The organism is Pseudoalteromonas sp. MIP2626 (assembly GCF_013414205.1).
In the GTDB taxonomy this organism is placed as follows: Bacteria; Pseudomonadota; Gammaproteobacteria; order Enterobacterales; family Alteromonadaceae; genus Pseudoalteromonas; species Pseudoalteromonas nigrifaciens.
Genome location: NZ_JAATTW010000006.1, coordinates 1 through 57,671 on the forward strand (window position 1 = coordinate 1; position 57,671 = coordinate 57,671).

A 57,671-nucleotide genomic window follows, 5' to 3' on the forward strand; every position below is an offset into this window, starting at 1 on the left:
GAGCCCGTATATAAGCTAGCATCTAATTTATTTCAATTTTATTTTTGACATTAATAGGGAGTCCATATAAGACCCTAGTGTTAGTAATTTAACTTCGTACAGCTCATTATCTTGCTGTATATAATAAAAACTGTAATTAACAAGTAATTCATCTTTTAAGTTACTGCTTAATATAACGTTCTTTACCTGAAATAATTTAACAAATTATAATCCGTAAAAGCCAGTACGTTTTGCTAGTGGTAAAAATAAATCTAAATAAAACTTGATGTCCGGCTGAGGTTACTGTTAAAGTACTTCGCATCGGGTTGATAGAAAGCCCTGTTTATTTGTAAGTACCACGTTGTTATTAGTAATAATCCTTCGCGCTATCCTCAGTTAAATATATGTTTTCTTACTCTTTACATTGCCTTATATAGGGCGCACTTTAATTTTTTAGGATACTACTATGTCTACAACAACTGGTTCAGTTAAATGGTTTAATGAAGCAAAAGGTTTTGGTTTTATTGAACAAGAGTCTGGCCCTGATGTTTTTGCTCATTTTAGCGCAATTACTAGCGATGGCTTCAAAACTTTAGCTGAAGGCCAACGTGTACAATTTACTGTTACACAAGGTCAAAAAGGCCCGCAAGCTGAAAATATTGTTTGCATCTAAATTGTTTAATTTAATGGGTTAGTAATAACCCGTTAATGAATATTAGTTTGAAAGAAGTTCTGTTTATTTGTACGTACCACGTTGATATTAGTAATAATCCTTTGTGTTATCCTCAAGTTAAATATTTTTTTTCCAGCTTAATCGCCTACTTTCAGGCACATTTTTTATTAATTTCTTAGGATACAATTATGTCTAATACAACTACTGGTACAGTAAAGTTTTTTAACGAAGCTAAAGGTTTTGGTTTTATCGAGCAAGAATCTGGCGCAGACGTTTTCGCACATTTCAGTGCAATCTCTGGCGACGGTTTCAAAACTCTAGCTGAAGGCCAACGTGTACAGTTTACTGTTACACAAGGTCAAAAAGGTCCACAAGCTGAAAACATCGTTTGTATCTAAGATGTTTAAGTTGATGGGTTATCTATAACCCATCTATTTATATAAGTTTGAAAGAAATACTGTTTATTTGTAAGTACCACGTTGATATTAGTAATAATCCTTCGCGTTATCCTCAAGTTAAATATAGGTTTTTTCCAGCTCAATCGCCTATTTTCAGGCACACTTTTATTAATTTTTTTAGGATATAATTATGTCTAATACAACTACTGGTTCAGTAAAATGGTTTAACGAAGCAAAAGGTTTTGGTTTTATCGAGCAAGAATCTGGCGCAGACGTTTTCGCACATTTTAGCGCAATTTCTGGCGACGGTTTCAAAACTCTAGCTGAAGGCCAACGTGTACAGTTTACTGTTACACAAGGTCAAAAAGGTCCACAAGCTGAAAACATCGTTTGTATCTAAGATGTTTAAGTTGATGGGTTATCTATAACCCATCTATTTATATAAGTTTGAAAGAAATACTGTTTATTTGTAAGTACCACGTTGATATTAGTAATAATCCTTCGCGTTATCCTCAAGTTAAATATAGGTTTTTTCCAGCTCAATCGCCTATTTTCAGGCACACTTTTATTAATTTTTTTAGGATATAATTATGTCTAATACAACTACTGGTTCAGTAAAATGGTTTAACGAAGCAAAAGGTTTTGGTTTTATCGAGCAAGAATCTGGCGCAGACGTTTTCGCACATTTTAGCGCAATTTCTGGCGACGGTTTCAAAACTCTAGCTGAAGGCCAACGTGTACAGTTTACTGTTACACAAGGTCAAAAAGGTCCACAAGCTGAAAACATCGTAGCTATCTAAGCTGTTTTAGCTGATGCGTTTTTAATTTAAAGCGCACTAAAAACCCACTCATAGCCTGACTATAGTGGGTTTTTTGTTTTACTTTTCTATATTTATAGCATTACTATTTAACTTGAACTTTGGTTAAGAAATTTAATAACACATGGAACTGTATAATATTTTAATTGCTTTTCTTCTAGTTAGAGATTTTAATAGGGGGAAAGAGAATTTACGCGCCTAAAGCTAGCCTTTGACAATACCTATGTAAGTACTAATTTTAAATATAGCCCAATATACCCATATCATCTTCAAAGACACATCCCAATAAATCTTTTTAGCCTGTGACGTCAACGCCTAGTATCAAATAAATCACTTTGCTGACAATCAGCTTATTACCTCTTTAGCTTTCAAACGAATACAGCCCATATAAACAGCTCTAACAGCCCTATTTACCAACCATCAACCTTCTAACCTGGGAAGTTCAGTTAGGAAGGTTTTTGGCGTAATAGGTCTTATCGAATGAATTACAATATTACGCGTCGTCATTCCTTTACCGTGTAAACATAATACTTTGTTGTTCATTGAGGTAAAGTGGAGTTGATTTCTTTACAGAGAGAGGCACAAGCCACCATTACGGTTGCAGGGTATATTCAACTCAAATTAACCGCCTTCACCCTTCACCTATTTTAATACTTTTGCGGCTTTCTTTACAAAAGTATTAAGCTTCAAGTTCTTTCTGATTCATGTTTTCTACCTTTCACCCATTGAAAAGTACTTAAGCATAATTTATTACAGGCTCGATAAGTTACGTATTAATTCAGCTAGCAGTGGTAAAGCTACTCAGGAAAATATGTGTCGCACGTCAAGGTATTGCTTTTCTTTCACATTTCATGATTAGAAATTACATACTTGTAGAGTTACTACCAAGTGTTATTATAGCAGTCAATAATCGCGAAATAATACAAGCTGGACTCGCAGCTTTTTAGACTTTATAAAGCCACGATTAAACTGATAAACACATGAAAAGTTAAGTTTGATTATACTTTGTTGTTAAAAAGCAAACCTGAGTATTTATTATCTGAAGATGATGAAAATAGTGAATCCATTAAAGTAGATACATTTTTTCGCACTGTTAACTGTATCGACGATAGCTCACTGTCGAGTTGCTTTTTAAGTTTACTTAGTTCTTCTGCTGTTTCTTCTGTTGGCGTATCAGAATTATTGGTCATTTCTTTTATTTTATTCTGCAAGTCCTTAATTGATCCGATAGCTTTATGCATTTGAACTGCTGAGTTGTCGCTCGAATCTTCTGTTTCGGTGCTGATGAGCGGCTTTATGTCTTCAATAGTCTCAGTTGAGCTCGTTGTTTTTTCAGCGCTTTTATTTAAAGAAGTATCTGGTTTAGCCTCTGCGCTTTTACTAGGATCATCCATTTTTACAGTGTTTTTATTTAAATTACTTAGGTTTGAATAGCTATTGTCATTGTATAACTGTGAAGAAAGAGCTCCAAAATTCATTTTTACCTCATGTGTCTAAATATTGACGATTTTATTTCTGTAATTACAAGCAAATATCATTCCAAAGATGTAAGTAATCAATAAAATACTGAAATTATAAATAGATGCCGGAATTACTTTTTAGTATAAGAGGTTATTGTGTTTACTTTGAAGCACTAAGGAGCGTTTAAGAGAGTTAACCATTTGAATTTAGTAATTTAAATTCAAATGGTTAACTAAAAATTGTGCGTATATAACTTGAAATGAAGTGATTAACAGCTGAAATTTTTAGAGAAAACTTCTCTTACTAATTTTAATTTTGGTGTTCATACTGCCCTCTATATACCTCAAATACCTTTAATACTGTGTGTTGTTCTTTTGATAAATTATCAAACCAGTGATCAAATAGATCATCGTTATCTTGTTCACTTAATGCCATATATTGGGCAAGTAACTCAATAATATCATTATGGGTGCAAGTTAAAGGGTTTACTTGTTGTGCTAAAACACTATGGTCGCGCTCTTTTAGAGTATCCATTACCCCTTGATCTATTTGTTGTTGTTTTTGTATTGCGTCGCTCATATGTTACCTCTGAGATCTACTGTTTATGCTGTTTTTAACGAATGTAATTATAGTTATAACAGGCTAAACGCCAATAGCCAGCACTTTTGGTTTAACTGCTCATTTTTTGATTTGTTTGCATAAATAGCCAGCAATTATGGTTTTTAAATGCTTATTAAATAATTTTTTGAGTGGCTATAGATCCTGATTAATAAAATGATATAACATCACATAACATAATGCTGTTATGAGAATTTCCCTATTTTATTTATTAATGAGGTATAAAATGAAAGTATTAAGTTCGATTAAAAGTGCTAAACAGCGTGCAGGGTGTCAAGTTGTAAAACGTAAAGGACGAGTATTTGTGATTTGTAAGGAGAACCCACGCTTTAAAGCTGTTCAGGGTATGAAAAAGAAATAGCATTTGACCACTATCACTTTATAAAGCAGTCACTGAATGTTGTGTAACACTCAGTGACTTTAATTAACTACTTATTTAACTATCTATTTAACTACCACTGAAAATTCAGGTACTGCCTGAATTACTTTTTTCACGGTGCAGGTATTTACCGCGGCAACCAGTGCTTTTTTATACTTATCAGGGAATCCATCTGGGAGTGTTATCTCAATAGAAAATAACTTTTTACCATCTTCATCCACATTTTCGTTATTTTGCTTAAGTGACATCCCTTGTGTCGAAATATCGCGTTGTTGGCAAAACTTTCTTGCATAAAAACCTGCACATAACACCATACTCACTAAAAAGTAATCAAACGGTTCTGGGTGCTCTGCGTTGCCACCTGCAGCCAAACTCTGATCGCTTATCACTTCATGATCGCCAAATTTAGCACTGAGCTTTTGGCCATCTAACATTGCAACTGAAATTTCCATCGAGGGTCCCTTATTTTCCAAATAGTAATTCAAAAAAGCCTGGAGGCTCATGTAACTCATGGTACTTTTTACGTAAATTATCTATATTTTTTAGTGGCTGTTTAGCCGCACTCAAACCTTGCAGGTTAGCAGCTTGTTTTGCAAGCTCAGCCTGAGCAATGACTTTATCAAGCCCTTGTAATGATTGCTCTGGTTCTTTATAAAACTTAGCTGTTTTACTTATTTCCACTAACGAGATGAATTCATTAATCGCAAGGTTAAACTCGTCAATATTAGTCGCTTGCACTGCTTGTTTATATGCAAGCCCCGTGTTTTTCATATTAATTTCAAGGTCAACTGGCGCGCTGGCAATTGAGACTGATGACGTGAGTAAAATAAAAACAAAATAAAAGTACTTCATGATAAACCTTTCAATTAAAAACTCCGTCGATTATACCAATAATACGCTAGTAAGTAACCGCAAATGAAAGTGTGTAATGTTTAGCCTTGTTCGCTGTGTAAAGCCCCTTTACACTTTAGATGCAAACTTAAAGAGTAAAGAGCGACTTTTTTGAGGAGCTTAGTAAACTCAACCTTGTTATAGCAAGCCACAGTTGCTGCTGACATAACATTTTAATTAATCAGCTTTAAACTCCAAGCAACTAATTTCACGTTGCTCGTTAAGTGTTACAAGGGCGTTTGCTGTTGATGCTAGTGTGTTTAAATTTTCTCGAGTGACACGCTCAAAATGAGCAATAAAGTATCTAAGTTGGGCGTCATTCATAGTGCCTGCACCTTGCCCTTTTAAGGCTATAAGCTTTTGCTCTTGCTCTTTTCGCCATGCAAATACGGCAGCAAAACTAGGGGCTTTAAGCATCACTAAATAATCAACTTTAGCAAAAATGTTTAAATATTCTGTTTTTAAACAATTGTTCACATAGTTACGCCAAACACCTTGGCTATCTGCATTTTGCTCTAACTCATTTAATGGCGCAGTTAATGCTGATGCCGATTGTGCCTTACTACCTACGCACCACCCTTCTAAAATAATAATATCGACAGCGGTATTATTACGCGGCCACTCGTTATGTGGCGCACTGTCATCTAAATGCTTATTAAAATGAGGTAGAGGCACACCACTGTGCCCTGCTAGTAACTGCTCAAGTGTGCTTTTCATTAAAGCTACATCGTGCGTGCCGGGTACGCCGCGAGTGGCAAGTAGCGGGTGTACATTTTTTGCAAGCTGCAGTCGGCGCTGCTTAGTAAGGTAAAAGTCATCAATAGAAAGCGCTATGCTATTAAACGAACTATTTTTTGCCAACCAAGTTACTAAAAAATCAGCCAAGGTGGTTTTACCCGAGCCTTGGCTGCCATTAATAGCAACAAATAACGGAGTATTGGTTTTTTTAGCGTGCAATATATTTTTTGCTACCGGAATAAAAAACTATTCACACTGCTGTTGATAGCTTATTGGTAATTGATGTTTTGCTAAAAAATCACTGATATCCATATTTCTATTGCGCCTTTATTTTAGCTAAAAAAATAGCGCATATATATGCGCTATTAGGTTAGTTTAACTTATCTATAAATTTAAGCTGCGTTTTTCTTCTCGGCTTTTGGTAACACTAAGTTTAGCACTATGCCTAAAATAGCGCAGAGGCTTACGCCTTCTAGGCTAAACTGACTACTGCCAATATGCATTCCACCAATACCACAAATCAAAATAAGCGCTACTATGCTTAAATTACGCGGTTCGCTTAAATCATCCCCAGATTTAACTAAAGTGTTTAATCCGATCACTGCAATTGAGCCAAACAATAAAATCATAATGCCGCCCATAACCGGCACTGGAATTGTTTGTAAACTTGCGCCCATTTTAGCTATAAAGGCTAAAGTAATGGCAATAATTGCAGTCCATATCATCACTTTTGGGTTAAAGTTTTTAGTCAGCATTACCGCACCGGTTACTTCTGAGTAAGTTGTGTTTGGCGGCCCACCAAACAATGATGCTGCTGAGGTAGCTAATCCGTCGCCAAATAGAGTGCGATGTAGCCCTGGATTTTTCAAAAAATCTTTATTGGTAACTTGGCTAATCGCCATCATGTCGCCAATATGCTCAACAGCGGGAGCAATCGCCACCGGCACCATAAACAAAATGGCTTGCCATTTAAACTCAGGTAAAACAAAGTTAGGCACAGCTAACCACTGTGCGTTAGTTACGGCGTCAAATTGCACCACGCCCATAGCAAGCGATAAACTATAACCTGCTACCACCCCTGCTAATATTGGAATAAGTTTAAATACACCCTTACCCCATACCGCTAATATAAGCGTAACCACTAAAGAAAATAATGAGATGTAAATAGCACTATCATAAGCAATAATTTGCGTGCTGCCGTCACCACTTTTGCCCATGGCCATGTTTACGGCAACCGGTGCTAAAGCTAGGCCAATAACCATAATAACCGGCCCGACTACTATTGGGGGTAATATTTTATGTAGCGTTTCAGTGCCTTTAAATTTAACTAAAAAGCTCAATAGCATGTAAGCAAAACCAGCCGCCATTAAACCACCCATAGTGGCAGGTATGCCCCACATTTGTATTGAGGCAATAATCGGTGCAATAAAAGCAAACGATGACGCTAAAAATATGGGTACTTGGCCTTTAGTAACAAACTGAAATAATAGCGTACCTAAGCCCGCAGTAAAAAGAGCAACACTTGGATCAAGCCCTGTTAACAGCGGTACTAGTACTAATGAGCCAAATGCTACAAACAACATTTGCGCACCAGTAAGTATCGTTTTTATTGAGAACATGGCATTGTTTTTCATCGTATCGTTTTGCACTGTTTTCACTTAAACCGTACCGAAAATTTTATCACCTGCATCACCTAAACCAGGCACAATATAGCCTTTATCGTTTAAGTGGCTGTCTACCGATGCAGTATATATTTCTACATCTGGATGGGCAGCTAATGTTTTTTCAACCCCTTCAGGGGCTGCAACTAATACAATTACCTTGATTTCTTTACAGCCTGCTTTTTTAAGCATATCAATAGTGGCAATCATAGTGCCGCCTGTTGCAAGCATAGGGTCTATCACTAAGCTTAAACGCTCATTAATATTACTTACTAGCTTTTCAAAGTATGGAATTGGCTCTAATGTTTCTTCGTTTCGCTCAAGGCCTACAACACTTACTTTGGCAGCCGGCAATAACTGCATCACACCGTCCATCATGCCTAAGCCCGCACGTAAAATAGGCACTACAGTAATTTTTTTACCTTTAATATGCTGCACATTTAACTTTGTGCCATCCCAGCTGGTAATTTCGTTGTCTTCTAACGGTAGGTTTTGAGTTGCTTCGTAGGTTAATAAAGTACCTACTTCAGAGCACAATTCACGAAAGCTTTTAGTGCTAATTCCATGGGAGCGCATTAAGCCTAATTTATGTTGAACAAGGGGATGAGTTATAACGTGAATAGCCATATTAAAAAAACCTAGTGATAAAATTTGCGATATTTTATAGTAAAAAAGTGCATTTGGCCTGCAGTTTTCGTTAAGTTTTCACAATTGCTGCCAAATAACATTATTTTGCCTGATATTAAGGCAATATACCTAATTCAAGCGTTAATTAAATGTGTTTTTTTAACTCACTCTTTACGTGAAGCAACATGTAACTGTTTATTTTTTTATGCTCTGGACTCCACCCTGCTAAAAAACGATAAAAATCGGCCCAAGCAACACTCCATAAATTGCGCCAATCGTTAATCACTTTACTTGCCTCTACCTTAGGATGATAAACGCCTAATGCTAACTTCAATTCGCTAAAATACCACTCTAAACAACTATCAGCATGCTGATGCAATTGTGTTTCGTTAAAGCAGCTTGTCATAAAATACATCACGTCTATAACCCCAACACCAGCACCTACATATTGAAAGTCGTACCCTAGCACGTGCTGCTGTTTGTTTATGGCAAAATTTGCCAGCTTGGCATCACCATGAATTACTGTTTTATATGCACTATTGCATAATGTCGTATTTAGCTTAGCTGCAACCTGCTTAATAGCTGATTGCTGGAGCTTTGTAAGCTCATCGGGACGCGTACTTAAATGCCAATAATTGCCCTGTGGCCATAACTTTTCAGCCGCGTGAGTAACAGCTTCAATTGTTAGATTAAACGCATGAAAATGCGCTAACCATTTAATAACCTCGCGATAGTCTTGAGGCAAAGCTTGTACATAGCCCTGCTGGGTAAAATCGTTAAACGCCAGCACATATCGCTGATCATTTTGGATTGCGGCTAAACAGCCAATAGCAGCAGCGTTATTAGGTAACTGCTGGCTGCAATCATTATAAAAGTAGTATTCAACATTATAAGATTTACGCTTACGATTAACAGCAAACGCCGTTTGTTTAATCTTTGGGTGATTTATCACCTCAGGAATATTCACCGCCTTTATAACACACGCCTGTCCGTCAAGCTCACAAGCCACTATGCTGCCACAACCACTCCACAAAGAAGTCAGCGTAGCCCCCACTTTTATCTGTTTAAACTGTTGCTGTAATAAAGAAAGGTAAAAAGCCATAGCCGCACTTAATATTAATAAATTTTAGTTAGTTTAACGCAAAGCGTTGTTATTATAAAAAGTGTTATTTAATAGTAAAAACTACTTAAGTGACAAAGAACAATTTTATTTATAAATTTATTTTCATTAACGTTAGCTATTACCTCTATTCATCTTTAAATCAAAAAACAGAAAACAATTAGCAGCATTGCTCAATACACGCTCACATACCGCTCACATACCGCTCACAATTAGTATGATAAGTATCCCAACCACACCACTATTGTAAATAACTCAATAAATACAATAACTTAACATTAGACACTTGCTTTTGTATGCGCTATTCTCTCGCCGATTTCATCTCTATAACATCATACATGCTGCTTACTTGGTGTAACGGGCTAAATTTTTTAGTCGTTAAAACCTGAATATGCTTTATGAGAATTATCTTTAAATCGTACTTTTAAAATATCAAAATAGGAAAAATAATGAAAAAAACATTCCAGGGAACTTTGCTGCTATCTTCTTTATTACTAGGCTCTTTTGTACAAGCGAATGAGCTAGAACCAGTACCTCAAAAACATTGGAGTATTGGAGCGGGTGCTTACGCGTTCACATTAGCCAATGACAATAGCTCAAGCGAAGATTTGGATTTTAGTGGTTTTAATATAGCTGCGGGTTACGCTGTTAATAATCATTTTCAAATTAGAGCTACCTACTTCTCATTAGAAAATGACGACTTTTCGGCGATAGAAAGTGATGGATTCGACCTAATGGCTTACGGGGGTGTGGGTTTGTCTAAAAAAGGCTTTAGAGGCTATGGCGGCGCAGGTTTCTTTTCAGACAAGTGGAGTGCTTTGAGTGAAAATGAAACTATGTCAGGCTTTCAACTTGGTGGCGGCTTAGGCTACAACTGGGGTCCTGCAGCGTTAGATTTTGTTTTAACTCTACGCCAGGCTGATGAATATGAAGATTTTATGTACCGCACAGGCACCTACGTTGCTGTATCGGGTAACTTAACTATTTCTTATTTATTTTAAATAGCTCCTCATTAAGTTACAAAAAGCCCCTCAATTAACTTTTGTGGGCTTTCTTTAAAAACGTAAAAAGCGCCCAAACTTCAGGCGCTTACATTGTTGAATTTATTTACACTGAGTGATTACTGGTTTACAACACTTTTAAGTGGGTTAACCGGTTGTGCGTTGTCGTCAAGTAAGTTCATATCAAAATCGAACTCATCTACACGAATCGCTTTTTCGCGCTTAGTGTTGTAATCAATAAGCTGAGTATGTTCAGCTGCTGTAATTACATTAGCCGCAAGTGCGTTATCAAGTGTGATTGAAAAACGAATACCCGCTTTAATTGTTTTAGCACGCAGTGCTTTTTTAACTTTAGCCAACTCACCAAGCGATGCCATTTTAGCTTTGTACGCTTGCTCGTTAATATAATGTCCATCACCTTTAACTGGCTTAACTAAATGCGTAATTTGCGCTTTAAAGGCCGTATCTAGCTGAGCTTGCTTAGCTAGTTCACGAATTAAGTCGTCGCTAATTTTTGGCATTTTAGTTGAGTAGTTCATGGTAATAAAACGCATGAACTTACGCGTACCACTTGCAGGGAAGTTATCTAAAAACTTGTGCAGCGCTTCTTCAGCACTTTGTAGTGCAAAGCGAGTAGCATAATGAAAATACGGTGCTGCTTGCTCACGTTCACTACTTGATACTTTTTGCTCGTAGTATTTAATTGACGCCATTGCCGCGTATAAAAAGCTCATTACATCACCTAAACGTGCCGACAACATTTCTGCTTGCTTAAGCTTACCGCCAAGTACAAGTAGCGAGAAATCTGCATATACAGCTAATTTAGCTGACAGTTTATGTGCTGCTTTTTCGTATTCACGTACTTCTGGTAACGTTGAACTTGCACCTGCTGTAAATGGTAATACACCCAAGCGGAACGCACGTAAGCTGTTTGCTACGCTGTAACTTACTGTTTTACGTAAAATACGGTTAAATTCTTTATCTGCATTTTTATCTTCGCTATGAATTGATTCAACCATAGATTGTAAGTATGGATGACAACGCATTACACCTTGACCAAAGATCATCAGGTTACGAGTAAGAATATTCGCGCCTTCTACCGTAATAGCAATTGGCTGTGCTACATAACCGCTTGCTAGCGTGTTTTGTGGACCATTTTGAATTGCTTTACCCGCTTGAATATCCATTGCAGAGTCGAGTACATCACGGCCCAACTCGGTCATGTGGTATTTAGCAATTGCAGTTACTACCGATGGTTTTAAGCCCATGCCTAAGCCTTCAGTTGTAAGCACTCGCATTGCTTCTTGTAGGTATGTTTTACCTGCAATATCGGCAAGCTTTTCTTGAATACCTTCAAACTGGCCTATTGCTAAACCAAATTGCTCGCGCACAGCAGCGTACTCAGACGCTGATTTAAATGCAACTTGCGCCGTACTTACACCCAGTGCTGGTAATGAAATACCACGCCCTGCGCCTAAACAACTAACTAGCATTTGCCAACCGCGACCAATGTTTTTCTGGCCACCAATGATAAAGTCCATAGGTACAAATACTTTGTTACCACGCGTAGTACCGTTATAAAAACGAATATTCATAGGATCATGGCGATTACCTAACTCTACACCCGGGTGCTCTTTAGGAATAAGCGCACAGGTAATACCTAGGTTTTCTTTACCGCCAAGCAAACCATCAGGGTCAACAACTTTAAATGCTAAGCCCAATACAGTCGCAATAGGCGCCAGTGTAATGTAACGCTTGTCCCACGTAATTTCTAAACCAAGTACTTCTTCACCGTTGTACATGCCTTTAGTAACTGTACCTAAATCTGGAATACCACCTGCGTCAGAACCCGCTTCTGGGCTAGTTAATGCAAAACATGGAATGTCTGTACCATTTGCTAAACGTGGTAGGTAGTGTGCTTGTTGCTCTTGCGTACCAAAATGCAGTAATAGCTCACCTGGGCCTAACGAGTTAGGTACCATTACTGTTACCGCTACTGCAGAGCTTTTAGTGGCAATAGTGGCTACAATTGTTGAGTTAGCGTATGGGCTGAACTCTAAACCGCCAAACGATTTAGGAATGATCAGCGAGAAGAAACGCTCTTTCTTTAAAAAGTCTAAAATGTAATCCGGTAAATGAATGCCATTTTGAATTTCGGTGTCATCAATCATACCCAACAAGTCTTGCAGTGGGCCATCAATAAAGGCTTTTTCGTCTGCGCTTAATACTGCAGCGGGCACGGCGCGTAGTGCACTAAAGTCAGGTTTACCTTGATAGATAGACCCTTCTAACCATACATCGCCGGCGTCTAGCGCTTCTTGTTCAGTAATTGAAATACTTGGTAATACTTTTTTTAATTTTGTACGTAAACTCATGATTGAACTCATCCGACCAGATAATAATGACTACATTACGTCATAAAAATTCGATTAGATCAATTACTCTATGCAAATAATTAACAGTTTTTTCAATTTATTTTCTTTACGTGAACGTAAACTGTTTAAACACAAGGGCTTACGGCTATGCGCTGAAAAACATTATTTTTCTTCATTTGGCTAATTAAACAACAAAACTTAGCTAAATCACGCCTTAAAAATAAAGCTACTTTAAACGGGCATAAAAAAAAGCAGCATAATTATATGCTGCGTTAATTAGTATCCGCTCAATTATAAAATTAACTAAGTGCTTATTTTAACCACTTGTTTGCCGGTAAAACCGCCGTCTAATTGTTTATGCAGTGCTGCTGATACTGCTTGTGCGTTAAAGTCGACAGCTGTAATTTCGGGTGTTTTAATGTCACCACTCAAAGCACCTTCTATTAATAAGTTACCCATAAAACTTAAACGTTGCTGGGCACATAAACTATTTGCCAACCAAGCACCTCCTAAGGATACAACACCAATATTGGGTGCTCGACGATACATTAGCTCTTGTTCAAAATGTGGCAATGGGTTTAAACAAGCAATTCGCCCACAAAAACGCATTAGTTCTATATTGCGTATTGTAGAGGCGCCACCAACGGTGTCTATTACCGCATCAAAGCCTTGTGGGCCAAGCTCTCGGCGAATTTTTTCGCATAAGTCTTTATCCTGGTAAGCAAATACCACATCGGCGCCTAATTGTTTCACCAATTTATGATTACGCTTAGCTGCTGTGGTAAATACGTCGGCACCGCGCTGCTTTGCAAACTGAATGGCAAACTGCCCTACAGCCCCTGCGCCACCGTCAATTAATACGGTATCGCCCTCGGTAATATTAATTTTATCTAGGCTTATAAGTGCAGCCATACCGGCACAAGGTAAAGTAGCCGCCATATCGCCTGAAAGCTCAGCAGGAACAACCGATACAGCATAGTTAGCTACTTTGGTATATTCACTCAACGCCCCTTGATCGCCAATACTGGCATGCCACATTACACGCGTGCCAACGCCCGGGAAAACACCTTTACCAGCCTTTACCACTACGCCAACGGCATCAAGCCCTAAAATATGTGGATATTGCCACTTACAAAAACCCGATTTAGCAAACAAGCCATCAACTGGGTTTAAGCCAACATATTCAACTTTAATAAGCAGCTCGTTGTCTGCACACTCAGGAACAGAGTACTCAACATCGGCTAAACAAATTTTTTCATTAGGCTCAGGCAATACAATTGCTCGCATAGTCTGCGGTAGCGTGTATTGCGGTGAAATATCAGTATCAGACATCAAAAAACTCTACTGGTTAGTATTATTTAACGCATAACTCCATCGCCCGTTAAATGATTGGTAAGCATTTACTTTAGCGAGCAGTGATGAAATCGTTGAATCAACAGCATTTTCTTGAGCTATTAGAACATCCCGACGCGCATCTAACAACTCTAAGTAAGGAATTTGCCCTTCTTCGTACATTGCTTGCGCTTGTAAAAATGCTTTATTCGCAAACTGATAACGCTGCTCAGCAAAGCTCTTTTGCTGAGCTTGGTTGACCAACAATTGCAAAGAAAGTTCACTTTCGCTCAGCGCTTGGAGTATCACTTGTTGATAATCGCTATAAGCCGCTTGGGTTAAAAACTGCTGTGCGTCGCGCTGCGCTAACAATGCCGGGTAGCTCAGTATTGACCACTGAATTTGCGGAGCCACCTGCCATTGCTGCTGTGTATCACTAAGGCTATTACTACCAATACTAAGCACACCTGCAAAGCCACTTAAGCTTATATCTGGTAATAACGCTTTACTTGCAGCAACACTTAAACTATTTGCTTGGCTAAATGCATAAAGTGCTTGGCTAATATCGGGCCTAAGTGCAATAGACTCATTAGCATCATTTAACGATACGGTAAATTTATGCTCTAAAATGGCTTGCTCATTAGTGAGTTTAACATTTTGTGCTAGTCGTCCGCTAAGCACAGCCAGTGTTGATAAATCGCGATATTTAGCGTATTCAATTGCCGGCATTAGTGCTTGTTGTTGCTTAAGTTGTGCCATAGTACGATTTAAATCAAGCTCGTTTGCTACGCCTTCATCAACCTGGGCTTGAAGTACCGCAATACTTTGCTCTAGTGCGTCTATTTGCAACGTAACAATGTGCTGCTTTTGTACATTACCTTGATAGCTCACAAAGCCTTTAACAACCGACGAAACCACTTCAATTTGCAATAAACGCACTTGCTCGGCTTGGCTCATGGCCGATGCATTCGCTGCATCAACCAATGCCGTAATACGACCAAATAAATCGAGCTGCCAATTAAGTGCTAAATTAGCACTCGATTGACGACTGTTAGTATCGCCTAAACCACTGCGCTGCGCGCCAATTTCTACCCCGCCTTGCGGTAAATACTGCGCTTGTTGCTCACCTAAGCGCGCCAAGGCGCTTTTAAGTACTAACTGACTGGTTTGTAAGTTGTGGTTATTGGTTAATGCGTCTGTAACCAACTGATTTAACTGAGCTGATTCTAGCTTTTGCCACCAGTTTGTCTCATCAATATTATTAAGCTCGCTGGCTATATTGGCACTAGCTATAAACTCACTAACCACGTTTTGCTCGCTGGCAGCGTCAATTTTAGCGGCGCAACCCGATAACATAGCAGCAATTAATATAGCGCTTGTGGTAAGCGACGTTTTAAGGCTTTTTTGCACTAATTTAATCATGTGATACCTGCTGTGCTTTTTGCTTTTTATTGGCTACTAACATATAAAATACCGGGGTAAATAATAAGCCGAATACGGTTACTCCTATCATGCCTGCAAATACAGCATTACCCATAGCGTGGCGCATCTCGGCTCCCGCACCCGTTGCTAATACTAATGGTACAACGCCCGCGGTAAAGGCTATTGAGGTCATTAATATGGGGCGTAAGCGCATTCGACATGCCGCTAACATGGCATCTAAATGTGATAAACCGGTTTCGTGTTGATCTTTGGCAAACTCCACCATAAGTATCGCGTTTTTAGAGGCCAAAGCCACCAGCACAATTAATGCAATTTGCGTAAATATGTTATTGTCTGAGCCCACAAACCACACCCCAATTAGCGCCGAAAATATGGTCATAGGTACAATCATTATAATTGCCAGTGGTAAACGTAGGCTTTCGTATTGTGCAGCCAGCACCATAAATACCAGCAGTACCACTAACGGAAATACATACACCATAGTATTACCCGCAAGTACTTGCTGATAGGTTACTTCGGTCCACTCATATTCAACACCTGAAGGTAGCGTATCGGCAAGTACTTTTTCAATCGCAACTTGCGCTTGGTCTGAGCTATAACCTGGCGCTGGGCTGCCATTAAGTTCTGCACTTGGGTAGCCGTTGTAATGCATTACTCTGTCTGGGCCTATGGTAGGAGTTACCGTTAACACTGATCCTAATGGCACCATATTACCCGCACGATTTCGTACTTTTAAGTGCAATATTTGTTCTGGATCAACGCGATAATCGGCGTCAGCTTGCGCATTGACTTGGTAAGTACGGCCAAATAAGTTGAAGTCGTTTACATACACTGAGCCTAAATATATCTGTAGCGCATTAAACACTTCATCCAGTGGTATGCCTTGAATAAGTGCTTGTTCACGGTCTATATCTATATCCATTTGTGGCACTTGAATACGAAAACTTGAGTACAGGCCAACTAATGCAGGGTCTTGTTGCGCTTTGGCTATTACCGCCTGTAGGCTATTAAATAATGCTTCAAAGCCTTTGTTTGCTCTATCTTCAATTTGTAATTTAAAGCCACCTGTGGTGCCTAAACCTTGAATAGGCGGCGGCGGAAATACCGCTACAAATGCTTCGTCAATTGCTGCAAAGCGCTGATTAAGTTGCGCTGCAATTGCCATGGCAGATAGGCTAGGATCAGTCCGCTCACTAAAAGGAGCTAAGGGCGTAAATACAATACCGCTGTTAGGGCTGTTGGTAAAACCGTTAACCGATAACCCCGGAAAGGCAACCGTATGGGCAACGCCAGGCACTTCTAGCGCTATTTGTTGCATTTGTTTAATAACCGCTTCGGTACGATCTAGGCTCGCAGCATCAGGGAGCTGTGCAATCGCCACTAAATACTGTTTATCTTGCTGAGGAATAAAGCCACCGGGTACAGAGTCAAATAACTTAATAGTACCGCCCACTAAAGCAACGTAAGCAACCATGACCACCACGCTCATGCGGATCAGCTTTTGTACCAGTTTTTCGTAGCCTTTAGCGCCACGATTAAACACGCGATTAAAGGGTGCAAATAACCAACGACCAAATAGTTTATTTAACAACCGCGTAAAAGCGTCTGGCTTTGCGTCATGGGGTTTTAATAATAATGCAGCGAGTGCTGGGGATAAAGTCAGCGAGTTAAAAGCTGAAATAATAGTAGAAATAGTAATGGTTAAGGCAAATTGCTTATAAAACTGCCCAGACAACCCGGTAATAAACGCTGTAGGAATAAATACCGCACTAAGTACCAAGGCAATTGCAATAATAGGGCCGGTTACTTCACTCATGGCAACGCGGGTTGCTTCAAGTGGCGACAGACCTTTTTCAATATTACGCTCAACGTTTTCTACCACTACTATGGCATCATCTACCACAATACCTATGGCCAATACTAAACCAAACAGCGACAAGGTATTAATAGACACTCCCAGCAACTGCATCACTGCAAAAGTACCAATGAGTGAAACAGGCACCGCAATCAATGGAATTATAGATGCACGCCATGTTTGTAAAAATACAATCACCACAATAACAACCAATGCGATTGCTTCTAGCAAGGTAGTAATTACCGCATCGATAGAGCCGCGTACAAATACTGTAGGGTCGTACACTATGTCGTATTCAACACCGGTAGGAAAGTCTTTCGCTAAACGCGCCATGGTTTCGCGTACTTGATCAGAGAGCTCAATTGCATTAGAACCCGGGCGTTGGAATATTGGCATAGCCAGTGCTGGTTGATTATCAAGCTCAGCGCGCAGTGCATAAGTGTCTTGCCCTAAATCTACACGAGCTATATCTGATAAACGGGTTAACTGCCCTTGCTCACCTACTTTAATAATAACTTGTTCAAATTCTTCAATACTGTTTAAACGACCTTTAACATTTAACAATATTTGAAACTGGCTGTCGTTCGAAATTGGCTGAGCGCCTAAGCTACCCGCAGCAACCTGCTGGTTTTGTGAGCGCAGTGCACTTACTACATCCGATGCGGTTAACTCGCGCGATGCTAAAGCATCGGGATTAAGCCACACACGCATAGAATATTTACCGCCACCAAACAGGCGAATATCACCTACGCCCGATAAGCGTGCAATTTCATCTTTAATATTTAAATCGGCATAATTTGATAAATACGCCGTATCGTGGGTGTTTTCAGGAGAATATAAATGCACCACCATGGTTAAGTCGGGCGATGACTTTTCGGCTACCACGCCTAAGCGCTGTACTTCTTGTGGTAAACGCGGCAATGCGCTATTTACTCGGTTTTGTACTTGTACTTGTGCTCGGTCTAAATCGGTGCCAAGCGCAAACGTCACCGTTAAGGTCATACGACCATCACTAGTGGCTTGTGAAAACATATACAACATGTTTTCGGTGCCATTAATTTCTTGCTCTAATGGCGTTGCTACCGTTTGTGCAATAACGGTTGGGTTTGCCCCCGGGTAACTGGCTGTTACCACTACGGTAGGTGGAACAACTTCTGGGTATTCACTTACTGGCAGTTGAAATAATGAAATTCCCCCTGCTATTAAAATGATTAACGACAACATCGCCGCAAATATTGGGCGCTGGATAAAAAAGTGCGAAAACTTCATCAATAAACCTTATTGTTTAGCGACTAACTGGTTGTTGCTATTACCTAAAGTAAATGCAATTCCACTGGTATCAATAGTGACGGTATTAGGAGAAATTGGCATACCAGGTCCGACGCGAGCGGGGCCATTTACAGCAATCACATCACCCTCTGTAAGGCCTGCAGTAATCGCGCGTAATGAGCCATAACGCTCTCCAACGGTTACTAATTTATATTGCAGAACATTGTTTTCGCCGACCGTAAGTACAAAGCGATTTTTTAAATCTGTACCTATTGCTCTATCTGGCACTATCACTGTTTCAGTAATTGCATTAGCGGCTAACTTAATACGCGCAAACGAGCCTGCACGTAACTGCCCGCTATTATCTGCAAACACTGCTCGCACGCGTAAAGTACCCGTAGCGGCGTTAATTTGGTTGTCAATAAAGTTGATGTAACCTGAATAAGCAAAATCATCTTGACCTACCTTTTGCATTACCACAGGTTGGCGGCTTGCTGCACTAACATCATTAAACGATGAATTCCAAGTGCGCTCGTCTATATCAAAATAAGCGTACATTTTTTCATTTGAAACAATCGACGTTAATACGCTTTGCCCCGCTAAAATATTATTACCTTTAGTAATATTAGCGCGCGAAATAATGCCATCTATAGGCGATACAACTGAGGTAAATTCTAAATCAAGCTGCGCCGATGTTAACTGTGCTTGTAGCGCCACTAGTTGCGCTTCGCGTTGGCGCAGTGTTGAAGTACGTGCTTGTGCTTGCTCAGTTGAAATAGCTTTACGCTGCGTTAAGCGTACCGCACGGGTTGCTTCACTGCTTGCTTGTTCAAGCGCTGCTTTTGCACTGTTAACTTGCGCCTCAAGGCTGGCAACCTTGGCTGTAAATGAACGGTTATCTAATTGAAATAACACGTCGCCCTTATTTACCAAGTCACCTTCGTTAAACTCGATGCTGTCGATAACACCCGATACTCGTGGCATTAAAGCAACTTCTTGAGGCGATTCTAAGCGAGTTGTGTAGGTGTGCCAGCTTTGTACCGGTTTAACAATAACCTTGGCAACATCTATTGGCTGATGTTGCGCTGTTGGAGCCGACTGAGCCGTGCTTTCATCGGCACAACTTGTAAGTGTTAAGGATGCTGTAGCCAGTGCTACAGCAATTAAATGTTTGTTCATTACGACGCTCCTTTATAATTAGCGTTGCATGGTACGGAACAATCGTGCTGACAAAAATAATAGATTTCTAAATTCATTAATGCCAAAATGGCATCAATAAACTATTTTAGGTAATATTATGGATACAACTAGTCGACTTTTAATGTTACTTGAAGTGGTTGAACAAGGCTCTTTTGCCAAAGCAGCTGAAATACGTAATATTGACCGCTCCGTTATATCAAAACAAATTAGCCGTTTAGAAGATGAGCTTGGCGTGAGGTTGTTAAACAGAACAACACGTTCTTTTTCGCTTACTGCAGCGGGCGCCGAAATGATAAAAAAAGCAGCCGACCTTAGAGAGCTGCTAGGTGAAACCCTGCGCATGGCCGAAAACTATCACCAAGAGCCGCGTGGATTATTAAAAATAACAGCGTCAACCATTATTGGTCGCCGTTATTTACAACCTGTTATTAATGATTTTCAAAAACGCTTTCCACAAGTAGAAGTAGAATTACGTTTAGATGACCGCTTGGTCGATATAGTATCTGAAGGGTTTGATTTAGCATTTAGAATTGGCGAGCCAAAAGATTCATCGCTCATTGCGCGTAAAATTGCCCGTAATCGTTTATTAATATTAGCAACACCTGAATTTGTAAAAACCTATGGCATGCCTAAAACTATGAGCGATCTGGCTCAATTACCGGCGGCAAGCTATAAAAGCAATGCATTTAGAGTGGATGCAATAAATTACTATAACGATAAAGGTGAGGCTTGCGAGCAAAAAATAAGGAGTGTGTTTCGGGCTAACGACGCTGAAGTATTGCTAATGAAAACACTCTCTGGCACCAGTTACTTTTTGGCGCCTGCATTTTTACTCGATAACGAAGTTATTGATGGCGAGTTAGTGCCATTACTTACCAATATAAAAATAATGGACCACAGTGCTATGTATGCGTTATATCCACATCGCGACTTACCGGTCAGAACGCGACTATTTTTTGATGCTGTGCGCGAGTATTTAGGCAAAGATAAACCGATTTGGGAAAACAGTATCCCAAATTTTGATCACATGTATTAATCGCTATATAAGCGTTGTTTTGTCACTTTTAACCGCTGGATAATAAACGCTATTGCGCCCTAAATCTTTGGCTTTATAAAGCTGTTTATCGGCTGCTTTAAGCAATTCATTGAGTGATTGTTGGGGTTTATAATTTGCAACGCCAATACTTGCTGTTAGGTTTATTTTATAGTTATCAACGTTTATGTATTTATTTTCCAGTGCAGCTCTTACTTTTTCGGCAACAGCAAGCTCTGCATGCTCACTATTAAACGAGCTTATAAGTGCAAACTCCTCGCCCCCGACCCTAAAAACATAACCTTTAGCAAAAGTGACCTTTAATAGCGTGGCTACTTCTATCAATACTTTATCGCCCACATCGTGGCCGTATTTATCATTTATTTGCTTAAAATAATCTAAATCAACTAAAAACAAGTAAAGCTGGGCACGCTTACGTAACTCAACCGAAAAATAATGATTCATTGCCAAACGATTACCCGCTCCGGTCAGAGGGTCAAGCATGGCAAGGTTTTTAAGTCTTTTTGAAAACGATGCGCGGCTACTTTCAAATGTATGTGAAATAGCCCAAATAACAATATAAGCAAATAATATATTTATAAATAAATTCAGTGAAGTAAAAGGAGCTAATCAGCAATAAGATCGTCCACCGTTTCTATCAACTCAGCAAAGTGCTTATTTACGTGGCGGCGTTGTTTATCCGATAAAGTACTATTTAAACTAACAAGCAAATTTACATGAGCCATTAAATTAGCTTGGTTTTTGGCCGCTAATTCTTCACTAATAAAATATTCACGATCGGTAATTATAATGCTCATTTGCTGCTCAAACTGTTCAACATTACGCAACTCATAATTAAAAGCCTGTTGCAGTGCGTTTAACCTATTTTGCTTATAACGCTGCCAAAGCACAAAGGTATTAATATACTGCTCGTTAGCTACTGTTATGAGCTGTGTTTGCTGCTTAGTTAATTTCCCTAACCAATCTTTATAATAACTAAGCTGCTCTTTTAGGCGCTCTTCGCTAAGTTGTTGCGTCGTTTGCTCTTGATACTGTTTTAACTCGTCAGCTAAGTTAGCTTGTATGTTAGTTACAAGCTCTTGTTGTTGCTTGGTACTGAGCGTTTTAGCCAATTCTATTAAAGGCGCTTTAACCTGTACTAATAAATTGTTCCAATGCAATTTAGCTACAGTAACCTGCTGTGTTAAATCGCTGATATTAAACTCACTATTAAATGTTTTTTGTAACTTGATAAGATCTTGCTTGTACTTAGGCAGCTCTACCTGACGATGCCAATTACGGGTTTGTTTAATTATAATTTTAAGTTGTTTTGCTTGGCTACTGTTTAGGTCTATGTAGTCATCTACCCAAAATGATGATAGCCAAGGTAAATTGTTATAAGCAAAAGAAGTAGAGCAGCTAGCTAAAAGTAAAAAGCTGATGACTACCATTGCATGTATTATTTTTTTTGTATTTATTTTAATTAACATAACTCTCCTGCGCACACACAAATTTGATAATAGTTTTTATTTGCATTTGACTTCAACTTAAATCTAACTGATAATCACTCGCATAAGTTAAATGTACCGACCTCAGTGCCCAAGGATGAATTTTCAGCACGGATGCTGTTATTTTATTTAAGCACGTAATACTTATGTAGCTCAGGTTTTAATAAACAAAGTTTAGCTTACATCTTCATTTTTCATATTAGTGACGGTTGATATGACCCAAAAGCCCGAAAGGGCTTTTTTTACTGCTTTAAATTTTTTGTAATATCTGTATCTTACACTGCTAAAACAACTCTGCTCGGCTTTAAGCTATAATAAGCGTACTTTGCATTTGCTAATGCGGTGCTTAATACTAAAGCCAGCGTAATGCATAACAAGCAATAAACTTTGCACTTAATTTTTAAACGTTGCATTACCTCATTTAGCGCAAAATTTTAAATAGAATAATGTTTAAATAGTACACATTGCAACTATCACTTATTGGAGACATTCTTATGTCACAGTTTAATTTAAAAACCTTACTCCTAGCTGGCATTTTACTTAGTAGCCCTTTCGCTCATGCTGGGTTAGAGGAAGGGATCAAAGCCGCTAATGAAGGCGAATTTGCACAAGCACTAAAAGAGTTTAATTACCTAGCAGATAAAGGATTTGCCCCTGGTATTTATGAGCTGGGTAAATTATATGAAGGTGGGTATGGTGTAACGCGTGACTACCGTAAAGCTGCTCAACTTTATCAACAAGGGGTAGCAAAAAATCACCCCGATTCTATGTTTGCTTTAGCCGTTTTATACAATGAAGGCAACGGGGTAAAACTCGACAAACAAATGGCAATAAAGTTATTTGAACAAGCGGCAAACAAAAACCTACCCGCTGCACAATTTAACCTAGGCGTTATGTATGCCAATGGTGATGGCGTAAGCGTAGATTATGAACTTGCTAAAACGTGGTATGAAAAAGCTGCAGCCAATAATTATACTTTGGCGCAATTTAATTTAGCTTTAATGTACTTTGAAGGCTTAGGCATGCCTAAGAATTTAGAAAAGTCATATATTTGGAACACCATTGCCGAGTATAACGGCAATATGCAAGCAAGCCATAGTCGCAAGCTCGACGAGCAAAAAATGCTGCCTAAAGAAGTTGAAGAAGCAAAAGAAAAAGCCGACGCTATTTATACCAGAATTTTAGCCGGCACTTACGCTGGTGAAGGGCGGTTGTTTTAATAAACTGCTTTAAACGCTGTTTTAATTAATTGCTCTAAAACAGCGTTTAAATAACAAGGCTAAGCTCGCTAATACTAACTAATGCAGTAAGATGAGTTTAGCCTTTTTGTTATATTCACTACTTTTTAATATAAAGCCACTTTAATAACTTAATTAGTACTTTGCTTTGTTTAAGTAGCATGCCGATACGTGGATTGAATGATCCAGAAACCAGCGTGTTTTTAGCATGGCTAAAGGTTAAAAACCCTTCATTAGCATGATAATGCCCCATTCCAGAATGCCCCACTCCACCAAACGGCGCATCATCGGCAGTTACTTGCACTAAGGTGTCGTTAACCGCAACAGTACCACTTAGTGTTTGCTTTATAATATATTCTTGAATTTGTTTATTTTGCCCTAAAATATACAAGGCTAATGGGTGATGATGATGCTTTATATAACTTATTGCGTGCTCTAAGTTGGTGTAACTCATTACAGGTAATATTGGGCCAAATAGCTCATCTTTCATTAATTGCATTTCATCGGTTACTTGGGTGGCAATATGTAGCCCCATTCGATGTTTATCTGGGTCTTGCTGGTTATCTTCAAGAGGTTTAATTATGGTTGCGCCTAGCTGCTGTGCTTGTTCTAAATAACCAGATAAGCGTGCATAGTGAGCGTCGCTTACAATAGAGGTTAAATTTTTACCTTCTACCCCTTGTTTGTAGTGTTTCTTATATAATTCACACAAGTGTTGCACCAACTGATGCTCAAGCTCTTTGGGTACAAATACATAATCGGGGGCAACACAAATTTGCCCAGCATTGGCCATTTTACCAAAGAGTATTGCTTGCGCCGCTTTTTTAATATCTGCTTTTTCAGTAATAATAACAGGCGATTTACCGCCAAGCTCTAAGGTAACTGGCGTTAAATTAGCACTTGCAGCGCCCATTACTAACTTACCTACCGCAATTGAGCCTGTAAAAAACAGGTGTGCAAATGGCAGCGATGAAAACTCACTAGCAACGTCACTCCCCCCTTGTATTATTTTACAATGCTGCTCTAGTTCACCACTAAATAGCTTTTCAAGCACTTGATTGGTGTGGGGGGTAAACTCACTGAGCTTCAACATTGTACGATTACCCGCTGCCAATGCGGTAATAACAGGCACAATGGCAAGCTGTATTGGGTAATTCCAAGGCGCTATAATGCCAACCACGCCTTTAGGCTGGTATGTTACGCTCACCTTTGAAGGCCATAAGCTTAAACCTACTGAGCGCTTGCTTGGCTTAGACCACTTTGGTAGCTTTTTTATGGTATGTGCTAAGGCTTGCATGGTGGGCAATATATCGCCTAGCAAGGTATCAAATGCGGTACGGTAACCAAAGTCTTTTGATACTGCGTCTATCAGCTCTTGCTCAAACTCTACAACGCGACTACGCAATTGCTTTAACACTGTGATGCGTTTATTAATCGACAAGTAAGGAGTTTTTATAAAGTACTGTTGTAACTCATCAAATTGTGCAGTTAACGAAGGTGTTTGCGGTGCGTCGATAGTCAAAATAGATTACTCAAATTTTAAAGTTATTTGAGACTATAACCTTGTTCTGTAATACGAGCAATAAAGAGTAATTTTGCATAGTATTGAACTATATACAAAACTACTCTGGTTTTGGTTGGAACTAAGTGGTAACTATTGCAGCTATTGGCTGTTGTTTAGCAGCCAATAGCTGCGCAATTTAAAAGCCAAATACTTGCGCTGCAATTGTCATTGTTACTAAGGTAATTAAAACAATTGCCACAATATTAAGCACAAAGCCTGCACGTATCATGTCGCGCATTTGTATTTGCCCTGAGCCAAACACAATTGCGTTTGGTGGGGTGGCTACTGGCATCATAAACGCACAACTACAGGCAATCGCCGCTGGAATAACCCACACAAGTGGTGAGCCTGCAATCGATTCTGCAACGGGGCCCAGTAAGGGTAAAAAACCAGCCGCGGTGGCGGTGTTACTGGTGATCTCGGTTAAAAATGTAATTAATGCAACGACCACTAAAATACTCATAACGAGAGGGATAGCACTCGCACCTTGGATCATTTGTGCAATATATTGCGCCAAGCCCGATGACTTTATTTGCGAGGCAAGTGTTAAGCCACCACCAAACAATAATAATACGCCCCAAGGTACCCTAGCAGCACTTTCCCAATCTAAAATACGCTCGTTAGTACCTTTATTTGCAGGCAATACAAATAATAATAGCGCCGCTGCAATCGCAATAGTGGTGTCTGAAATACTCAAACCACTAAATTCGCCTAGCAAAGGTCTAAATATCCAACACGCTGCAGCAAGCACAAATACAAATAGCACGCCTTTTTCGGCGCGTTGCATTTCACCAAGTGCTTTTAATTGCTCAGTAAAAACTGTTTTAGTGTCTATTTTTTGATTGTTTTTGATACCTGAGTCTACTTTATATGCAAACTTTGTAAGCCAAATCCAACTAATAAACAACATACTTACCGCCAGTGGCACACCCACTAGCATCCATTGTGCAAAGCCAATTTCTATTTGGTAGCTGTCGGACAAATAAGCCGCCATTAATGCATTCGGCGGAGTACCGATTAATGTGGCAATACCACCAATACTGGCACCATAAGCAATAGAAAGCAGTAAAGCTTTACCAAACCCTTCATTGCTAGGATCTGACTGCTTTACTAAATGTGTAATAGACAAGGCTATTGGTAACATCATCACTGCGGTTGCTGTGTTTGACATCCACATGGATAAAAAGGCCGTGACCAGCATCATAGCTAAAATTTGTAAGCTAGGTTTAGTGCCTGCATACAGCATAGTGCTAAGTGCTATGCGTTTATGTAATCCCCAGCGCTCCATTGCAATAGAAATTAAAAACCCACCTAAAAATAAAAATATTAATGGATGAGCATAAGGCGCAGCTACACTTTTCATACCCGCTATACCAACCAGTGGCGATATAACAAGTGGCAATAAAGCCGTCGCCGGAATAGGCACTACTTCGCTTACCCACCACGATGCCATCCAAAATGCTAACCCAGCAGTTTTAAACGCTGCACTGGACATACCCGTAGGAGGATCGAGTAAACAGGTTAATAGCATTATGCTTGGCCCAAGTAGCAGTAAAAACCATTGCTTAAATTGGCTTTTAGGCGCGTTATTTTGCAAAATTTGTTGTGTCATTTATCTAAACCTTAAAATTTGTACCTAAGACCAAGCGCTAAGCTGCTATCGGCGTTTTCTTCTAAGTCTAAGTCTGTATATAAAAGATAAGCCGTGGTTTGTTTATCAAATACATAGTCCAAACCTGTACTCCACTGAGTGGCTTCTGATTCTTGACGTAGTGCTGAGTCATCTTTTGCAAACTGTAATTTAGGCACCCATTTATCTAAGGTATAACTTGCACTTAGCACATAGCCATTGCCTGATTTAGTGCCATCTATTGACTCTGAGTGTTGGTACAAAGCACCTAGTTGTAACTGCTCAAACTTATAAACACCTGCAACCCGACTCGCTTTAATATTATTAAGTGAGTCAACATGGCTTAAAGAAATATAATATGGCGTATTGTTTAAATTACGATCACCGTAAATAAGTGTAGCGGCAAAACCCGCTTGGTTATCTTTATTATCGTCTTTAGGGGCATAGGTAAATGAAAACTGAGCATTATGCCAATAGTTTGAAGTGTAAGTGATGGTATCGCCAAGGCGGTCTTGCCCGGCAATAACTTGTGCTATATCGGCTTGTGTTTCGTTAAAATTATCCAGCTTACCTTCTGAGTATTTAAAGCGGGTATCGTTTCTGCCAACAACTATTTCACCAAATGCACCTTTTAAACCTAAATAAGTATTACGCGCTGCAAACGGCTCGTTAGTGTCGTCATGTTCAAAGCCCTTTACTTGCACTTCGTATTTAAATACCGCGCTAACGTACTCGTTAAGTGTGTGTTGTCCTTTGATCCCTATGCGTGAAAAGGGCGCGTCTATTTGTGTGCCTTCATCGGCGTAGCGCATAACACCTGTGTCGGTTTTAGCTATTTGTACTTCCGCTTTACCATACACAGAATACTCAGCAGCTAATACCATATTAGGTAAGGCTGCTATGCTACACAATAAAGTAAGCGCAGAGCGTTTAGTATGTGTGTTGTTTATCATCATGTGTCCTAAAAATTAGAATCTACTTATTGTTGTACACCCATTAAAGCAAAATGATGGCCAACTACTAAATAAACATAAATTTCAGTAAGTTAAATGATTAACACTGTTTTTAAAGCAAAAAAGTGTGCGGATATCCGCACACTTTTATTTAAAAACATCACCTTTACCGCACACGACAACCGTACGCCCTAGTCAGTAAACATATCGCGATTTAAACCGTATTTACTCATTTTGTCGTACAAGGTTTTACGCGCAATTTGTAGCGTGCCCATGGTGTTTTTTATACTGCCATGGTTACGCTCTAATGCTTCTTCTATTAAAGATTGCTCATAATAACTGACCTTTTCGGCCAAACTTAAATCTTGTGATAACACTTGCTGATCTGCTGAATCACTTTGCGCAAATGCTAATTCAGGCCCTAACAATACCGCCCGTTCTGCTTGGTTTCTTAGCTCACGCACATTACCCGGCCAGTCGTAGGCTAATAAGCGTTGCTCTAACTCTACATTTAACGCGCCAAGTGGTTTATAAAATCGCGTTGCCGCAATTGAGCTAAAGTGCTTAAATAATAAAGGAATATCAGCTTTTCGATCGCGCAGCGCTGGAATGCTTACTTTAACCAAACTAAGGCGATAATATAAATCGGCTCTAAACCCACCTTCATTCACCAATGCCAGCAAATCAACTTTAGTAGCAGCAACAATGCGAATATCTAAGTTAACGGTATGATTAGCGCCAACCGGTGTTACCTTTCGCTCCTCTAGTACACGTAGTAACTTTACTTGTAACGACAACGGGGTGCTTTCTATTTCATCTAAAAAAACAGTGCCACCTTGAGCAAATTCAAATTTACCCTTTCTATTTTTTGTGGCCCCTGTATATGCACCGCTTACAGCGCCAAACAGTTCACTTTCTATGAGCTGCTCTGGCACAGCACCACAGTTAATCGCCACAAATTGACAGCTTGAACGGTTACTGTGGTCGTGTAAGTAACGTGCAACCAGCTCTTTGCCCGTCCCGGTTTCACCTTCAATTAATATATCTGCAGGGGTATCTATCACGGTATTAAGCAGCTTCATCATGTGCTGCATTTTTGGCGTATCACCTAAAATACGCACGCCCGGTGCTGAGGTTTTTTCTACTGCGCGTTTAAGAGCCCGGTTTTCCATTACTAGGCTGCGTTTATCGCAAGCTCTAGCAATACAATCTATTAAATGCTCGTTAAGTGGTTTTTCAAATAAATCATAAGCACCTAACTGCATCGCTTTTACCGCCACCGACACATCGGCATACCCAGTTAAAAATATAACCGGTAACTCACTATCAAATGCTTTTATTTGCTCAAGTAACGTAAGCCCATCCATTGCTGGCATATTAATGTCGCTAAGTACCACACCGCTATAGCCTCGGCTTAAGCGACTAAGCGCCGTTGCTCCATCACTAAAACATTGAACTTGGTAGCCTTCCAAGCTGAGTAATTGATTTAACGAATCGCGGATCATCGCCTCGTCATCAATAACCATTACCTGTTTACAAAGCGGTGGCTCAATCATGTTGTGACTCCGCAGTACTCCAAAGACAAATAATAAACTGCGCCCCCCCTTCTGGGCGATTATGCGCACTTAAACGACCATCAAACGAGTCGATAATTTGCTTAGATATTGATAAACCAAGGCCTAAACCAGTACTCGACTTGGTACTATAAAATGGTTCAAAAATAGAGCCTAAAGTATGGTGTTCTATGCCAGATCCTGTATCTAATATCGATAGTTTTACGCGTCCATCAAAGCATTCAACTTCAAAACTTAATTGCCGCGTTGCGCAGTTACTCATTGCCTGCGATGCATTAGTAATAACGTTAACTAATACTTGTTCAAACTTAAGCGAATCGACCAAAACGGTAATATTTTGCTCAAACTGCGGAGGAATAACGCTAATATCATCTTGTTTTAGTTGTGAATGAGTGATCATTAAAGCGTTATTTAATAATGCCGACAAAGGGTGCGGCCTTAGTTGCATTTTTGAAGGTTTACTAAAGTGTTTTAATTGCGCAACAATTTTATGCACCCGCTCTACTAAGCCCTCAATAATGACTAAGTTCTCGTTTAATGCTGTTAACTTACCTTTATTTAGCAATATTTTTGCACTGGCTAAATAAGCGTTCATGGCACACAAAGGCTGGTTAATTTCATGGTTTATGCCTGCGCTTAATTGCCCTATGGTGGCAAGTTTTGCAGACTGTACTAAAGCGGTTTGAGCTTTTTCAAGTGCTTGGGTACGCTCAATCACTTTTTGCTCTAAACTGTGCCTAGAATAAAGTAGTTTTTTATAACCAGCAAAACGTGCAAGTAAGCTATAAACGATAAAAATAAACACACAATAAAAAATCATCAACCATAACAACCGAGGTAACTGCATGGCTGCTATGTTAGAAACATCTACTAATACGTTCATTTGAGCATTAAAGTGTTTTAATGGCTTAGAGGCCACTACATATAAACGCTTAGCAATTTTAAATTGTGCAATGTTTTGGCTATTAAATTGTTGTAAAGGAATAAGACCCGGCTGGTAATCTAAATAAGCACGACGTTGATTTATTTCCCGCCTGGCTGCAATATCCAGCTCTTGAAAACTGTTTAAACGCCAATTAGGCTCATCCGACATAGCAATAACATTATCTGCTAATTGTAAATAAAAATGACTACCTGCTGCCGTATTAAGCAGCGATCTGTCGTCTTCAAACTTAGCAACATTTACTTTTAGCGCCACAACCCCAATTGCTTTACCTTCATGATAAATAGCCTGCGAAAAATATAATCCACGCTCTTTTGAACGCTGACCAAGCGCAAAATAAGCTACCTTTTCACCCGCAAATGCTTGTTTAAAATACGGTCGAAATGAAAAGTTATTCCCTAAAAAAGTATAATCGGCCTGCCAATTACTGCTCGCAACAACCTCGCCCTGAGTATTAAGTATATAAATATCAGATGCGCCACTGGCTTTTTGTATATCCGCTAAGTAGTTGTTAATAGCGCTATAATGCTCTTCTTCATTATTAGTAAAGCGAATGAGTAAGTTGTTATTGGTGAGTAATTGCGGGATCGCAGCAAATCGAGCAAGCTCATTATCAATGTAGTTATTTAATTGGCTTACTTGTTGGTCGGCTTGTTTTTTTGCTTGCTCTAAGTCATGTATTCGACCAAACCAAAAAGTGAATGTTAACAACAAGAGTAACAATAAAAATGCGAAAATAATTTTTTTAGGAATGAAGAACATAAACGCCTATAAAACGGGTAATGTTAGCTATTAATAATGGGGTATAGTTTATCTGCATAATGCAAAGAGAGATATAAACTTTTTGTTAACAATTGTATTAAAAACATAAAAACCGTGAAATAAGGCAATTTCACGGTATAAAAGTATAATTAAGCTTTGGCTAGCTTTGGTTTATTTTTAACATATTTATATAAACCAATTAAAGAGGCTGCAATCCAAAATATTTCAATTACAAAACTGGCTAAATTAAAGTTATAACAAAGACTAATAAGCAGCAATATAGCGCCGGTTAAGTTCATCATGTTATAAAGCAAACTCGCTGGTGATACTTTATTTAGTTGTAACAAAAAAAATGAACCCACTACTAAAGCAGTACCCGTCATACCTACAATATCAAATAAAAGTGCAATCACACGTCTATCCTTTTCCATTTTAAAAACCCAATTGACTGGCCCGATCCGTGGGGAGGGTATTTTTCAATCATTGAAACAGCAAAACCGGTTAAGTTTATCAATGTAGCAAATTCAATCAAGGGCTTATGTCCGCCCTAATCTGAATATTGAAATAAACAGATGCTTTATTTAAAAGTGACTTTTCCACCAATCATTTTATACGCAGCAGTGCCTTTAATAATCGCGGGCCGCGCAAATGGGCGTTCGCATTTTGGGCAAATACAAGGCTGCTTAGTATAGTCTTGGCTAATACGCTCAATAAAACATTTAACTAACGCACCTTTCCCCCCTTTACGATACTTAAATAAAGGTGCCCTGCAGCTTGAGCAAAATATATCGACCGTTTTGGTTGGCCCTTTTTTATTTGGCTTTGCCATTTGTCCTCCATTTTTGCAGTAATTTAATTAACTAAGCGTTATAAAATCAATGCTGATTAAAATTCCCCCAACACTGCTGCTGTTAATTTGGCTAACTCATGGGGGTTAATTGCAATGTCTAAGCCTCGTTTACCTGCACTTACATAAATACATGCAAATTGTGCAGCGCTGCTGTGCAAAAAAGTAGCAAGACGTTTTTTTTGTCCCAGTGGGCTCACGCCTCCTAATACATAACCTGTGCTTGCTTGCACTTTTTTTGCCGCAGCCATAGCTACCTTTTTAGCGCCACACAATGAGGCAAGCAGCTTTAAGTTAACTTGCTGAGAAACAGGTGTAATGGCGACTATGAGCTGTCCATCTTGGTTTTCCAGCACTATGGTTTTAAAAACCTGATCCCTATTAAGGTTTAGCTTTTGGGCTGCTTCAAGGCCAAAGTTAGTGGTGTTTGGATCGTGCTCATAGCTTAATAATTCAAAACCAATTTTTTGTTTTTTCAGTAACTCTATTGCTGGTGTCATATGTTGCTACGCTATTATTTTAAGCAAAAAAAAACGACGCTCTAAAAAGCGCCGTTTAATATTATAAAACACATTAATTATTTAGTTAAATCATCAAAAAACTTTTTAACACCGTCAAAAAAGCCTTGCTCTTTAGGACGGTTTTTTGAGCTATCTTTGCCCATGCTTTCTTCTAATTCTTCTAATAATTCACGCTGACGTTCGTTCAGGTTTATTGGTGTTTCAATAACCACTTTACAAATTAAGTCGCCTATTGCACCACTGCGAACAGATTTAACGCCTTTGCCACGCATACGGAACATTTTGCCCGTTTGTGTTTCAGAAGGAATTTTCAGCTTAGCGCGTCCATCAAGTGTTGGCACTTCAATTTCGCCACCAAGACCCGCTGTAGTAAAGCTAATAGGAACTTCACAATGTAAGTTATTTGCGTCACGTACAAAAATACGGTGTTCACGAACAGATACTTGCACATACAAGTCGCCAGAAGGCGCACCATGCATTCCCGCTTCGCCTTCGCCCGTTAAGCGAATACGATCGCCGGTATCAACACCCGCAGGAATTTTAACCGATAAGGTTTTCGTTTTTTCTACGCGGCCCTGTCCATGACAGCTATCACAAGGGTTAGAAATAATCTGACCTTGCCCCTGACACGTAGGACACGTTTGCTGAACAGCAAAAAAGCCTTGGCGCATTTGTACTTGCCCAGCACCATGACACGTAGTACATGTTTTTGGCTTAGAGCCAGCCTTTGCACCGCTGCCATCACATGGATCACAACCTACCCAGGTTGGTATTTTAATTTCGACTTCTTTACCACGAACCGCTTCTTCTAAGCTTAAGTCCATGTTGTAACGCAAATCAGATCCACGTTGCTGACGAGATTGACGTCGACCACCGCCGCCACCAAAAATATCGCCAAAAACATCACCAAAAACATCGCCAAAGTCGCCATGACCGCCGCCAAAACCACCATGACCACCACCGCCGCCTTGTTCAAAAGCTGCATGGCCGTATTGGTCGTAAGTTTGACGTTTTTGCGGGTCAGTCAATATTTCGTAAGCTTCTTTTACTTCTTTAAACTTTGTTTCAAGCTCTTTATCGCCTGAAGTACGATCTGGATGATATTTCATCGCTAAGCGTTTATACGCTTTTTTAATGTCTCGCTCACTCGCATCTTTGCTTACGCCGAGGACTTCGTAATAATCGCGTTTTGACATATCTACCACACTACTCTTTTCTATTTGCAGCTAGGCTGCTTGATAAACCGATAAATCGTATCGATTTACCACCTAATTCTCATGCAAAAGGCGCGTCAAGCTATTGCCTGCGCGCCTCAATCGTTCATTCTAACTTAAACACTTAACTAAGTTATAGTGCTTTGTGTTAGCTAGAAGCGTAAGCAACAATTACTTGTCGTCTTTAACTTCTTCAAACTCTGCATCAACTACGTCGTCATCTTGCTTAGCAGATTGTTGTTGCTCGCCTGCGTCAGCTGAACCTTGTTGAGCTTTAGCTTGTGCAATTTCCATAAGCTTTTGAGACTTTTCAGCAAGCGCTTGAGTTTTAGCTTCAATTTCGTCTTTCTTATCACTCTTAATAGCAGCTTCAAGGTCAACTACAGCCGCTTCAATCGCTTCTTTGTCTTCACTTGGAAGTGCATCGCCAGCTTCTTCAATTTGCTTGCGTGTACCGTGAACCATTGCATCTGCTTGGTTACGAGTCGCTACTAGCTCTTCGAATTTTTTGTCATCTTCAGCATGCGCTTCAGCATCACGAATCATTTGTTCCACTTCTTCATCGCTTAAGCCTGAAGATGCTTGAATCGTAATTTTTTGCTCTTTACCTGTATCTTTATCTTTAGCAGATACATGTAAGATACCATCGGCATCCACGTCGAATGTTACTTCGATTTGTGGTGTACCACGTTGTGCTGGACGAATACCTTCTAGGTTAAATTGACCTAGAGATTTGTTGTCGCTTGAACGCTTACGCTCACCTTGCAGTACATGAATTGTTACTGCAGACTGATTATCTTCAGCAGTTGAGAAAGTTTGCGATTTCTTTGTAGGAATCGTGGTGTTCTTCTCAATTAGTGCTGTCATTACCGAGCCCATTGTCTCAATACCTAGAGATAATGGAGAAACGTCTAGTAATAGTACGTCTTTAACGTCACCAGCTAGTACACCACCTTGAATTGCCGCGCCTACTGCAACAGCTTCATCGGGGTTAACATCTTTACGTGGCTCTTTACCAAAGAACTCAGCAACTGTTTTTTGTACTAAAGGCATACGTGTTTGGCCACCAACAAGAATAATGTCGTTGATGTCGCTTACTGATAAATCAGCATCAGCAAGTGCACGTTTTAATGGTTCAATTGACTTAGTTACTAAGTCTTCAACAAGTGACTCAAGCTTAGCACGTGTTAGTTTCACGTTCATGTGCTTAGGACCTGTTGCATCTGCAGTTACATACGGAAGGTTTACTTCTGTAGATTGTGCAGAAGATAGTTCAATCTTCGCTTTTTCAGCAGCTTCTTTAACACGTTGCATTGCAAGTGGGTCAGTTTTTAAGTCTAGACCTTGGTCTTTCTTAAATTCAGCTACTAGGTAGTTAATTACGCGGTTATCGAAATCTTCACCACCTAAGTGCGTGTCACCATTTGTAGCAAGTACTTCAAACGTGTGCTCGCCTTCAACTTCATCAATTTCAATAATTGATAAATCGAAAGTACCGCCACCTAAGTCGTATACTGCAACGATGTTTTCACCACGGTTTTTGTCCATGCCGTAAGCAAGTGCTGCAGCAGTTGGCTCGTTGATGATACGCTTAACTTCAAGGCCTGCAATACGACCCGCATCTTTTGTAGCTTGACGCTGTGAATCGTTAAAGTATGCCGGAACTGTGATAACTGCTTCAGTTACTGCTTCACCTAAGAAGTCTTCAGCCGTTTTCTTCATTTTTTTCAGGATTTCAGCAGAAATTTGTGGTGCAGCGCGTTTTTCGCCGCCTGCTTCAACCCATGCATCACCGTTATCGGCTTTAACAATTTTAAATGGCATGATGCCGATATCGCGTTGCACTTCTTCGTCTTCAAAACGACGACCAATTAAACGCTTAATAGCAAATACTGTGTTTGTTGGGTTAGTAACCGCTTGACGTTTAGCTGGCTGACCAACTAAAGTTTCACCGTCTTGCGTATAAGCAATAACAGACGGGGTTGTGCGATCGCCTTCCGCGTTTTCAATAACACGTGCTTTGCCACCATCAAGTACTGCAACACAAGAGTTTGTAGTACCTAAGTCTATTCCAATAATTCTACTCATGAAATTTCTCCAACTTCAATATTCATTAATACGTTCGATGACTAGTTAATAGGGATGCTGCAAACTTAATTCAACTGTAAAAATGAAAAAAATATCATTTTTTTTGATTTTTTTACAAAATAAGCTAAATAAAGTGCAATATTTGCTAGCAACGCTGGTTTTTACGCCGTTTGTATTGAACTTTAATTGCTGGTCTGACAAGTTTGGCTGTGTTATATATTTAGTAATTCGTACTTTTAAGGACACGCTAACTAATGAATTTCGATCATTTACTGCAACAAGCCGCTAATATTAACAATCAAGACGACACTAATAATGTGGCAAACACCATGCAGTTTGAAGCTAATTGGTGCCAAGGGCGCACCGCTTTTGGTGGGTTATCTGCAGCACTTTTATATCAAGCAATGAGAGCTCAAGTAAATAGTGAGCGCCGGTTATTATCTTTAAGTACTAACTTTGTTGGCCCGCTGCTTGCCGATACGCCATTTTCTTTATCGGTAGAAATACTGCGTGAAGGCAAAAGTAGTACTCAAGTACTGGCCAAAGCAATTCAAAACGAGCAAGTGTGTGTAATTGTACAAGCCTGCTTTGCTAGTAACCGCAACTCAGCTATTAATGTACCCGTTGCAAAGTCGTTAGGCTTACAAGAAGTTAATGAGCGCCATACATTGCCATTTATACAAGGGCAAATGCCGGAGTTTTTTCAACATGTTGATTTATGCCCACAACAAGGTGCTATGCCTTTTAGCAGTGCAGAAACCTCCCATTTAGGTGGGTGGATGCGCTTTAAAGAAACTCCAGCGGCCATTACTGAAGCACATATTATAGCGCTAACCGATGCATGGCCTCCTACTTTATTACAAATGTTTAAACAACCAGCGCCTGCCAGTAGTATGTCGTGGTATTTAGAGTTTGTGCAAGCGCCTAACTTAACTCCTGGTCAATGGTTGGGCTTTGAAGCAATTACCCATCATGCAAAAGGTGGTTACGGCTTAGAAGACGGCTGTATTTGGTCGCAATCGGGTGAGCTGATTGCCCTTACTCGCCAAACAGTGGCATTATTTGATTGATGTATAAGCAGTGGTATTAGCTATATATAATGTAGCGAGTGCCACTGCAATGCACTCTTAACTAATAATTAATTACGCTCAACAACAGTTATAACATTTGTATTTAGGCGATAATTATAGCAAAATTTAATTCTTTGTTTAATTCTAAGCGAACACTTTGCAAATAGCGTGTCCTTGTTGCGACTATATTATTGAGGTCCCCCAGGTTGAGGCTAAAAATGTCGCAACGTGCCCCCATTGCGGGCATAAGGTTTCTGACTCAGATACAGATCACGACAGCCGAGTTGTAGCGCTGAGCTTTAGTGCCTTGCTAATGCTACTCAGCAGCATGTTTTATCCTTTTATTTCGTTTAGCAGCAGTGGTATTACGCAAACTATAACCTTGCCCGATGCCGCGCGTATTTTATTTAATTACGATAGTAACTTGTTGGGGCTGTTTATTGATTTAAGTATTATAGCCTTGCCTATGAGCTTACTTATTATACTAATACCATTACACTTAGGTGCGCTTAGAGCGCTACCTCAAGGTATTGCTCGACGATTATTAAAATTTACCCTAGCGCTTGAACCTTGGATTATGTCGGAGATTTTTCTCATTGGCGTACTTGTTAGTATGGTTAAAATAATGTCTCTCGCCGATATTAGTTTTGGGGTGAGCTTTTGGGCTTATGTGGGCTTTGTTATTTTATATATTAGTGCGTTAACACATTTAAACCGCCCCCGCTTGTGGGCACAAATTGGCCCAGTAGAAAAACTTGAAAATATAAACCTTACTCATCGCGCCATTGATAACGATATAAAAGCTTGCCATGTGTGCCATCAACTATGCACGCAAAGTGTTTGTAATCGTTGCCATAGTAAAACCTATCTTAGAAACCCCAACAGTGTACAAAAAGCTACGGCTTGGTTAATTACCTCTATTATTTGCTATATTCCAGCCAATGTTTTACCCATTATGTATACCACCAGTTTAGGTGATGAAAGCCCTTCAACCTTAATTGCTGGTGTTATTGCACTGTGGCAAAATGGCTCGTACCCTATTGCTATGATTATATTTATTGCCAGTGTTGTAGTCCCACTTGCAAAGGCTTTAGTATTGAGCTTTTTGTGTTTTATGGTTGCCAAACCCGCAAATGATCACACCATAGGGTATACACGTATTTATCAACTTACTGAATTTATTGGGAAATGGTCTATGATTGATGTGTTTGTTGTGGCCATTTTAGTTGCTTTGGTACAATTGGGTAACTTAATGTCGGTAACGCCCGGCTTAGGCGTTGCCTTTTTTACTGTTATGGTACTATGTCAAATGATGGCAGCTCACGCCTTTGACCCACGTTTGCTATGGGATTCACCTAAAAATAATAACGCAGAGAATAATGCATGACCGAAACCGCTAATATTACACAAAAATCAAAAATTTCTGCAATTTGGATTATTCCCGTTATTGCCCTGTTTGTGGGTGTTTGGATGCTTTATCAATACCAAACTAATTTAGGCCCCACTATTTATATAACCATGCCACAAGCGGAGGGGATAGTTGCGGGAAAAACCGAAATTAAAGTACGCAGTGTTAAAATTGGCCAAATAGATCATGTGCGTTTATCCGACTCGCAAGACAGTGTTATTGCCCGCGCTCAAATAGATAAAAACTACGATAACTTACTCACCGAAGATGCCAAAATTTGGGTGGTAAAACCGCGTATAGATGAAACCGGCATTAGTGGCATGAGTACGCTTTTATCAGGTGTATATTTAGAGTTTTCGCCTGGAGAAAGTAAAAAGAAAAAAGAAAAGTTTGAACTACAAGACGAGCCTGCCTTAATTGGTAAAGATGTTAAAGGCGGACGCTTTAAGTTATTGAGCTACAACGCTGAGGTACTTGAAGTAAGTACCGGTATATTTTTCAAAAACTATAAAATTGGGCAAATAGAAACCGCGACATTTGATTGGAAAAACCAAGCCATGAAGTACGGTATTTTTATTAAAGCACCCTACGAAAACCTGATCACCTTAAATTCTATTTTTTGGGTTAACTCTGGTATAGAAATTGACCTTTCTGCTGATGGCATAAACATTAATACCGGATCGCTTAGTAAACTTTTAAAAGGCGGTATATCGGTGGGCTTACCCGATCAACAAGCACCTGGCGATATTGCCCAAAATGAGCATAGCTTTTCGCTTAGTCAAAGCTATAAAGAAGCACTAGAAGAGCGCTTTTACGACTTTGACTACTATCTTATTGAGTTTGAGCAATCAATTCGCGGCCTGCGCGCTGGCGCTCCGGTTGAATACCGAGGAACTCGAATTGGTACAGTAGTAGAAGCCCCTGCCAATGTGATTATTAACGGCAAACCAGCTCACTTTAAAAACCAAAATACGGCTGTACCTGTGCTTATTAAAATAGAATATGGGCGCCTATACCACGATAACGATTTAGCTAAAGAGTATTGGCAAACGAGTTTAAATGGCTGGGTAAACAATGGTATGCGCGCTTCGCTTAAACCGGGTAATTTACTTACCGGTGCTGTGTATGTCGACTTTGATATTTATACCGATGCGCCTGATGCAAAACTAGAAAAACTGGCTCAATATGATGTTTTTCCAAGTATATCTAGCGGTATTACTGTATTAGCCGATCAGGTTTCTGATGTACTTAATAAGGTAAACGAGCTAAAAATCGAAGATAGCTTAGCACAAATGCAAGCCACTTTTAGCGACTACCAAGGGTTGGCCAACGACATGCGCGATTTGCTAAACCAAAAAGACACACAAAATTTACCGGGTGACTTTAATCAAAACTTCAAAAAAATGACCAAGAGTATGGAACAATTTGAAGTCACTATGCGCCAATTTGATAAAACCATGGCCAGCTACCAAGCAGGTTCGCAGTTTAATAATCAGCTACAGCAAACCTTGCAAGAGTTTAAACGTTTAAGTGAGCAGCTACAGCCGCTAACTAAAGGCCTAAATGAGCAGCCTAATATGTTTATATTTGATAAAGCATTACCCGCAGACCCTAAACCAAGGAAGCAATAATGGTTAAATCATCTTTTTTTGTTATTTTACTCGTTTTACTGCTTAGTGGTTGCAGTTCATCAATTCAAACTGCCATCGCGTATTATCAGTTTGAACAACCTATTGTTGCCTCCTCAAGAGATGTAAGTGCAACTGATGCGCAATTAAGAGTACAAACAGTTGTACTGAGGGGCGCCTTAAATAATCGCGGCATTGCTATGAAAATAGATCACAATCAAATTCATGCTGCAAACTATCACTTATGGGGTGAGTCACCTGATTCGATGCTCACCGTAAGTGCCCAACAAACACTCTTTAATGCCCTACCTAACTGGATGGTAATAAAAGGTTTACCGGTGATCACCGAGCTAGATCAACAAACTTTTTATGAATTAGAATATGAAATTCATCATTTTAATGGCGACCTACAAGGCAACGCAGATATATCTGGGCTATGGCGTTTATATTATACCCATCCCGAAACAGGCCGACGCTTATTAAGTTTGCACAATTTTGCTAATGTAACGCAACTCGACGGTGACGGCTATGATGCGCTAGTAGCAACGCTTGAAAAAACCTGGCAAGAAATCAACCTAGCAGTAGCCAAGCAAATTGAACAAACGCGGTTTAAATAATCATTACTAAAATTATTTAATGATATAAAAATAAAGAAACAACGCTGCGGCTTTCTTTATCTATTATTACTTGCCCTTGTGGCTTAAAGCCAAGCTTAATTAACACATTTTGTGATGCGCTATTATCTATTGAGGTAATGGCGCATAATTTATTAATGCCATATATACTTTTATTTTCAACTAACGCTTTTGCAGCTTCGTAAATATACCCTTGTTTTTCAAACGCTGTTAATAACGCAAATCCTATATCGGGGTGCTGCAACATTGCACGGCTATAAAAACCAACAACCCCCACTAACTGCTGATTTTTTAAAGTGATCACATAAGGGCCAAACCCTTGCGATTGGTGCGCCTCACTAAAAGCTTGCTTAATATAGGTTATAGCATCCTCAAGGGTATAAATTTTTTTATCCCCAATGTATTTTATAAAACTTTTTTGATTTACTAACTTTAATAAATCGCCAGCATCTGCTTCAACTGCATGGCGAATAATTAATCGCTCGGTATTAAATTGCCTTCGCATTTATTTGTTGACTGAAGATGTAAAGCAGATTACTTTTGCGCCGATGTTTTTATAGGCATAACAAAAGCGGTTGCACTCCTTGCACCGTCTGGCGCCAAGCCAACGTATATTACTGCTGATTATTAATTTAAAATAACAGTTCCCTAGTGATATCGCGTGCAAAAGCAGTGACTTGGAAAGTGATAAGACAACTAACTTATCATCTTCTTTGTTTTTGTTAAGCAGTTTAAATTTTTAAATATGCTTTTAATTTTGTGAATACTTAAATGCTTGAACCTTCTGCGTTAAGCTTACTGCCGCCTTTAGTGGTAGTTATTTTGGCTGTAGTACTACGCCGCCCTATTTTATCTTTATTAATTGGTGCCCTTGTTGGGCTCATAATGGCTGATCCCTCGCAGGTATTGGCTAATTTTGCCAGCACCTCACTTAAAGTAATGAGTGACGAAACCATTGGCTGGTTAATATTGGTGTGTGGTGGTTTTGGTGCGTTAATCGCCTTATTAGTCCGTACCGGTGGTGCTTCTGCATTTGGTAAGTTGGCACTTAAATACACTAAGGGCAAACGCTCTTCATTATTTATGACCTTTTGCCTTGGATTAGTTATTTTTATTGATGACTATTTAAATGCGCTTACTGTGGGTGAAACCATGAAACGCATTACCGATAAATTTAAAGTAAGCCGCGAAATGCTAGCCTACGTTGTCGACTCAACTGCGGCACCAATTTGCGTACTTGTGCCCCTATCTACGTGGGCGGTATTTTTTGGTGGTTTACTCGTAGATAACGGTATTGCTGAAGAAGGCAAAGGCATTGCTGTTTACATTCAGGCTATTCCGTATATGTTTTACGCATGGTTTGCGGTACTCGTTGTGCTGTTAGTGGTACTTGGTGTGATCCCTGCTTTTGGCCCAATGAAAAAAGCAGAACAGATGGCACAAATTGAGCAAGCACAAGTCGATCCGGCGCAATACAGTGAAGTACAAACAGCAGACGAGTACGCGGTAAAAGCAGTAGAAGAAAACTTTGAAGATGCTGATCCTAAAGGTAAATTACATAACTTTTTATTGCCTATTATTTTATTAGTCGGCTTTACCGTTTACTTTGAGATAGACGTTTATAAAGGTTTACTGGCCACTATGGCTATAATTTTGCCATTTTATGCGTTACAAAAATTAATGTCGTTTAGTGAAATGATTGAACGTATGCTCGATGGATTTAAAAGCATGATACCGGCTATAGGCACGGTTATAGCCGCGTTTATATTTAAAGATGTGTGCGATTTAATTGGCTTGCCGCAATATGTTATTAATAGTTTAAGCCCATACATGACCGCGGGTTACTTGCCTGCAGTGGTATTTATTGCAATGTCTGTTTTAGCATTTGCAACGGGCTCAAGCTGGGGAATATTTGCTGTGTCTATTCCTATTGTTATGCCGCTGGCAACGGCGGTAGATGCTAATATTCCATTAGTCATTGGCGCGTTATTATCAGCATCATCGTTTGGCAGCCAAGCATGTTTTTATTCAGACTCAACGGTATTAGCAGCCCAAGGCGCTGGCTGTAACTTAATGAGCCACGCTGTTACACAATTGCCTTATACGCTTATTGCTGCAGCACTTGCGGTGATAGGCTTTTTACTAATGGCTTAAGTTTTAGTGATGGCTTAAATTAACTGAAATAAATAAAAACCCCAATGTAGCAATACATTGGGGTTTATTTTTAGCTGTAAAAATAAAGCTTATTTTTGTAGTTTAATACCATTGTAATAGGCATCTAGCGTGGTGATTTTTGTTTGATTTGGTAAATCGGCGAAGTCACTTTCTATAAACTTAGTCCCGCGTAATTGCACATTTAAACGTGCCGCATTAGGGTTAAGCATTGTTTGTTGGTAATAGTCTTTAATATCGCTAAGCGTTACTTTCTCAACTTCATTTATTAGCTGTTGCTTTGAATCAAAATTAAAGTTTTCACGATACCAATCATTTAATAGTGGGCTCATTTCGTCACTTAAGTTTTTAGGTTGCTCTTTAAGCGATACTAACGTGGCATTTTTAAGCTGTGCAAACGTCTCCTCGTTCATGTTGTCGAGTTCAACTGCATACTCTTTCTTAAACAGATCAAAACGCGCTTGTATTTCTTTTGGCCCTTTTACTGGTGTTTGAATAAACAAACCAATCGCTGAGTAATCCTCTATGGGGCGAGCTAACGCACCAACGGCATACGCAAGTTGCTCCTCGGTACGCATTTTATCAAATGCAATGGTTCTAAAATGCCCTTGTAGCACGGCAGCTTGTGCTTTTTGTTTGTAACCCGGTGTTGGATGAACTGTCATATCAACTACGGCTACATCGGCTACATCTATATCTTTTTGTAACACTATGGTTTCACCTGGTTGTGGTAACCATGCTTTACTGCGCGCAAACTCAGTGTGTTTATAGTTACTTGGCAAAATAGCACTCAGCTCGGATGCTATTGCTGCTATGTCTTGCTGGTTATAGTTACCATAACTAAATACGCGTAAATCGTTATTAGCAAAGGTGTTTTGTTTTAAAGCATTAAAATCAGCTAAAGTTAAAGTGTTGGCTGTGCTAATTAAAGTATCAGTATCAAAGCTACCGGTACGGCTTAATTTTGTATATTCAGCAAATGCTTGCGCGTAAGGAAATTGTTTTTGCTGGTTAAGTAAATTACGTTTAAAACGATCTACAGCTTGGTTAAATGCTTGCCCACTAATATCACTGTTTAACCCACTTAATGCTTGTTTAAGCAGTACATTTTGCTTATCTGTAAAGCCACTCATAGACAAAACTAAACCATTACTTGGTGCAAGGTTTACGCTCATACCTGCAATAGCAGCCTCAGTGCTTAGTTGGCTTTGCTGTATGTTGTACAGATCGGCCCAAACAGAGTATAAAACCTCCGCTTTTACATCGTTTAGCCCCGGCTGAGTATTTATATAAACTTCAACAAGTCCCTTTGGTTGCTCGGCAAATTTTTGACTTGCCTGACGCCATATTTTCACGCCATTTTTATCATAAGCAAGCTCTGGGGATTTTTGCTGTTTAAATGCTTGGGTTTTAATAGCAAAATTTTCTGGCAGTAAGTTATTTACGCTAGGGAGCGCTAAATTAAACTGGCTTTTTTTGTTCCAGCTTGCAACTTCCTGCTCGCTTATGTCACTAATGCGGTATTTACCGTCGTAAAAGTGTAGCTGTGAGTCGGTTTCTTCTTGCTGCGATACATACCAAATGCGTAAAGTGTCGGCATTTAATTGTTTAAGCACTTTATTTACTGAGTCTGCATCAAACTTAGCGTAATAATAAGGCGCATTAATGGCATGATTTAACGGGTAATCTTGCATGCTTTGAGTCAATGTACTTACGTAGTTAAACTCATCGCCTTTTTCTAAAAACTTAAATTGATTATTTAACGAGGTACGAATTTCGTTAAAGTATTTACTATCAACGCCCTCTTTTTTAATCAATTCAATATACTGCATTATAGTCGCCACTATCGTTTCACGATTTTGCATGCCTGTATCTGTAAGCTCTACGTTAACGTTTAACGACCCGTAGTTGCCATAGTGGGTTGGCACTGCCGATGCTGACAATTGCGATACCCACCCCTTATCACGTAATATTTGCGCTGGACTGCCAGGCATTTCATTACTTAATAAGTAGGCCACAAAGCGATTAGGCTTGAGTGCAAATTCGTTATTGTTATTGCTAATGGTAAAATCAAGTTGTAACTGTTTTACATCTTCATTAGGGGCATAAAACACGCGCTTACCACCGGCATTATCAAAGTTAAGCTTGGCGGTTACTGTTGGTTTTTCGATGTTTTTATTTTTAATATCAGCAAAGTATTTTTGTGCTTTTTGCTCCATTGCCGCAATTGGCAAATTAGAAATAAGCGCTACTTTCATAATATTTGAAGAGTAGTATTTATTATAAAAATCAACTGTTTCTTTGTGTAATGAGCTGCCTTCTTTGTCACCTAAGGTTTCTAGGTTGCCAATTAAAAAACGGTTAGCTGGGTGGTCACCCATCATTTTACGCGCTAGTTTAAACTGCCCAAAAAAGTCCATTTCGCGGCGCATTGACCACTCTGCATTTACTGCATTTTTTTCTTTGTCTGTGTATTCAGGGTATAACTTGGGTGCTTTAAAAAAATCAGCAAAACGATCTAACCCTTCATCAAACGCATCGTTGTTAATTTTAAACATATAGTTGGTAATATCGAGCCAAGTATAGGCGTTGTGTGCGCCACCATTTTTGGTCATAAAATCAGAGTACCCTTTAGTATCTGGGTAGCGCTCTGTGCCTAAAAACAGCATATGCTCTAAATAATGGGCCATGCCTTGTTGGCTCATTGGGTCATGTAATAAACCCACTCCAACACTTAATGCCGCGGCTGATTTTTCAGCACTGGGGTCTGATACTAAAATAACTTCAATGTCGTTAGCTAATTTAAGCGTTTTATATTCGCGATTATCATTAGGGCTTACAACCAGCGAGTCTGATAATAAAACAGTTTGAGGTGCTTGAGATACAGATGATGTATTTGAACAACCGCTTAGTACAGCAAGTGCAATGGCACTAAAGCCAATAATTTTTTTCATTTTATTTCCATTAAAAGTATGTCGCAACTGCGATCTACGCTTATTTAAAAAGCTATTTACAGCCTAAATTAACATTTTAGATTAATGTTTTGCCACAATTTATCCGTTAATTGTGTAACACATTGTGAAAAACACCTGCATACTGCAACTAATTCAAATAATAATAAGGAAAAACCATGGAAAAGTTGATCATTTTAGCTATGTTCGCCCAAGTTTTACTCTCACTCATTGTAATGATTATTATGGGTAAAAGACGTTTTGCCGCAGCTAAAAATAAACACATAAATTTAACCGACTTTGCCACTATGCGTTTAGATAATGCAGGTGACAATGTGCGTGTTGCTGATAGAAACTTTACCAATCAATTTGAAATACCCGTGTTGTTTTATGCTGGGTGCTTACTTGCAATGCAACTCAATAGTGCAAGCATTCTGGTGGCTGTTTTAGCTTGGCTGTTTGTGATTTCGCGTATTTTACATAGCGTTGTTCACTTAGGCAGTAATAAAATAAGAATACGCTTTAATCTATTCTTAATAGGCTGTGGCAGTGTATTTGCGTTATGGCTGGTAATAATTTGGCGGGTATTACTGTTTTAACTCTTACATTAAACAACTAAAAACCCCGCTATTTAACACCCATAGCGGGGTTTCTTTATTTTGAGCATTTGTTATTTAGCGCGTTTTAAACGTGGTAACACTAATAATAAAGCCCCTAGTAACCAAGCCATACTACCGCTTGAATCTTCTTTTTGCGAAGGTGGCACTACTTGGCTAATTAATGTGTTTTTAGCCGGCGTAAGGTTCTGCGCTGAATTAGGATCGTCATCTATAACTAATACGCTTTGAATAGTCACTAAATTAGCATTACTAATGGTTACATCACTTTTTAAGCACTGCTCTGTAGTGATACCAACTACCGGTATTTCACCACAATGTACTAAAGCAGCTATTTTATCTAAAGTCGCTTGGCTATCATCCGTAATCTGTCCAAACACAGTAAAACCACTGTTTTGCACATCCAAGTTGGCACTATTATCTTTTAAGTTAAAAAACCACTGGCTAGTTGCACTGTTTGGGTTTCCACCTAGTTTAGCCATGGCAATCGTGCCTTTAACATTAGAGTAAATAGGTTCGTTAATGACTGCTGGCTTGGTTGTAATTCGATCAAAATCATCTGAGTAGGTAAAACCGCCACCTTGGATTATGAAATCTTTGACTGAGCGATGAATCACTGTTTGGTTATACGCTGCATCATCTAAATAACTCATAAAGTTTTCTACAGTTTTTGGTGTTTTTTGATCAAATAAATTAATTTTAATAACACCTTGGCTGGTACTTACTTCTACAATGGTTGCTGAACTGGCAAAGCTTACTGCGCTAAGTAACGAGGCTAATAAAAGCTTTTTCATCGTTTTTCCCTATTATTATTTTATTTAGTGTAAAGTTTAGTGATTCTTAGAGTAATGCGAGTAAGACTAAAAATCGACTGCAAAATAGCCCCTGATACAATTCAAACCAAGTCGGTTACAACTTAATTACATTTCATCACCTTCCTACTGAACTTATCCTTGTAAAAACGCTGTTTAATGAAAATGCACTTATAAATTGTTTTATTTTTGTTATGATTCCTCTGCAAATTCGTAAATGGAGAATTGTAATGTCAGAAAAAAACAACCAAATTTGTGATTTTGGTTTACATAAGGGAGAGCCCTACACACGCTTACCTGCTAGTTTTTTAATCTGGATGGTAGGTATTAATCATCAAAAAGCCAGATATGCCAGCGAAGAGCTAAAACGCAGAGAGTTAGCTGCTACTAAAAAATTAAAGTGTGATTAAAGAATGTAAAAGTGTGTTTTTGTAGCAAACTAGTTAAACTATGCGCCAATAAACGTAAGTGCTTTTAATCAATAGGTGTTTTATGCGCATAATTTTTTTGTTTGTCATTGCTTTTAGTGTACTTGGATGTAGTACTACACTCACTAGCCCCACCCCACAATATTTAACCGTACTGCATACTAACGATAATCATGGTCGCTTTTGGCACAATGAAAAAGGTGAGTATGGCATGGCTGCCCGTAAAACCCTGATTGACTCGCTACGCAATAAAGCAATCGCGCAGGGACATGCAGTACTGCTGCTTTCTGGTGGCGATATAAATACCGGCATTCCAGAGTCAGATTTACAATACGCTGAGCCTGACTTTAAAGGCATGTCGTTAATTGGTTATGATGCGATGGCTCTTGGAAATCATGAATTTGATAACCCGATGAGCGTGCTTAAAAAGCAACAGCAATGGGCTAACTTTCCTTTTTTATCGGCAAATATATTTGAAAAATCGACCGGTAAAAATGTATTTGATAGCTATAAAGTATTTTATAAAAATGGGCTGAGTATTGCTGTTATAGGTTTAACCACCACTGATACAGCCAAAATAGGTAATCCCGAATATATTCGCCAATTAGAGTTTAAAGATCCAATCGAAATCACGGCACAATTAGCACAAAAAATTAAAGCACAATATAACCCCGACATTACTATTGCGCTCACTCATATGGGGCATTATGTGGATGCCAGCCACGCAATTAATGCGCCTGGAGATGTAACACTTGCGCGCTCACTGCCAACTAACACCTTAGATATGATCATCGGTGGTCACTCTCAAGAGCCTGTATGTATGGCGGCTAAAAACGTAAATGACGATAACTTTAAACCCGGCCTAGCCTGCACGCCCGATCAACAAAATGGCACTTGGATAATGCAAGCCCACGAATGGGGTAAATATGTTGGTAAAGCCGAGTTTAAGCTTGAAAATGGCCAGCTAACCCTCTTAAATTATAAACTGCTACCCGTTAATTTATATGTTGATAAACAACACCCGGATGGCACAACGTCTAGTGTATTAGCTAACGAGTACATTACGCCTAATCCACAGTTAAACGCATTTTTAGCCGAGTATCAGGAAAAAGGCGCTAAACAAATTGAAGGTAAAATTGGTTATGTAAATGCCAGACTTGAGGGCGATCGCAATAAAGTACGCTACCAACAAACAAATTTAGCTCGCGTGATTATTCAAGCGCAAATGAACAGTACCGATGCTGACTTTGGCATTATGAGTGGCGGCGGTGTACGCGACAGTATTGCTGCAGGCGAAGTAAGTTATAAAGATATTTTAAAAGCCCAACCGTTTCAAAATCGAGTGGCTTATATCGATATTGCAGGAGAAGATTTATGGCAATATTTAGAAGTTGTAACGCGTTTCCCGCCTGATTCAGGCGCTTACATGCAGTACCACAAATTATCGTTTGAGCATAAAAACAACACCTTAGTAAAGGTATTAATAAATGGGCAAGCATTAGATAAAAGTAAAACTTACCGTATGAGCATTAATAACTTTAACGCCTCAGGTGGTGATGGCTACCCTGCACTAACCACAGCAAAAGGTTTTGTAGTTACTGATGAAACAGACTCTAACGCATTAAAGCGTTTTTTTGCAGAGCACAGCCCGATAGATGCGGCCCAGTTTGCCCCTAAATAATCTATTTTTTGGAGATAGTAGGAACGAGTATATTACTTGCCTACTATTTCTACATCGCCTTTAGCAATATTAACTAACCCGTAACTGTGTAGCCGCGAACGAGAACCCTCTCCAAATGCCTTAGGCGGATAAAAAATTTCTTTTTGTTGCGGGTATTCACTCAACACTTCATCTAACGCCGCGCGTATTTCGCTCAATGTTTTTTCAAGGCTATTATTAAAGTTAGGGCGCTTGCGGATCGTGTGCCCCAGCTCTACTAATCGATAAAAATATTTACTAGCTAATTCAATTAGCTCATCAGGTACATCTTTATTATGGCTGAGCACAACATCGCTATTACTGTTACAAAATTCAATAAGCGCTAAATAAAAACTAAGTGGTTTATTTGCTAAACATACTTGGTATTGCGGATTAAGATTAACTGACACCGTTTTAGTATTTAGATTAATAACTAACACGGGTGATTTACTTTCCTCAACAGGTTCAGGCTGCAGCGTAGCTAACTGCTTACTTTTTTGCTCTATTGTAATAACCGTTTTCAGCCAGTGGCTAACAAAAGCACTTAACATAAAAATAGCGACATAATAATAAATATAACGCCACGGCCATGGCTGTGGTTTTATATCAAAAACTAAAAAAACAGGGCCAATACTGGTCGTTAAACGCGTAAAAAACTGCGCTCCGGTTAATGTGGTTGATAGCTTTTTTTCAGCGACAATATTTAACAATAATAAATTAGTGCCGATTAGTTGCGAATTTAACTGCTTTAAATAACTATTTATATTATCTATATCACTGGAGTACTTAAGCAGTTCATTAGATAGCTCGAGTAAAGGTAAATCCAACGCTACCTGTTTTTCTATCGTGGCTATATTAAGCTTTTGCACTTGCTGTTGTTTATAGCTTACAGAGTAATAAAATACGCTACAAAGTAATAAAAAAATGAATAGCGTAATAAATGAAAATAACTGCTTACTCATATTTCATCTCGCTTAAAAGTTACAACGTCATTATCACACTGCCAAAATGACTGCGCACCTTTATAGTAATGAAGAGATTGCTCTTGCGACATGGCTAATAAATGCGCCTGTACCGAGCATAATAGATCGGTATTATTATGTGGCATTTTTAAATACCACCGCGTGCCTGCAATATTATTTTTTAGCGGTGTAATATAGTTTTTTGAAAAGCGGTTTGTATCACTTTCTTGCCAAAATGAAGCTATAATATCTACTTTTCCGTTAGCCAATAAATCACGTAAGGCATCGTGAGAGCTAGCATAAACAATATTTAAGTTTTCGAGGTTAATATCCAACTCTTTAAATATTTGCTTGGGCAATATATGCCCTGAGCGACTGGTTGGATAATCTAATAATCCAATACGCTTACCTAAAAAGTACTCTTTTGTTATTTTAGGTTTTTCTTTAGCCGAAATAAAAAATGCAGTGTAATCAGAAAACCCAACTACAGGTTGGTAGTTATAGGTAGTCTCTGCTTTAAATGCTTCCATAATATTGTTTTTAGTTAAAATAAGATCTGCAATGCCTTTTCCTACAAATTCAAAGCTTTCCGTCGTGTTATAGCGCCAGTAACTTACAACCGAACCGTACTGCTTAGCTACCACCTCATCGGTGCACAAGCTATGTGCTAATGTACCTGCTATTTTTTTTGATGGTGCAAAAATGATTAACTGGTTTTCATTTTTAATTGCAGATGTTTGGCATTCAATTGATGTTTCTATTAATTTTGCAAAGCGTAACTCACTGCTATCAACACTTAGTTGACCACACACCCACACCAAAACAATTAACAAATATAAAAATACAATTAACAGTATTTTATTGTAAATGACGCATTTAATGTTCAAACAAAACATCCTAATATTATTATTAGCCTATTTGAACAATTTTAATTACTTATTGCAATAAGTAATTTTACCTATTAACTATAAGCACCTGATTTAATTAATTTACCTACAAGTTAATATGAATATTCTTAACGCCTTCCTATCCTCCAAATAAACAAGGACAATTGACCGGATTAGTGATTTTGACCCTATAATAATTTGAAGGAAACCAAATGCGTAACAACTTAATGTCCTCAGTTAAAGCAACGCTGGTCGTCAGCGCTGTACTTGTTTGTACTAATGCTCATGCATGGGGTCAAAATGGACACAGGATCATAGCTAAAATTGCAGAGTCTCACTTAAGTGAGACAACAAAAACAAAACTTTTGCCGTTATTAAATAATGAATCTTTAGCACAAGTGTCTACTTGGCCAGATGAAATGCGCTCTGCTCCTGGTGAGTTTTGGCAAAGAAAATCATCACGCTGGCATTATATTAATACATCTGCAAACAAACCTATTTCACTCAATCATTCTCATACAAAAAATAAAGAATCTGTTACCAACATTCTTGAAGGTATTCATTACTCAATTAAAGTACTTCAAGACGAGCAAAGTTCATTAGATGCTAAGCAGTTTAGCTTACGCTTTTTAGTACACCTGGTAGGTGACAGCCATCAGCCTTTTCATGCTGGGCGTGCAGATGACCGTGGTGGTAACAATATTAAAGTGAAGCACTTTGGTCAAGAAACCAACCTACACAGTTTGTGGGACAGTAAGTTAATTGAAGGCGAAAACCTCTCATATACTGAATTTGCTGACTTTATCAATACTAATAATCAAACTTTAATTAGTGAGTACCTAACCAGTACCCCTACAAGTTGGTTAGTAGAATCAAACAACTTAGCAGAATCAATTTATAATAAAAATGAAACAAATATTAGCTACAGCTACATTTTCGACCATATGCCAATAATTAAAACTCGGCTGCAACAAGGCGGAATAAGACTCGCCGGTTTATTAAATAGTTTATTTGATGAATCAGCAACACCGTTAGTCAGTGCACTTAAGATGCAAACTAGCGAAAAAACAACTAACTAAGTAACTTTTAATACGGGAAAACAACATAATGAATAAACTTCGCCTTTCGAAATTAACCGGAGCAATTATTTTAGCTCTTGGTGTTTCTGCAAGTGCTATGGCTGCTGACACGTCATCTGCAATGCGCGGTAAAATCACTACTCCATCTGGTGAAAGTGCTGCAAATGTAAAAATTAAAGTTATTCATGGTCCTACTGGAACTGTAAGTGAACTTACAACCAATTCAAGTGGTACTTTTATAGCTAATGGTTTACGTGTTGGGGGTCCATATACAGTAATAATCGACTCTGATACGTTTAACGACACTACGCTTGAAAACATCTATCTAGAATTAGGTGATACTTATCGCTTAAACTCTCAGCTTAGACCATTAAACATGGAAAAAATTGAAGTTTCTGGCTATAAAATAGTACAACAATCAGGTGGCTCTAGCAGCTCTTTTGGCGAAGATACAATTCAAAACATGCCAAGCTTTAACCGCGATATTAAAGATATTGCGCGTTTAAACCCACTTGCCAGTATTAACGGTAATGGCGAGCTAACGTTTGCAGGTAGTAACCCTCGTTCAAATGGTTTAACTGTTGACGGTATTGGTCAAAACGACGATTTTGGCTTGAACTTCGGTGGCTACCCTACTTCTCAGCCTCCTGTCGCACTTGATGCTATTGAGCAAGTTTCTGTTGATGTATCTCCATTTTCGGCTTCTAAAGGTAACTTTGGTGGCGGTACTATTAACGCAGTAACGAAATCTGGTACAAATGAGTTTAAGTTCTCTGGCTTTTACGAAATTTCGACTCCTGAGATAGCTGGCGACGTAAAAAGTATTCGTGAAGAAGATGAATTAGACCCACTAACGGGGCATAAAACTTATTCTTTTTATGATGTAGAGCCTATCCAGTCAGAAAAGCGTTATGGTTTTAACGTAGGTGGCGCTATCGTTGAAGATGAGCTGTTTTATTTTGTAAACTATTCTAAATGGTCGAGCGAACAAGATCTAGATTATGGCTTTGACGGTTCTGGTGCTGCTAACGAATTTAATACTTCTGAAGCTAACTATAACCGTTTCATCTCTATCTTAAATAATGAATATGGCTTTACTGATTCATTAGCCGGCGCACCTGAAGATACCAACGAAAGCTTATTAGTAAAACTAAGCTGGAATGCTAGCGATGAACATCGCCTAGATTTCACTTATCAGTGGCAAGACGATCAAGACGAGCGCAATAGCAGCAGCGGTGGTAACTCTGTTGTTATGCGATCTAATACTTACGCTTATGTTACTAAGTTTAATAATTTTTCAACTAAATTATACTCAGATTGGAGTGACAACTTCTCTACTGAGGTAGGCATTGCGTATAAAGATGTAACATCAAACAGCAATACACGTTCAGATTTAGGCAGTGTTCGTGTCTATGAAGAAGAAAAAAATGGTCGCGGTACAGGCGCTCAATTTGCTTTTGGTACAGACAGCACCCGCCACGCTAACGTATCTGAAACTAAAAACCTAACGCTTACATTTGATGCAACCTATTTAATGGATGAGCATGAAATTAACTTTGGTGCGCAGTACGAGTCATTGAAACTTTATAACCTATTTGCCGAAGATTCATTAGGGTCGTGGCAGTTTAAAAGCTTAGATGACTTTGAAAATCGTATGGTAAGTTTTGAAGCTTCAGATTGGAAAAAAGATGAAAATGGCAACTACCCATACGCTTTTGAGTACAAAAATGCCTATACCAACAATTCAGCTGATAAAGCTTATGATGTAACGCGTAACCAGCTAGCGCTTTATATTGAAGATAAGTTTTACATTGGCGATGACTTAGAAATGACTGCTGGCATTCGTTACGAGCGCTTATCATCCGATGACAAACCAACGCTTAATGAAAACTTTGCTAATACTTATGGCTTTACCAATCAAGAAAACCTTGATGGTATAGATATTATTTTACCGCGTATCGGCTTTAAATATTATGCTACAGAGGCACTTACAATAAGTGGTGGTATTGGTCGCTTCCAAGGTGGTATTCCAAACGTATGGTATAACAACTCCTTCCAAGCCGATGGTATTACAGAAGTTACAGCCCCTTCAACCGTTATTAATGAATATTATGCTAATAACCAAGCTGATATTACTCAAGTCCCAGATGAAATTAAAAACTCATTAGAGAAAGGCAGCGGCAGCGTTGCTTTTATAGACCCTAATTTTAAATTGCCTTCAAGCATTCGTACTCAAATTGGTTTTGAATACGAATTCGACTCTGAATTATTGGGCAACGGTTTTAAGTGGCAAGCAGAAATCGCTTATCATAAAAAAGAAAATGAAGCCGTGTGGCACAATGCTTCGATTCAACCAGATGGATTGGCGGCAGATGGTGAACGAGTTATTAACAAAACTATTTACGACAACTTTGATAATGCTGATATCGTAATGACTAACTCATCTGAAGATGGTCGTTCAATTATTATTTCAACAGGTCTAGCTAAAGAGTGGGACAACGGCTTATTTACCTCTTTTAGTTATGCACATCAAGACGTTACTGAATCTTCTATTGGTTCAGCATCGCAAGCTGAAGGTAACTACAAGCATAATGTTACCGTTAACCGTAATGAAGACCTTGCTGCACGAGGCTCTTACGAAGTAGAACACAGTTTTAAAATTAATTTAGGTTACAATACTGAATTCTTCTCAGGCTATGCAACCAAATTTAATGTTTACTTTGAACGTCGTTCTGGTCGTCCATTTAGCTACACTATGGATATGCACCAAGATAGTGACTTAGGCGATACGAAAACGTTATACAAAAACGGCGCATACTTACCTTATATTCCAACAGGAGCTGATGACCCTCTCGTGAACTGGAGTGAATCAGGAACGAATTGGAATCAGTTAGAGCAACTGTTAAACAAAGCCGGTATCTCTGAACGAGGCCAAATACTTGGCAAAAATACAGCGACTCAGCCTTGGGTAACAACCATGGATGTAAGTATCAAGCAAGAAATTCCTGGTTTTTCACAAGGCCACAGTGGTGAAATTTACTTCATGATTGATAACTTTGCCAATTTACTTAACAGTGACTGGGGAATCGAAAAGCGTTTAAGTTATGCAAACCAAACTATTTATGACTTTGGTGGTTTAGATGATGAAGGACGCTATATTATCGATTCAGCATATGATGGCGCTGATGTGCGAAATTATTCGCAAATCAGTTCATCGTCGTCAGCTTGGCAAGCTAAAATTGGTGTGAGCTATAAGTTTTAATACCTAATAAAACATTACGCTTTATATTAGTTAAACCCATTACAACTTTGTAATGGGTTTTTTCATTTAAACTCCCTTTTTCATCTATTTGTCATAAATAGTATTTACTCTCTTTTACAACACGAACATTTCATTATTAACATTAATAATCCGTAGCATTAATCTATAAACATAAAAAACATTACACTTGTAGCTTATTTGTAAACATAAACTAATGTATAATATGTATAGATTTAGTACTGCATGAATTTGGTTCGTTTGTTTAGTGCAAATACTTTATAAATATAAAAAGTTTAATAAACCACATGGGAAAACAAAATGAAAATTCAACTTCGTAAAACAGCTCTATCACTCGCTATTGCAGCCTGTGTTGGTGTAAGTGGTGCTGCAATCGCCAACGAAACGTCATCGTCTGTTAAAGGTCAGATTACGGGTCCAAATGGTAATCCAGCTGTTGATACTCAAATTACAATTATTCATATACCATCAGGTTCAACAAAGACCGCAACAGTTAATGCACAAGGTAACTTCTCGACCAAGGGATTGCGTGTTGGTGGTCCTTATAAAATAATTGTTGATTCTGATACTTATCAAGATACTCAAGTTGAAGATATTTATTTAACGCTAGGACAAACTTACCCTGTAACCGTTGCTCTTCGCTCACAAGAAATGGAACAAATCATTGTAAGCGGCGCACCAATAAGCTCACAATCAGGTAGTACAGGTCCAGCTACATTTTTCACATTAGATGATTTAGAAAACAAGCCTGCAATTAATCGTGATTTAAAAGATATTATTCGCGCCGATCCTCGTATTTATATCGACGAAACAAATGCTGGTGCAATTAATTGTGGTGGTGGCAACCCTCGCTTTAATAGCTTAACGGTTGATGGTGTTCGTATGAACGATAACTTTGGCCTTAACTCAAGTGGTTACCCTACCGAAAGAATGCCTTTTTCTTTTGATTCTATTGCACAAGTTGCCGTAGAACTAGCACCATTTGACGTACAATACGGTGGTTTTACCTCTTGTAATATCAATGCAGTGACTAAATCAGGTACCAACGAATTAACTGGTGGCTTCTTCTATGATTATACTAACGACTCAATGTCGGGCGATTCCATTAAAGGTAATAAACAGCAACTTGGTGATTACTCAGAAAAGCGTTATGGTTTTAACGTTGGATTGCCACTAATTGAAGATACACTATTTTTATTTACCTCTTATGAAAAACTTGAAGGCGCACAAATATTTGCATATACCCCATTTGCGAATGGTCGAATTAATCAAGCAACTGTGGATCGTATAACCCAAATAGCTAAAGATAACTATAATTACGATGCTGGCAATATGACGCCTAGCATGCCTGTTGAAGATGAAAAAATATTAGTTAAACTAGATTGGAACATCAACAACGATCATCGTGCTAGTTTTGTGTATAACTATAATGATGGCTTTAGTTTAGCGCAGTCAGATGCTGATGCAAATGAACTCGCATTATCAAGCCACTTTTATGAGCGTGGCGCTGAGCTACAATCTTATGTCACCTCACTTTACTCTGATTGGACAGATAACTTTTCAACAGAAATGCGTATAGGTTACTCAAAATTAGATAACCGCCAAGACTCTTTAGATGCTGCTTCAGGATTTGGTGAATTCCGTATTGATACAGGTGATATAGATGTTTATCTTGGCCCAGATGATTCACGTCAAGCAAATAAACTCAAGTATGATAATTTATCTCTTAAACTAGCCGGTACATACTACTTAGAAGATCATGAGCTTTCATTTGGTTACGAACGTGAAGAGCTAGATGTATTTAACTTATTCGTACAGCATAATGAAGGTGAGTATCGTTTTAACTCTATCGAAGACTTTGAAAATGGTGTAGCGCGTGTTTATTATGGTAATGCTTCAAGTCATAACCCTGATGATGCAGCGGGTGAATTTAAGTACGCACTTAACACTCTTTACGCACAAGACAAGTTTGAGTTAATCGATTACGATGTATCATTCATTGTAGGTCTACGTTACGACTGGTATACCAGCGATGACAAGCCAACTCATAACCAAAATTTTGAAGATCGTTATGGTTTTTCTAATAGCCAAAACTTAGACGGTATAGATTTGTTACAACCGCGTTTAGGCGTTAACTGGATTTATAACGATCAGTTAGAACTTCGTGGTGGTGTCGGCTTATACTCTGGTGGTAACCCTAACGTATGGGTATCTAACAGCTATTCTAATGATGGTGTGCGTAATATTCAGGTAAACCAAGAAAACCTACAAATTTTAGGCCCTAATGCTATTGCATTTAACGGTAATGGTCAGCCTGGTTACGATATCCC

General features: G+C 38.9%; 48 protein-coding genes and 1 pseudogene (1 of these 49 running past the window's edge). 19 read left to right on the forward strand and 30 right to left on the reverse strand.

Annotated elements, in window-relative coordinates:
* Window positions 1-445: 445 nt before the first annotated feature.
* From HC000_RS05225 to HC000_RS05240, 4 genes are all read left to right on the forward strand, one after another.
* Window positions 446-652 (forward strand): cold-shock protein, encoded by a 207-nt coding sequence (locus tag HC000_RS05225; protein WP_011330013.1) that lies wholly within the window; start codon window positions 446-448, stop codon window positions 650-652.
* Window positions 653-840: 188 nt separating this feature from the next.
* The gene (locus HC000_RS05230) at window positions 841-1,050 is read left to right on the forward strand and encodes a cold-shock protein (RefSeq protein ID WP_011329603.1); all 210 of its coding nucleotides are present in this window, start codon (window positions 841-843) and stop codon (window positions 1,048-1,050) included.
* Window positions 1,051-1,240: 190 nt separating this feature from the next.
* On the forward strand, window positions 1,241-1,450 hold the full coding sequence (locus HC000_RS05235; RefSeq protein ID WP_007377377.1) for a cold-shock protein: 210 nt from the start codon (window positions 1,241-1,243) through the stop codon (window positions 1,448-1,450).
* Between the two features lie 190 nt (window positions 1,451-1,640).
* On the forward strand, window positions 1,641-1,850 hold the full coding sequence (locus HC000_RS05240; protein WP_011330012.1) for a cold-shock protein: 210 nt from the start codon (window positions 1,641-1,643) through the stop codon (window positions 1,848-1,850).
* 1,016 nt (window positions 1,851-2,866) lie between these two features.
* Here HC000_RS05240 and HC000_RS05245 read toward each other — a convergent pair.
* Both HC000_RS05245 and HC000_RS05250 read right to left on the reverse strand, forming a co-directional pair.
* Window positions 2,867-3,346: a hypothetical protein gene (locus HC000_RS05245; RefSeq protein ID WP_179807124.1), complete on the reverse strand. Its 480-nt coding sequence runs from the start codon at window positions 3,344-3,346 to the stop codon at window positions 2,867-2,869.
* Window positions 3,347-3,638: 292 nt separating this feature from the next.
* Window positions 3,639-3,908 carry a hypothetical protein gene (locus HC000_RS05250; protein ID WP_179807125.1) on the reverse strand — a complete coding sequence of 90 codons (270 nt, stop codon included), beginning with the start codon at window positions 3,906-3,908 and terminating at the stop codon, window positions 3,639-3,641.
* 265 nt (window positions 3,909-4,173) lie between these two features.
* On the opposite strand from HC000_RS05250, the gene ykgO reads away from it, so the two are divergent.
* Window positions 4,174-4,308 carry a type B 50S ribosomal protein L36 gene (gene ykgO, locus HC000_RS05255; RefSeq protein ID WP_179807126.1) on the forward strand — a complete coding sequence of 45 codons (135 nt, stop codon included), beginning with the start codon at window positions 4,174-4,176 and terminating at the stop codon, window positions 4,306-4,308.
* Window positions 4,309-4,391: 83 nt separating this feature from the next.
* On the opposite strand, the gene HC000_RS05260 is transcribed toward ykgO, so the two are convergent.
* From HC000_RS05260 to HC000_RS05285, 6 genes are all read right to left on the reverse strand, one after another.
* Window positions 4,392-4,778: an OsmC family protein gene (locus HC000_RS05260; protein WP_011330009.1), complete on the reverse strand. Its 387-nt coding sequence runs from the start codon at window positions 4,776-4,778 to the stop codon at window positions 4,392-4,394.
* Window positions 4,779-4,788: 10 nt separating this feature from the next.
* Complete coding sequence (locus tag HC000_RS05265) at window positions 4,789-5,178, reverse strand: cytochrome b562 (RefSeq protein WP_011330008.1); 390 nt, start codon at window positions 5,176-5,178, stop codon at window positions 4,789-4,791.
* Between the two features lie 216 nt (window positions 5,179-5,394).
* Window positions 5,395-6,174 (reverse strand): kinase, encoded by a 780-nt coding sequence (locus HC000_RS05270; RefSeq protein WP_179807127.1) that lies wholly within the window; start codon window positions 6,172-6,174, stop codon window positions 5,395-5,397.
* 173 nt (window positions 6,175-6,347) lie between these two features.
* Window positions 6,348-7,589, reverse strand: a complete 1,242-nt coding sequence (locus HC000_RS05275; RefSeq protein WP_179807160.1) for a uracil-xanthine permease family protein — start codon at window positions 7,587-7,589, stop codon at window positions 6,348-6,350.
* 24 nt (window positions 7,590-7,613) lie between these two features.
* On the reverse strand, window positions 7,614-8,243 hold the full coding sequence (upp, locus tag HC000_RS05280) for a uracil phosphoribosyltransferase (protein ID WP_011330005.1): 630 nt from the start codon (window positions 8,241-8,243) through the stop codon (window positions 7,614-7,616).
* 145 nt (window positions 8,244-8,388) lie between these two features.
* Complete coding sequence (locus HC000_RS05285) at window positions 8,389-9,345, reverse strand: phosphotransferase (protein WP_179807128.1); 957 nt, start codon at window positions 9,343-9,345, stop codon at window positions 8,389-8,391.
* A 467-nt stretch (window positions 9,346-9,812) separates the two neighbouring features.
* Here HC000_RS05285 and HC000_RS05290 point away from each other — a divergent pair, with 467 nt between their 5' ends.
* Window positions 9,813-10,364 (forward strand): outer membrane beta-barrel protein, encoded by a 552-nt coding sequence (locus tag HC000_RS05290; RefSeq protein WP_179807129.1) that lies wholly within the window; start codon window positions 9,813-9,815, stop codon window positions 10,362-10,364.
* A 119-nt stretch (window positions 10,365-10,483) separates the two neighbouring features.
* Here HC000_RS05290 and HC000_RS05295 read toward each other — a convergent pair whose 3' ends face one another.
* The 5 genes from HC000_RS05295 to HC000_RS05315 all read right to left on the reverse strand — a co-directional run bounded on the left by HC000_RS05295 (window position 10,484) and on the right by HC000_RS05315 (window position 19,817).
* Window positions 10,484-12,739, reverse strand: a complete 2,256-nt coding sequence (locus HC000_RS05295; RefSeq protein WP_011330002.1) for an acyl-CoA dehydrogenase — start codon at window positions 12,737-12,739, stop codon at window positions 10,484-10,486.
* Between the two features lie 303 nt (window positions 12,740-13,042).
* A complete protein-coding gene (locus HC000_RS05300) occupies window positions 13,043-14,071 on the reverse strand; it encodes a zinc-binding dehydrogenase (protein ID WP_179807130.1) in 1,029 nt (342 codons plus the stop codon).
* A 9-nt stretch (window positions 14,072-14,080) separates the two neighbouring features.
* The gene (locus tag HC000_RS05305) at window positions 14,081-15,493 is read right to left on the reverse strand and encodes a TolC family protein (RefSeq protein WP_179807131.1); all 1,413 of its coding nucleotides are present in this window, start codon (window positions 15,491-15,493) and stop codon (window positions 14,081-14,083) included.
* On the reverse strand, window positions 15,486-18,638 hold the full coding sequence (locus tag HC000_RS05310) for a multidrug efflux RND transporter permease subunit (protein WP_179807132.1): 3,153 nt from the start codon (window positions 18,636-18,638) through the stop codon (window positions 15,486-15,488). The genes HC000_RS05305 and HC000_RS05310 overlap by 8 nt, the downstream gene beginning before the upstream one ends.
* 9 nt (window positions 18,639-18,647) lie before the next feature.
* Window positions 18,648-19,817: an efflux RND transporter periplasmic adaptor subunit gene (locus HC000_RS05315; protein ID WP_179807133.1), complete on the reverse strand. Its 1,170-nt coding sequence runs from the start codon at window positions 19,815-19,817 to the stop codon at window positions 18,648-18,650.
* Window positions 19,818-19,935: 118 nt separating this feature from the next.
* On the opposite strand from HC000_RS05315, the gene HC000_RS05320 reads away from it, so the two are divergent.
* Window positions 19,936-20,874 (forward strand): LysR family transcriptional regulator, encoded by a 939-nt coding sequence (locus tag HC000_RS05320; RefSeq protein WP_011329997.1) that lies wholly within the window; start codon window positions 19,936-19,938, stop codon window positions 20,872-20,874.
* 3 nt (window positions 20,875-20,877) lie between these two features.
* Here the strand turns inward: HC000_RS05320 and HC000_RS05325 are convergent.
* Together HC000_RS05325 and HC000_RS05330 are read right to left on the reverse strand one after the other, a co-directional pair.
* Window positions 20,878-21,501: pseudogene (locus HC000_RS05325) on the reverse strand (GGDEF domain-containing protein); the annotation flags it as partial.
* Entirely contained in the window at window positions 21,498-22,361 is an 864-nt protein-coding gene (locus HC000_RS05330; RefSeq protein ID WP_179807134.1) for a DUF6279 family lipoprotein, read from the reverse strand. The pseudogene HC000_RS05325 and the gene HC000_RS05330, both read right to left, overlap by 4 nt.
* Window positions 22,362-22,873: 512 nt before the next feature.
* On the opposite strand from HC000_RS05330, the gene HC000_RS05335 reads away from it, so the two are divergent.
* A complete protein-coding gene (locus HC000_RS05335; protein ID WP_179807135.1) occupies window positions 22,874-23,599 on the forward strand; it encodes a tetratricopeptide repeat protein in 726 nt (241 codons plus the stop codon).
* 118 nt (window positions 23,600-23,717) lie between these two features.
* On the opposite strand, the gene HC000_RS05340 is transcribed toward HC000_RS05335, so the two are convergent.
* The 10 genes from HC000_RS05340 to dnaK all read right to left on the reverse strand — a co-directional run bounded on the left by HC000_RS05340 (window position 23,718) and on the right by dnaK (window position 35,713).
* Window positions 23,718-25,139, reverse strand: a complete 1,422-nt coding sequence (locus tag HC000_RS05340; RefSeq protein ID WP_179807136.1) for a coniferyl aldehyde dehydrogenase — start codon at window positions 25,137-25,139, stop codon at window positions 23,718-23,720.
* Window positions 25,140-25,317: 178 nt separating this feature from the next.
* On the reverse strand, window positions 25,318-26,793 hold the full coding sequence (locus HC000_RS05345; protein WP_179807137.1) for a DASS family sodium-coupled anion symporter: 1,476 nt from the start codon (window positions 26,791-26,793) through the stop codon (window positions 25,318-25,320).
* Between the two features lie 11 nt (window positions 26,794-26,804).
* A complete protein-coding gene (locus HC000_RS05350; protein WP_179807161.1) occupies window positions 26,805-27,764 on the reverse strand; it encodes a porin in 960 nt (319 codons plus the stop codon).
* A gap of 191 nt (window positions 27,765-27,955) precedes the next feature.
* Window positions 27,956-29,320 (reverse strand): sigma-54 dependent transcriptional regulator, encoded by a 1,365-nt coding sequence (locus tag HC000_RS05355; RefSeq protein ID WP_179807138.1) that lies wholly within the window; start codon window positions 29,318-29,320, stop codon window positions 27,956-27,958.
* The gene (locus tag HC000_RS05360; RefSeq protein WP_179807139.1) at window positions 29,313-31,043 is read right to left on the reverse strand and encodes a cache domain-containing protein; all 1,731 of its coding nucleotides are present in this window, start codon (window positions 31,041-31,043) and stop codon (window positions 29,313-29,315) included. Before HC000_RS05360 ends, HC000_RS05355 begins: the two co-directional genes overlap by 8 nt.
* Window positions 31,044-31,192: 149 nt before the next feature.
* A complete protein-coding gene (locus HC000_RS05365; protein WP_058374978.1) occupies window positions 31,193-31,456 on the reverse strand; it encodes a hypothetical protein in 264 nt (87 codons plus the stop codon).
* A gap of 164 nt (window positions 31,457-31,620) precedes the next feature.
* On the reverse strand, window positions 31,621-31,872 hold the full coding sequence (locus tag HC000_RS05370; protein ID WP_041454920.1) for a hypothetical protein: 252 nt from the start codon (window positions 31,870-31,872) through the stop codon (window positions 31,621-31,623).
* Window positions 31,873-31,928: 56 nt separating this feature from the next.
* Complete coding sequence (ybaK, locus tag HC000_RS05375) at window positions 31,929-32,390, reverse strand: Cys-tRNA(Pro) deacylase (RefSeq protein ID WP_086995751.1); 462 nt, start codon at window positions 32,388-32,390, stop codon at window positions 31,929-31,931.
* A gap of 77 nt (window positions 32,391-32,467) precedes the next feature.
* On the reverse strand, window positions 32,468-33,607 hold the full coding sequence (gene dnaJ, locus HC000_RS05380) for a molecular chaperone DnaJ (RefSeq protein WP_179807140.1): 1,140 nt from the start codon (window positions 33,605-33,607) through the stop codon (window positions 32,468-32,470).
* Between the two features lie 189 nt (window positions 33,608-33,796).
* Window positions 33,797-35,713 (reverse strand): molecular chaperone DnaK, encoded by a 1,917-nt coding sequence (dnaK, locus tag HC000_RS05385; RefSeq protein WP_179807141.1) that lies wholly within the window; start codon window positions 35,711-35,713, stop codon window positions 33,797-33,799.
* A gap of 254 nt (window positions 35,714-35,967) precedes the next feature.
* Here dnaK and HC000_RS05390 point away from each other — a divergent pair, with 254 nt between their 5' ends.
* The 4 genes from HC000_RS05390 (at window position 35,968) to HC000_RS05405 (ending at window position 40,436) form a co-directional block, all read left to right on the forward strand.
* Window positions 35,968-36,783, forward strand: a complete 816-nt coding sequence (locus tag HC000_RS05390) for a thioesterase family protein (RefSeq protein ID WP_089369220.1) — start codon at window positions 35,968-35,970, stop codon at window positions 36,781-36,783.
* Window positions 36,784-36,946: 163 nt separating this feature from the next.
* A complete protein-coding gene (locus HC000_RS05395; protein WP_232503367.1) occupies window positions 36,947-38,170 on the forward strand; it encodes a paraquat-inducible protein A in 1,224 nt (407 codons plus the stop codon).
* Window positions 38,167-39,822: an intermembrane transport protein PqiB gene (gene pqiB / locus HC000_RS05400; protein WP_179807142.1), complete on the forward strand. Its 1,656-nt coding sequence runs from the start codon at window positions 38,167-38,169 to the stop codon at window positions 39,820-39,822. Before HC000_RS05395 ends, pqiB begins: the two co-directional genes overlap by 4 nt.
* On the forward strand, window positions 39,822-40,436 hold the full coding sequence (locus HC000_RS05405; RefSeq protein WP_011329981.1) for a PqiC family protein: 615 nt from the start codon (window positions 39,822-39,824) through the stop codon (window positions 40,434-40,436). The genes pqiB and HC000_RS05405 overlap by 1 nt, the downstream gene beginning before the upstream one ends.
* A 16-nt stretch (window positions 40,437-40,452) precedes the next feature.
* Here the strand turns inward: HC000_RS05405 and HC000_RS05410 are convergent, their stop codons facing one another.
* Entirely contained in the window at window positions 40,453-40,959 is a 507-nt protein-coding gene (locus HC000_RS05410) for a GNAT family N-acetyltransferase (protein WP_089369217.1), read from the reverse strand.
* Between the two features lie 266 nt (window positions 40,960-41,225).
* Between HC000_RS05410 and HC000_RS05415 the strand changes: the two genes are divergently transcribed.
* The gene (locus HC000_RS05415) at window positions 41,226-42,608 is read left to right on the forward strand and encodes a Na+/H+ antiporter NhaC family protein (RefSeq protein WP_011329979.1); all 1,383 of its coding nucleotides are present in this window, start codon (window positions 41,226-41,228) and stop codon (window positions 42,606-42,608) included.
* 89 nt (window positions 42,609-42,697) lie between these two features.
* Here the strand turns inward: HC000_RS05415 and HC000_RS05420 are convergent, their stop codons facing one another.
* Window positions 42,698-45,580, reverse strand: coding sequence for an insulinase family protein (locus HC000_RS05420; RefSeq protein ID WP_179807143.1), 2,883 nt, complete (start codon window positions 45,578-45,580; stop codon window positions 42,698-42,700).
* Between the two features lie 176 nt (window positions 45,581-45,756).
* Here HC000_RS05420 and HC000_RS05425 point away from each other — a divergent pair, with 176 nt between their 5' ends.
* Entirely contained in the window at window positions 45,757-46,176 is a 420-nt protein-coding gene (locus HC000_RS05425) for an MAPEG family protein (protein ID WP_086995727.1), read from the forward strand.
* Window positions 46,177-46,247: 71 nt separating this feature from the next.
* On the opposite strand, the gene HC000_RS05430 is transcribed toward HC000_RS05425, so the two are convergent.
* Complete coding sequence (locus HC000_RS05430; protein ID WP_011329976.1) at window positions 46,248-46,988, reverse strand: peptidylprolyl isomerase; 741 nt, start codon at window positions 46,986-46,988, stop codon at window positions 46,248-46,250.
* Window positions 46,989-47,236: 248 nt separating this feature from the next.
* Between HC000_RS05430 and HC000_RS05435 the strand changes: the two genes are divergently transcribed.
* Together HC000_RS05435 and ushA are read left to right on the forward strand one after the other, a co-directional pair.
* Window positions 47,237-47,416 carry a hypothetical protein gene (locus tag HC000_RS05435; RefSeq protein ID WP_041454917.1) on the forward strand — a complete coding sequence of 60 codons (180 nt, stop codon included), beginning with the start codon at window positions 47,237-47,239 and terminating at the stop codon, window positions 47,414-47,416.
* Between the two features lie 82 nt (window positions 47,417-47,498).
* A complete protein-coding gene (gene ushA / locus HC000_RS05440) occupies window positions 47,499-49,115 on the forward strand; it encodes a bifunctional UDP-sugar hydrolase/5'-nucleotidase UshA (protein WP_179807144.1) in 1,617 nt (538 codons plus the stop codon).
* Window positions 49,116-49,147: 32 nt separating this feature from the next.
* Here the strand turns inward: ushA and HC000_RS05445 are convergent, their stop codons facing one another.
* On the reverse strand, window positions 49,148-50,095 hold the full coding sequence (locus HC000_RS05445; RefSeq protein ID WP_179807145.1) for a hypothetical protein: 948 nt from the start codon (window positions 50,093-50,095) through the stop codon (window positions 49,148-49,150).
* Window positions 50,092-50,982 (reverse strand): PhnD/SsuA/transferrin family substrate-binding protein, encoded by an 891-nt coding sequence (locus tag HC000_RS05450; protein WP_257025431.1) that lies wholly within the window; start codon window positions 50,980-50,982, stop codon window positions 50,092-50,094. Before HC000_RS05450 ends, HC000_RS05445 begins: the two co-directional genes overlap by 4 nt.
* Window positions 50,983-51,194: 212 nt before the next feature.
* On the opposite strand from HC000_RS05450, the gene HC000_RS05455 reads away from it, so the two are divergent.
* From HC000_RS05455 to HC000_RS05465, 3 genes are all read left to right on the forward strand, one after another.
* Complete coding sequence (locus HC000_RS05455) at window positions 51,195-52,061, forward strand: S1/P1 nuclease (RefSeq protein ID WP_011329971.1); 867 nt, start codon at window positions 51,195-51,197, stop codon at window positions 52,059-52,061.
* Window positions 52,062-52,089: 28 nt separating this feature from the next.
* Entirely contained in the window at window positions 52,090-55,323 is a 3,234-nt protein-coding gene (locus tag HC000_RS05460; protein ID WP_179807147.1) for a TonB-dependent receptor, read from the forward strand.
* Between the two features lie 318 nt (window positions 55,324-55,641).
* A protein-coding gene (locus HC000_RS05465) for a TonB-dependent receptor (protein ID WP_179807148.1) crosses the window boundary here: on the forward strand, window positions 55,642-57,671 show its 5' portion. 1,060 nt of this gene lie beyond the right edge of the window; the window shows 2,030 of its 3,090 coding nt (coding positions 1-2,030); it begins with the start codon at window positions 55,642-55,644; the stop codon falls past the right edge of the window.

Excerpts from the sequence above, each read along its gene's own strand:
- HC000_RS05225 (WP_011330013.1), top strand. The coding sequence starts at position 446 with ATGTCTACAACAACTGGTTCAGTTAAATGGTTTAATGAAGCAAAAGGT.
- HC000_RS05230 (WP_011329603.1), top strand. The coding sequence starts at position 841 with ATGTCTAATACAACTACTGGTACAGTAAAGTTTTTTAACGAAGCTAAA.
- HC000_RS05235 (WP_007377377.1), top strand. The coding sequence starts at position 1,241 with ATGTCTAATACAACTACTGGTTCAGTAAAATGGTTTAACGAAGCAAAA.
- HC000_RS05240 (WP_011330012.1), top strand. The coding sequence starts at position 1,641 with ATGTCTAATACAACTACTGGTTCAGTAAAATGGTTTAACGAAGCAAAA.
- HC000_RS05245 (WP_179807124.1), bottom strand. The coding sequence starts at position 3,346 with ATGAATTTTGGAGCTCTTTCTTCACAGTTATACAATGACAATAGCTAT.
- HC000_RS05250 (WP_179807125.1), bottom strand. The coding sequence starts at position 3,908 with ATGAGCGACGCAATACAAAAACAACAACAAATAGATCAAGGGGTAATG.
- ykgO (WP_179807126.1), top strand. The coding sequence starts at position 4,174 with ATGAAAGTATTAAGTTCGATTAAAAGTGCTAAACAGCGTGCAGGGTGT.
- HC000_RS05260 (WP_011330009.1), bottom strand. The coding sequence starts at position 4,778 with ATGGAAATTTCAGTTGCAATGTTAGATGGCCAAAAGCTCAGTGCTAAA.
- HC000_RS05265 (WP_011330008.1), bottom strand. The coding sequence starts at position 5,178 with ATGAAGTACTTTTATTTTGTTTTTATTTTACTCACGTCATCAGTCTCA.
- HC000_RS05275 (WP_179807160.1), bottom strand. The coding sequence starts at position 7,589 with ATGAAAAACAATGCCATGTTCTCAATAAAAACGATACTTACTGGTGCG.
- upp (WP_011330005.1), bottom strand. The coding sequence starts at position 8,243 with ATGGCTATTCACGTTATAACTCATCCCCTTGTTCAACATAAATTAGGC.
- HC000_RS05285 (WP_179807128.1), bottom strand. The coding sequence starts at position 9,345 with ATGGCTTTTTACCTTTCTTTATTACAGCAACAGTTTAAACAGATAAAA.
- HC000_RS05290 (WP_179807129.1), top strand. The coding sequence starts at position 9,813 with ATGAAAAAAACATTCCAGGGAACTTTGCTGCTATCTTCTTTATTACTA.
- HC000_RS05295 (WP_011330002.1), bottom strand. The coding sequence starts at position 12,739 with ATGAGTTTACGTACAAAATTAAAAAAAGTATTACCAAGTATTTCAATT.
- HC000_RS05300 (WP_179807130.1), bottom strand. The coding sequence starts at position 14,071 with ATGTCTGATACTGATATTTCACCGCAATACACGCTACCGCAGACTATG.
- HC000_RS05305 (WP_179807131.1), bottom strand. The coding sequence starts at position 15,493 with ATGATTAAATTAGTGCAAAAAAGCCTTAAAACGTCGCTTACCACAAGC.
- HC000_RS05310 (WP_179807132.1), bottom strand. The coding sequence starts at position 18,638 with ATGAAGTTTTCGCACTTTTTTATCCAGCGCCCAATATTTGCGGCGATG.
- HC000_RS05315 (WP_179807133.1), bottom strand. The coding sequence starts at position 19,817 with ATGAACAAACATTTAATTGCTGTAGCACTGGCTACAGCATCCTTAACA.
- HC000_RS05320 (WP_011329997.1), top strand. The coding sequence starts at position 19,936 with ATGGATACAACTAGTCGACTTTTAATGTTACTTGAAGTGGTTGAACAA.
- HC000_RS05330 (WP_179807134.1), bottom strand. The coding sequence starts at position 22,361 with ATGTTAATTAAAATAAATACAAAAAAAATAATACATGCAATGGTAGTC.
- HC000_RS05335 (WP_179807135.1), top strand. The coding sequence starts at position 22,874 with ATGTCACAGTTTAATTTAAAAACCTTACTCCTAGCTGGCATTTTACTT.
- HC000_RS05345 (WP_179807137.1), bottom strand. The coding sequence starts at position 26,793 with ATGACACAACAAATTTTGCAAAATAACGCGCCTAAAAGCCAATTTAAG.
- HC000_RS05350 (WP_179807161.1), bottom strand. The coding sequence starts at position 27,764 with ATGATAAACAACACACATACTAAACGCTCTGCGCTTACTTTATTGTGT.
- HC000_RS05355 (WP_179807138.1), bottom strand. The coding sequence starts at position 29,320 with ATGATTGAGCCACCGCTTTGTAAACAGGTAATGGTTATTGATGACGAG.
- HC000_RS05360 (WP_179807139.1), bottom strand. The coding sequence starts at position 31,043 with ATGTTCTTCATTCCTAAAAAAATTATTTTCGCATTTTTATTGTTACTC.
- HC000_RS05370 (WP_041454920.1), bottom strand. The coding sequence starts at position 31,872 with ATGGCAAAGCCAAATAAAAAAGGGCCAACCAAAACGGTCGATATATTT.
- ybaK (WP_086995751.1), bottom strand. The coding sequence starts at position 32,390 with ATGACACCAGCAATAGAGTTACTGAAAAAACAAAAAATTGGTTTTGAA.
- dnaJ (WP_179807140.1), bottom strand. The coding sequence starts at position 33,607 with ATGTCAAAACGCGATTATTACGAAGTCCTCGGCGTAAGCAAAGATGCG.
- dnaK (WP_179807141.1), bottom strand. The coding sequence starts at position 35,713 with ATGAGTAGAATTATTGGAATAGACTTAGGTACTACAAACTCTTGTGTT.
- HC000_RS05390 (WP_089369220.1), top strand. The coding sequence starts at position 35,968 with ATGAATTTCGATCATTTACTGCAACAAGCCGCTAATATTAACAATCAA.
- pqiB (WP_179807142.1), top strand. The coding sequence starts at position 38,167 with ATGACCGAAACCGCTAATATTACACAAAAATCAAAAATTTCTGCAATT.
- HC000_RS05405 (WP_011329981.1), top strand. The coding sequence starts at position 39,822 with ATGGTTAAATCATCTTTTTTTGTTATTTTACTCGTTTTACTGCTTAGT.
- HC000_RS05410 (WP_089369217.1), bottom strand. The coding sequence starts at position 40,959 with ATGCGAAGGCAATTTAATACCGAGCGATTAATTATTCGCCATGCAGTT.
- HC000_RS05415 (WP_011329979.1), top strand. The coding sequence starts at position 41,226 with ATGCTTGAACCTTCTGCGTTAAGCTTACTGCCGCCTTTAGTGGTAGTT.
- HC000_RS05420 (WP_179807143.1), bottom strand. The coding sequence starts at position 45,580 with ATGAAAAAAATTATTGGCTTTAGTGCCATTGCACTTGCTGTACTAAGC.
- HC000_RS05425 (WP_086995727.1), top strand. The coding sequence starts at position 45,757 with ATGGAAAAGTTGATCATTTTAGCTATGTTCGCCCAAGTTTTACTCTCA.
- HC000_RS05430 (WP_011329976.1), bottom strand. The coding sequence starts at position 46,988 with ATGAAAAAGCTTTTATTAGCCTCGTTACTTAGCGCAGTAAGCTTTGCC.
- HC000_RS05435 (WP_041454917.1), top strand. The coding sequence starts at position 47,237 with ATGTCAGAAAAAAACAACCAAATTTGTGATTTTGGTTTACATAAGGGA.
- ushA (WP_179807144.1), top strand. The coding sequence starts at position 47,499 with ATGCGCATAATTTTTTTGTTTGTCATTGCTTTTAGTGTACTTGGATGT.
- HC000_RS05445 (WP_179807145.1), bottom strand. The coding sequence starts at position 50,095 with ATGAGTAAGCAGTTATTTTCATTTATTACGCTATTCATTTTTTTATTA.
- HC000_RS05455 (WP_011329971.1), top strand. The coding sequence starts at position 51,195 with ATGCGTAACAACTTAATGTCCTCAGTTAAAGCAACGCTGGTCGTCAGC.
- HC000_RS05460 (WP_179807147.1), top strand. The coding sequence starts at position 52,090 with ATGAATAAACTTCGCCTTTCGAAATTAACCGGAGCAATTATTTTAGCT.